52 protein-coding genes and 1 pseudogene (2 of these 53 only partly in view) are annotated in these 56,743 nt (G+C 60.0%); 16 read left to right on the top strand and 37 right to left on the bottom strand.

The features are described from left to right. Positions 1–341, top strand: the 3' end of a protein-coding gene (locus AC0TNJ_RS16235) for a hypothetical protein (protein ID WP_208851915.1). It extends 1,021 nt beyond the left edge of the window; 341 of the gene's 1,362 nt are visible here — the last part of the coding sequence; its start codon lies off the left edge, out of view; the stop codon is at positions 339–341. A gap of 42 nt (positions 342–383) precedes the next feature. Here AC0TNJ_RS16235 and AC0TNJ_RS16230 read toward each other — a convergent pair whose 3' ends face one another. From AC0TNJ_RS16230 to AC0TNJ_RS16205, 6 genes are all read right to left on the bottom strand, one after another. Further along, on the bottom strand, positions 384–1,430 hold the full coding sequence (locus AC0TNJ_RS16230; RefSeq protein WP_122001134.1) for a Gfo/Idh/MocA family protein: 1,047 nt from the start codon (positions 1,428–1,430) through the stop codon (positions 384–386). Positions 1,431–1,438: 8 nt separating this feature from the next. Next, positions 1,439–2,224: a ThuA domain-containing protein gene (locus tag AC0TNJ_RS16225; protein ID WP_473768241.1), complete on the bottom strand. Its 786-nt coding sequence runs from the start codon at positions 2,222–2,224 to the stop codon at positions 1,439–1,441. Between the two features lie 62 nt (positions 2,225–2,286). Then, on the bottom strand, positions 2,287–3,288 hold the full coding sequence (locus AC0TNJ_RS16220; protein ID WP_473771687.1) for an ABC transporter ATP-binding protein: 1,002 nt from the start codon (positions 3,286–3,288) through the stop codon (positions 2,287–2,289). An 8-nt stretch (positions 3,289–3,296) separates the two neighbouring features. Next, the gene (locus tag AC0TNJ_RS16215) at positions 3,297–4,124 is read right to left on the bottom strand and encodes a carbohydrate ABC transporter permease (RefSeq protein ID WP_162997309.1); all 828 of its coding nucleotides are present in this window, start codon (positions 4,122–4,124) and stop codon (positions 3,297–3,299) included. A 2-nt stretch (positions 4,125–4,126) separates the two neighbouring features. After that, the gene (locus AC0TNJ_RS16210) at positions 4,127–5,104 is read right to left on the bottom strand and encodes a carbohydrate ABC transporter permease (RefSeq protein WP_473771686.1); all 978 of its coding nucleotides are present in this window, start codon (positions 5,102–5,104) and stop codon (positions 4,127–4,129) included. Positions 5,105–5,193: 89 nt separating this feature from the next. Continuing rightward, positions 5,194–6,459: an ABC transporter substrate-binding protein gene (locus AC0TNJ_RS16205; protein WP_122001139.1), complete on the bottom strand. Its 1,266-nt coding sequence runs from the start codon at positions 6,457–6,459 to the stop codon at positions 5,194–5,196. 355 nt (positions 6,460–6,814) lie between these two features. Between AC0TNJ_RS16205 and AC0TNJ_RS16200 the strand changes: the two genes are divergently transcribed. Together AC0TNJ_RS16200 and AC0TNJ_RS16195 are read left to right on the top strand one after the other, a co-directional pair. Then, positions 6,815–7,837: a substrate-binding domain-containing protein gene (locus AC0TNJ_RS16200; protein ID WP_473768243.1), complete on the top strand. Its 1,023-nt coding sequence runs from the start codon at positions 6,815–6,817 to the stop codon at positions 7,835–7,837. A gap of 139 nt (positions 7,838–7,976) precedes the next feature. Further along, positions 7,977–8,903, top strand: coding sequence for a cation diffusion facilitator family transporter (locus AC0TNJ_RS16195; RefSeq protein ID WP_473768244.1), 927 nt, complete (start codon positions 7,977–7,979; stop codon positions 8,901–8,903). 17 nt (positions 8,904–8,920) lie between these two features. On the opposite strand, the gene AC0TNJ_RS16190 is transcribed toward AC0TNJ_RS16195, so the two are convergent. Both AC0TNJ_RS16190 and AC0TNJ_RS16185 read right to left on the bottom strand, forming a co-directional pair. After that, positions 8,921–10,771 carry an ABC transporter ATP-binding protein/permease gene (locus tag AC0TNJ_RS16190; protein WP_473771685.1) on the bottom strand — a complete coding sequence of 617 codons (1,851 nt, stop codon included), beginning with the start codon at positions 10,769–10,771 and terminating at the stop codon, positions 8,921–8,923. A gap of 300 nt (positions 10,772–11,071) precedes the next feature. Then, the gene (locus AC0TNJ_RS16185; RefSeq protein ID WP_122001143.1) at positions 11,072–11,977 is read right to left on the bottom strand and encodes a LysR family transcriptional regulator; all 906 of its coding nucleotides are present in this window, start codon (positions 11,975–11,977) and stop codon (positions 11,072–11,074) included. A gap of 213 nt (positions 11,978–12,190) precedes the next feature. On the opposite strand from AC0TNJ_RS16185, the gene AC0TNJ_RS16180 reads away from it, so the two are divergent. Together AC0TNJ_RS16180 and AC0TNJ_RS16175 are read left to right on the top strand one after the other, a co-directional pair. Continuing rightward, positions 12,191–13,015, top strand: a complete 825-nt coding sequence (locus AC0TNJ_RS16180; protein WP_473771684.1) for an aldo/keto reductase — start codon at positions 12,191–12,193, stop codon at positions 13,013–13,015. A gap of 10 nt (positions 13,016–13,025) precedes the next feature. Further along, positions 13,026–14,228, top strand: coding sequence for an MFS transporter (locus AC0TNJ_RS16175; protein WP_122001145.1), 1,203 nt, complete (start codon positions 13,026–13,028; stop codon positions 14,226–14,228). On the opposite strand, the gene AC0TNJ_RS16170 is transcribed toward AC0TNJ_RS16175, so the two are convergent. The 6 genes from AC0TNJ_RS16170 to AC0TNJ_RS16145 all read right to left on the bottom strand — a co-directional run bounded on the left by AC0TNJ_RS16170 (position 14,225) and on the right by AC0TNJ_RS16145 (position 20,498). After that, positions 14,225–15,364, bottom strand: coding sequence for an ABC transporter permease (locus tag AC0TNJ_RS16170; protein ID WP_473771683.1), 1,140 nt, complete (start codon positions 15,362–15,364; stop codon positions 14,225–14,227). The genes AC0TNJ_RS16175 and AC0TNJ_RS16170 overlap by 4 nt on opposite strands. Next, entirely contained in the window at positions 15,361–16,296 is a 936-nt protein-coding gene (locus tag AC0TNJ_RS16165) for an ABC transporter ATP-binding protein (RefSeq protein ID WP_473771682.1), read from the bottom strand. The genes AC0TNJ_RS16170 and AC0TNJ_RS16165 overlap by 4 nt, the downstream gene beginning before the upstream one ends. A gap of 12 nt (positions 16,297–16,308) precedes the next feature. Continuing rightward, positions 16,309–17,253, bottom strand: coding sequence for an HlyD family secretion protein (locus tag AC0TNJ_RS16160; protein ID WP_473771681.1), 945 nt, complete (start codon positions 17,251–17,253; stop codon positions 16,309–16,311). Beyond that, a complete protein-coding gene (locus tag AC0TNJ_RS16155; protein WP_473771680.1) occupies positions 17,250–17,957 on the bottom strand; it encodes a DUF1956 domain-containing protein in 708 nt (235 codons plus the stop codon). Before AC0TNJ_RS16155 ends, AC0TNJ_RS16160 begins: the two co-directional genes overlap by 4 nt. 151 nt (positions 17,958–18,108) lie before the next feature. After that, positions 18,109–19,587, bottom strand: a complete 1,479-nt coding sequence (locus AC0TNJ_RS16150; RefSeq protein WP_473771679.1) for a carnitine 3-dehydrogenase — start codon at positions 19,585–19,587, stop codon at positions 18,109–18,111. A gap of 5 nt (positions 19,588–19,592) precedes the next feature. Continuing rightward, on the bottom strand, positions 19,593–20,498 hold the full coding sequence (locus AC0TNJ_RS16145; protein ID WP_473771678.1) for a beta-keto acid cleavage family enzyme: 906 nt from the start codon (positions 20,496–20,498) through the stop codon (positions 19,593–19,595). Between the two features lie 91 nt (positions 20,499–20,589). Here AC0TNJ_RS16145 and AC0TNJ_RS16140 point away from each other — a divergent pair, with 91 nt between their 5' ends. Beyond that, positions 20,590–21,543 (top strand): GlxA family transcriptional regulator, encoded by a 954-nt coding sequence (locus AC0TNJ_RS16140; protein ID WP_473771677.1) that lies wholly within the window; start codon positions 20,590–20,592, stop codon positions 21,541–21,543. 5 nt (positions 21,544–21,548) lie between these two features. Here AC0TNJ_RS16140 and choX read toward each other — a convergent pair whose 3' ends face one another. The 9 genes from choX to AC0TNJ_RS16095 form a co-directional block, all read right to left on the bottom strand. After that, entirely contained in the window at positions 21,549–22,484 is a 936-nt protein-coding gene (gene choX / locus AC0TNJ_RS16135; protein ID WP_473771676.1) for a choline ABC transporter substrate-binding protein, read from the bottom strand. A gap of 155 nt (positions 22,485–22,639) precedes the next feature. Then, positions 22,640–23,041, bottom strand: coding sequence for a (R)-mandelonitrile lyase (locus tag AC0TNJ_RS16130; RefSeq protein WP_114215983.1), 402 nt, complete (start codon positions 23,039–23,041; stop codon positions 22,640–22,642). Between the two features lie 111 nt (positions 23,042–23,152). Beyond that, positions 23,153–24,880: a glycerol-3-phosphate dehydrogenase/oxidase gene (locus AC0TNJ_RS16125; protein WP_473771675.1), complete on the bottom strand. Its 1,728-nt coding sequence runs from the start codon at positions 24,878–24,880 to the stop codon at positions 23,153–23,155. 35 nt (positions 24,881–24,915) lie between these two features. Beyond that, positions 24,916–26,430: an FGGY-family carbohydrate kinase gene (locus AC0TNJ_RS16120; RefSeq protein ID WP_473771674.1), complete on the bottom strand. Its 1,515-nt coding sequence runs from the start codon at positions 26,428–26,430 to the stop codon at positions 24,916–24,918. A 29-nt stretch (positions 26,431–26,459) separates the two neighbouring features. Continuing rightward, positions 26,460–27,314 carry a DeoR/GlpR family DNA-binding transcription regulator gene (locus tag AC0TNJ_RS16115; protein ID WP_122001156.1) on the bottom strand — a complete coding sequence of 285 codons (855 nt, stop codon included), beginning with the start codon at positions 27,312–27,314 and terminating at the stop codon, positions 26,460–26,462. A gap of 186 nt (positions 27,315–27,500) precedes the next feature. Continuing rightward, on the bottom strand, positions 27,501–28,448 hold the full coding sequence (locus AC0TNJ_RS16110; RefSeq protein ID WP_473771673.1) for a substrate-binding domain-containing protein: 948 nt from the start codon (positions 28,446–28,448) through the stop codon (positions 27,501–27,503). 160 nt (positions 28,449–28,608) lie between these two features. Further along, the gene (locus tag AC0TNJ_RS16105) at positions 28,609–29,649 is read right to left on the bottom strand and encodes an ABC transporter permease (RefSeq protein ID WP_473768256.1); all 1,041 of its coding nucleotides are present in this window, start codon (positions 29,647–29,649) and stop codon (positions 28,609–28,611) included. A 125-nt stretch (positions 29,650–29,774) separates the two neighbouring features. Next, a complete protein-coding gene (locus AC0TNJ_RS16100; protein WP_122001159.1) occupies positions 29,775–31,319 on the bottom strand; it encodes a sugar ABC transporter ATP-binding protein in 1,545 nt (514 codons plus the stop codon). Beyond that, positions 31,316–31,969: a DUF2291 domain-containing protein gene (locus AC0TNJ_RS16095; protein ID WP_473771672.1), complete on the bottom strand. Its 654-nt coding sequence runs from the start codon at positions 31,967–31,969 to the stop codon at positions 31,316–31,318. The genes AC0TNJ_RS16100 and AC0TNJ_RS16095 overlap by 4 nt, the downstream gene beginning before the upstream one ends. On the opposite strand from AC0TNJ_RS16095, the pseudogene AC0TNJ_RS16090 reads away from it, so the two are divergent. The 8 genes and pseudogenes from AC0TNJ_RS16090 to derI all read left to right on the top strand — a co-directional run. Next, positions 31,949–32,060, top strand: a pseudogene (locus AC0TNJ_RS16090) (ATP-binding protein); the annotation flags it as partial. The gene AC0TNJ_RS16095 and the pseudogene AC0TNJ_RS16090 sit on opposite strands and share 21 nt — an antisense overlap. A 641-nt stretch (positions 32,061–32,701) precedes the next feature. After that, on the top strand, positions 32,702–34,255 hold the full coding sequence (locus AC0TNJ_RS16085) for an FGGY family carbohydrate kinase (protein WP_473771671.1): 1,554 nt from the start codon (positions 32,702–32,704) through the stop codon (positions 34,253–34,255). Positions 34,256–34,267: 12 nt separating this feature from the next. Then, positions 34,268–35,776 carry a glycerol-3-phosphate dehydrogenase gene (locus AC0TNJ_RS16080; protein WP_473771670.1) on the top strand — a complete coding sequence of 503 codons (1,509 nt, stop codon included), beginning with the start codon at positions 34,268–34,270 and terminating at the stop codon, positions 35,774–35,776. A gap of 7 nt (positions 35,777–35,783) precedes the next feature. Then, complete coding sequence (locus AC0TNJ_RS16075) at positions 35,784–36,716, top strand: sugar phosphate isomerase/epimerase family protein (RefSeq protein WP_473771669.1); 933 nt, start codon at positions 35,784–35,786, stop codon at positions 36,714–36,716. A gap of 27 nt (positions 36,717–36,743) precedes the next feature. Beyond that, positions 36,744–37,694: a sugar-binding transcriptional regulator gene (locus AC0TNJ_RS16070; RefSeq protein WP_473768261.1), complete on the top strand. Its 951-nt coding sequence runs from the start codon at positions 36,744–36,746 to the stop codon at positions 37,692–37,694. Positions 37,695–37,781: 87 nt separating this feature from the next. Further along, on the top strand, positions 37,782–38,546 hold the full coding sequence (locus AC0TNJ_RS16065) for a DeoR/GlpR family DNA-binding transcription regulator (protein WP_473771668.1): 765 nt from the start codon (positions 37,782–37,784) through the stop codon (positions 38,544–38,546). A gap of 13 nt (positions 38,547–38,559) precedes the next feature. Then, complete coding sequence (locus AC0TNJ_RS16060; protein WP_473771667.1) at positions 38,560–39,330, top strand: triose-phosphate isomerase; 771 nt, start codon at positions 38,560–38,562, stop codon at positions 39,328–39,330. Positions 39,331–39,341: 11 nt separating this feature from the next. Further along, positions 39,342–39,797: a D-erythrulose-4-phosphate isomerase gene (derI, locus tag AC0TNJ_RS16055; protein ID WP_176023832.1), complete on the top strand. Its 456-nt coding sequence runs from the start codon at positions 39,342–39,344 to the stop codon at positions 39,795–39,797. A gap of 60 nt (positions 39,798–39,857) precedes the next feature. Here derI and AC0TNJ_RS16050 read toward each other — a convergent pair whose 3' ends face one another. From AC0TNJ_RS16050 to AC0TNJ_RS16020, 7 genes are all read right to left on the bottom strand, one after another. Continuing rightward, positions 39,858–40,154 carry a type II toxin-antitoxin system RelE/ParE family toxin gene (locus AC0TNJ_RS16050; protein ID WP_473771666.1) on the bottom strand — a complete coding sequence of 99 codons (297 nt, stop codon included), beginning with the start codon at positions 40,152–40,154 and terminating at the stop codon, positions 39,858–39,860. Next, a complete protein-coding gene (locus AC0TNJ_RS16045) occupies positions 40,151–40,411 on the bottom strand; it encodes a type II toxin-antitoxin system ParD family antitoxin (protein ID WP_122001167.1) in 261 nt (86 codons plus the stop codon). The genes AC0TNJ_RS16050 and AC0TNJ_RS16045 overlap by 4 nt, the downstream gene beginning before the upstream one ends. A 122-nt stretch (positions 40,412–40,533) precedes the next feature. Then, the gene (fba, locus tag AC0TNJ_RS16040; protein WP_006472452.1) at positions 40,534–41,598 is read right to left on the bottom strand and encodes a class II fructose-bisphosphate aldolase; all 1,065 of its coding nucleotides are present in this window, start codon (positions 41,596–41,598) and stop codon (positions 40,534–40,536) included. Between the two features lie 32 nt (positions 41,599–41,630). Further along, positions 41,631–42,653: a class 1 fructose-bisphosphatase gene (locus tag AC0TNJ_RS16035; protein ID WP_121986222.1), complete on the bottom strand. Its 1,023-nt coding sequence runs from the start codon at positions 42,651–42,653 to the stop codon at positions 41,631–41,633. Then, a complete protein-coding gene (gene tkt / locus AC0TNJ_RS16030) occupies positions 42,650–44,650 on the bottom strand; it encodes a transketolase (RefSeq protein WP_473771665.1) in 2,001 nt (666 codons plus the stop codon). Before tkt ends, AC0TNJ_RS16035 begins: the two co-directional genes overlap by 4 nt. 376 nt (positions 44,651–45,026) lie before the next feature. Continuing rightward, positions 45,027–46,271, bottom strand: a complete 1,245-nt coding sequence (locus tag AC0TNJ_RS16025; protein WP_473771664.1) for an NnrS family protein — start codon at positions 46,269–46,271, stop codon at positions 45,027–45,029. A gap of 118 nt (positions 46,272–46,389) precedes the next feature. Continuing rightward, on the bottom strand, positions 46,390–46,830 hold the full coding sequence (locus AC0TNJ_RS16020; protein ID WP_473771663.1) for a pseudoazurin: 441 nt from the start codon (positions 46,828–46,830) through the stop codon (positions 46,390–46,392). Between the two features lie 267 nt (positions 46,831–47,097). Here AC0TNJ_RS16020 and AC0TNJ_RS16015 point away from each other — a divergent pair, with 267 nt between their 5' ends. Continuing rightward, on the top strand, positions 47,098–48,129 hold the full coding sequence (locus tag AC0TNJ_RS16015; RefSeq protein ID WP_473771662.1) for an Ldh family oxidoreductase: 1,032 nt from the start codon (positions 47,098–47,100) through the stop codon (positions 48,127–48,129). A gap of 57 nt (positions 48,130–48,186) precedes the next feature. Here the strand turns inward: AC0TNJ_RS16015 and AC0TNJ_RS16010 are convergent, their stop codons facing one another. Continuing rightward, positions 48,187–49,149 carry a dihydrodipicolinate synthase family protein gene (locus AC0TNJ_RS16010; protein ID WP_473771661.1) on the bottom strand — a complete coding sequence of 321 codons (963 nt, stop codon included), beginning with the start codon at positions 49,147–49,149 and terminating at the stop codon, positions 48,187–48,189. A 366-nt stretch (positions 49,150–49,515) separates the two neighbouring features. Between AC0TNJ_RS16010 and AC0TNJ_RS16005 the strand changes: the two genes are divergently transcribed. Next, positions 49,516–50,220, top strand: coding sequence for a GntR family transcriptional regulator (locus AC0TNJ_RS16005; RefSeq protein ID WP_473771660.1), 705 nt, complete (start codon positions 49,516–49,518; stop codon positions 50,218–50,220). A gap of 28 nt (positions 50,221–50,248) precedes the next feature. On the opposite strand, the gene AC0TNJ_RS16000 is transcribed toward AC0TNJ_RS16005, so the two are convergent. The 6 genes in view from AC0TNJ_RS16000 to AC0TNJ_RS15975 are tightly spaced (at most 10 nt apart) and all read right to left on the bottom strand, a layout consistent with a single transcriptional unit that may run on beyond the window. Continuing rightward, positions 50,249–50,788, bottom strand: coding sequence for a DUF2478 domain-containing protein (locus AC0TNJ_RS16000; protein WP_473771659.1), 540 nt, complete (start codon positions 50,786–50,788; stop codon positions 50,249–50,251). After that, positions 50,785–51,690, bottom strand: a complete 906-nt coding sequence (locus tag AC0TNJ_RS15995; RefSeq protein WP_473771658.1) for a peptidylprolyl isomerase — start codon at positions 51,688–51,690, stop codon at positions 50,785–50,787. The genes AC0TNJ_RS16000 and AC0TNJ_RS15995 overlap by 4 nt, the downstream gene beginning before the upstream one ends. Before the next feature lie 5 nt (positions 51,691–51,695). Next, positions 51,696–52,409: a respiratory nitrate reductase subunit gamma gene (gene narI / locus AC0TNJ_RS15990; protein ID WP_122001175.1), complete on the bottom strand. Its 714-nt coding sequence runs from the start codon at positions 52,407–52,409 to the stop codon at positions 51,696–51,698. Between the two features lie 10 nt (positions 52,410–52,419). Next, positions 52,420–53,130, bottom strand: a complete 711-nt coding sequence (narJ, locus tag AC0TNJ_RS15985; RefSeq protein ID WP_473768274.1) for a nitrate reductase molybdenum cofactor assembly chaperone — start codon at positions 53,128–53,130, stop codon at positions 52,420–52,422. Continuing rightward, on the bottom strand, positions 53,130–54,668 hold the full coding sequence (narH, locus tag AC0TNJ_RS15980) for a nitrate reductase subunit beta (protein WP_122001177.1): 1,539 nt from the start codon (positions 54,666–54,668) through the stop codon (positions 53,130–53,132). Before narH ends, narJ begins: the two co-directional genes overlap by 1 nt. Then, positions 54,665–56,743: the 3' portion of a nitrate reductase subunit alpha gene (locus AC0TNJ_RS15975; RefSeq protein ID WP_473771657.1), read on the bottom strand. 1,686 nt of this gene lie beyond the right edge of the window; the window shows 2,079 of its 3,765 coding nt (coding positions 1,687–3,765); its start codon lies off the right edge, out of view; it ends in the stop codon at positions 54,665–54,667. Before AC0TNJ_RS15975 ends, narH begins: the two co-directional genes overlap by 4 nt.

Raw genomic sequence — 56,743 nt, 5'->3', positions numbered from 1 at the left:
AGGGCAAGAAGGCCATGCATTCGATCTTCGGCGGCGCGGGCTCGTTCCGCTGGGGCACCAATACCGGCTTGTTCCTGATGCCGATCGTAACGCTCGTTCAGCCGATCCTCGGCGTGGCGCTTGCGCTAACCTTGCTTATTCAAGGTTATGTTTCGGTTCGCGTCGGCATTCTCGAAGCTCGCTCGCAACGTGATCTCGGCATTGCCGGCGTTGTGGGTGCGGTTCTCGCTACACGCGGCGCAGCCTGGGCGTTTGCAACGGGTGTTGTCCTGTGCCTGCTGATCTATGGCCGCGACTTCTTCCGTGGCGAGACAGATAACACCTTTACCAAGGACAACTGACAAATTGCCCTCCCGGCAAGACCGGGAGGGCTTCCGCCCATTCTATCCGCTGACGACTTCAGGCAACGGCCTGTCCACGATCATCGCATGATCGAGAACCCGTTGCAGGTTGGCCGCATGACGGAAGCTCGGTTCCATTTGCGCGCCATCGGCAACTGCACGGGCAAAGCGCTGATAGTTGGTTTCGACCGTTCCTGCATCGATATCGCGCCAGACCGGCGTTTCGATATCCTCCCCGATGGAACCGCGCAGGCTGGAACCGGTTGGCGTATGGAGAATTTCGAGCGCGCCCTTGTCGCCATGAATACGCAGCCGCAGCTCGTTCAGATGACCCGTGGCCCAGCGGCTGGCGTGAATGACGCCCAGCGCGCCATTGGCATATTCCGCCATCATGACGAAGCTGTCATTGGCATCCAGCACATACTCGCCGATATGGTTGTTATCGGCTTTCTCGAAAGTTTTGAGCCGCGCCGAAGCCCGCTCCACATCGCTGCCGATGGCATAGGTCGCGAAGTCGAGAATATGAATGCCGACGTCACCCAGAACACCATTCGAGCCATGCCGGGTCGAAAGACGCCAGAGCCATTTGCTCTCCGTCTTCCAGTCACCCCACGCCTTGGAGACCAGCCAGCTTTGCAGATAGGACGCCTCGAAGTGACGCACCTGCCCGATCTCGCCCGCCAGCACCATTTCGCGCGCCTTTTGTAGCGGCGCGACATTGCGATAGGTGAGGTTGACCATATTGACGACGCCCGCCTGCTCGGCGGCATCGGCCATTTCTGCGGCCTTCTCGTAGCTTTCAGCCAGCGGCTTTTCGCAGAAGACATGCTTGCCAGCGCCGACCAGCGCGATTGTGGTCGGGTGGTGGATGGCATCCGGCGTCACATTGGCAACCGCGTCGAAACGGTTCCACTCCAGCGCATCCTCAAGCCGCGTGAAGCGGTTGTGAATGCCGTGGTTTTCCGAAAACGCATCGACGCGCACTGCCGAAACATCGCACGCCGCCACGACCTCGACGCCCTCGATGGCCTTGAAGGCTTCGACATGGTTCTTCGCCATGCCGCCTGTACCAAGAATAAGAAGACGCATGATGCACCTCAGCGATAACCGGCTTCACCGGCTTTGTGCAATTTCGGCCCGCGCTCCACGATCGGCTCCAATGCCTTCTCGACCGGAACATTCGGCGCGGTATGAATGCCGGTCCAGGCCGGTTGCGGATTATAGGCCCATTTGACCGAATTGCGCAGAACCGTGCGCACATTCGCATCGTGATAGGTCGGATAGGTTTCATGGCCGGGCCGGAAATAGAACACATTGCCCGCGCCGCGCCGCCAGGTCATGCCGGAGCGGAACACTTCGCCGCCAGCAAACCACGAGATGAAAACGGTTTCCAGCGGTTCGGGCACCGAAAACTGCTCGCCGTACATTTCCTCATTTTCGAGCACGAAATTCTCGTCCAGCCCCTGCGCAATCGGATGGCCGCGATTGACGACCCAGACGCGCTCGCGCTCGCCCGCCTCGCGCCATTTGAGCGCGCAAGGCGTGCCCATCAGGCGCTTGAAGATTTTTGAGAAATGGCCGGAATGAAGCACGATCAGGCCCATGCCCTCGAAGACGCGCTTTGCCACGCGCTCTACGACTTCGTCGCTGACGCCACCGTGATCCTTGTGCCCCCACCAGACCAGCACGTCCGTTTCGGCAAGGCGTTCTTCCGGCAAACCGTGTTCTGGCTCCTGAAGCGTGGCGGTGGTCGCCTGAATGGCGCTATCCTCGTTCAGCGCCTTGGCGATGGTGTTGTGCATGCCTTCGGGATAGACCGAGCGCACGGTTTCATTGATCTGCTCGTGGATGTTTTCACCCCAGACGATGGTACGAATAGGCACGAATATTCTCCTTGTTGTGGGCATTTCAGCCCGCGATCCATTTTGAGCTTGGGAGGTCGGCGTCAGACGGCGCGGCCTTTTTCATCGAAACGATGAACGTGGTTCCCTGTCGGGGAAACCGAGAGTGTCTCGCCGGGCTTGCGTGCCGACACACCGCTTTCGCGGACCACCAGCGGCTCTTCCAGACCGAGATCGATATAGACATAGGTATCGGAACCGAGGATTTCGGTATGGATAACCTGACCCGACCAATGGCCGCCTTCGGGTACGATGGCCAGATGCTCGGAGCGCAGTCCCACCGTATGGGCGCCGAAAGGCTCGGCGTGGCTGCCGGTCAGGAAATTCATCTTCGGCGATCCGATGAACCCGGCGACGAAAAGCGAATTGGGCTTTTCGTAAAGCTCAAGCGGCGTACCGATCTGCTCCACGCGCCCATCGCGCAACACGCAGATGCGGTCGGCCAATGTCATCGCCTCCACCTGATCGTGCGTCACGTAGATCATGGTGGTGTCTTCCATGCTCTGGTGGAGCCTGGCGATCTCAAGCCTTGTAGCCACACGTAGCGCCGCATCGAGATTGGACAAGGGCTCATCGAAGAGGAAGACTTTCGGATCACGCACGATGGCGCGGCCAATCGCGACACGCTGGCGCTGCCCGCCGGAAAGCTGGCGCGGCAGGCGCTCCAGGTAAGGCGTCAGCTGTAGCATCTCTGCGGCCTGATGAATACGCTCCTGGCATTCATCCTTGCTCTTGCCTGCAAGCTGCATGCCGAAAGCCATGTTCTCATAGACCGTCATATGCGGATAGAGCGCATAGGACTGGAACACCATGGCAATGCCGCGCTTCGATGGCGCGAAGCTGTTGACCACCGTTCCATCGATGGAAAGGCTGCCCGAGGTGATTTCCTCAAGCCCGGCAATGAGACGCAGCAGCGTAGATTTTCCGCAGCCGGAGGGGCCGACGAAAACCATGAACTCGCCGGGGCGGATATCCATATCCACGCCCCTGATAACCTCGAAATTCCCGAATGACTTGCGCACATCGCGCAATTGAAGTTCTGCCATGGTTGTACCTAACCCTTTACGCCGCCTGCCGTCAGACCGGACACGATCCGCCGCTGGAAGATGAGCACGAGGATGACGAGGGGAACCGTGACGATGACGGAAGCCGCCATGATGTTTCCCCATGGGATTTCAAACTGACTGCTGCCGGACAGAAGCGCGATAGCCACAGGCACGGTGCGCTGGCTGCCGGACGATGTGAAGGTGAGCGCGAACAGAAACTCGTTCCACGCGGATATGAAGGCGAGCAATCCCGTCGTCACCAGAGCGGGCCACATGAGCGGCATGAAAACCCGGGTAATGATCACCCATGGCGACGCGCCATCGACAATTGCCGCCTCTTCGATTTCCACCGGCAGGTCACGCATGAAAGTGGTGAGCACCCAGACGGTGAACGGCAGCGTGAAGATCATATAGGAAAAGATCAGCGCCAGCGGCGTATTGAAGATGCCAAGGAAGCGGATCAGCTCGAACAGGCCCGCCAGCACCGCAATCTGCGGGAACATGGACACCGACAGGATGGTGAGAAGCAAGAGCCCCCGCCCCCGGAAGCGCACCCGCGCCAGCGCATAGGCAGCCGTCACCGCGAGCAGCAGCGAGATTGCCACTACCACGGTCGCCACCAGAAGCGAATTGCCGAGGCTGCGCACAAAACTTCCCTGCGTCAGTACGCCGGTATAATTGTCGAGCGAAAAGCTGCTGGGCCAATAATCGACCTGAAACAGCGCCGTTCCCGATTTTAAGCTTGTGATGATCGCATAATAGAACGGGAACACCGCAATCAGAATGATGAGCGCCACAAGCAGGTAGAAGCCGAGCATTTTTACAGTGCGCATCATGACTATTCCCCCCTGCCGCCAATATTCACGCGCCCGAAGAACATGTAGAGCACGGTGATAGCCGCGATAATGAGGAACAGCATCGTGGATGCCGCCGCGCCATAGGCGAACTTGTCGAAATCGAAGAGATTTTCGCGGGCGAAAACCGACATGGTCTTGGTCTGGGCATTGTTGGGCGTCAGCACATAGATGAGGTCGAAAATGCGCAGCGCATCCAGCATGCGAAAGATAATCGCCACCATCAGCGCCGGGCGGATCAAGGGCAGTGTCACGCGCCAGAACACTTTCAGCGGATGCACGCCATCGATCTTCGCAGCCTCATAAATATCGGACGGCACCATTTGCAGCCCCGCCAGAATAAGCAGCGCCATGAAAGGCGTCGTCTTCCAGACATCGACGATCAGGATTGCGATCATGGCTGTATCGGGATTAGCCGTCCAGGCGATCTTCTGGCTGATAAGACCCAGATTGAGCAAGATATGATTGAGGATGCCGAACTGATCGTTGAGCATCCAGCCCCACATCTTGGCCGAAACGATGGTCGGGATCGCCCACGGGATCAGGATCGCCGCGCGCACCAAACCGCGCCCCCGGAAATTCGCATTCAGCACCAGCGCGACAATCATGCCAAAGATCGTTTCAAGGCTGACCGAAAGCAGCGTGAACCGGATCGTGTTCCAGACCGCGCCCCACCAGGCCGGATCGGCCAGAAGACCGCGATAGACGGTGCGTCCGCTCTTGAGCGTCACCCATGACAGGTAATTGTTGAAGCCTACGAATTCCGCCGTACCAAGGCTCGTCAGGGACGCGTTGGTAAAGCTGAAATAGATGGTGCGAAGCAATGGCCAGCCCGCCACCAGCGCCAGCACGACCAGCGTCGGTGCGAGAAACACCCATGCCGACCGTTTTCGCTGTGCGCCAAGGTCGGAATGAACCCGCCTCCGCAGGTTCCTCGACGCATCAAGAGAAGTCTCCGTCATGATCCTGCTCCGGGTCATCGGATGAGAAAGGCGTTCGGGTTGCCCGATAGGGGCTTGGGAGGACAACCCGAACGCGGCTTGATCGGTCCCTACCAGCCAGAGCCTTCCAGCTCAGTCAGCTCGACCTCAAGCATTTCGAGGTTCTCCGCCGCCGTGCCGTTGCCCGAGAGCGTCTTGTGCACGGCGGTCCAGAATTTCGACGACACTTCGTTATACTTCACCTTTGTCGCGGCCGAGGGCCGCGGCACGGCATTCTGGAAGATCGGCTTCCAGTTGGCCATGAAAGGCTGCGCCGCAATGACGTCCTTGTCATCATAGAGCGCCGCAATGGTCGGCAGGCGAGAAATCTCGACCGCCTGCACCTTCTGCACTTCCGGCGACGCCAGATATTTCACCAGCGCGATGGCCGCATCCTGCTTGGTGGAATATTTCGAGACGGCAAGGTTCCAGCCGCCAAGTGTCGAGGACGGTGCATCGCCTTCCGCACCGGCGGGCAATGGCGCCACGTCGAACTTGCCCTTCACGCCGCTATCCGCGCTGTTACCGAGCGCATATGCATAGGGCCAGTTGCGCATGAAGACTGCATTGCCTGTCTGCCAGACACCGCGCGATTCTTCCTCCTGATAGGCAAGCGCGCCCTGCGGCGAAATCGTACCGATCCAGCCCTTGGCGCGGTCGATAGCAGCCGCCGCTTTTTCATTGTTGATCGAAATCGTTCCGTCGGCTTCAACGATCTGCCCCCCGCCGGAAGACTTGATCCACTCCAGCGCGTTGCAGGTCAGGCCTTCATAGGCATTGCCCTGAAACACGAAGCCCCAGAGATCGGACTTTCCTTCGGCCCGCTCCTTGTCCATGATTTCCTTGGCGGTGGCCGTCATCTCGTCCCAGGTCTTCGGAACCTGCTTGTTATATTTTTCCAGCAGATCCTTGCGATAGAAAAGCGCGGGAGCATCCGTATAGAATGGCAGCGCAATCAGCTTGCCGTTCACGGTCTGCGACGCGATGATGGAGGGGAAATGTGCGCCCGTCACATCCTTCGTCGCTTCCTTGAGGTCAACGAACTGGTCGGATAGTTGCGGCGCCCAGACCACATCGGTCTGGTAGACGTCGATATCGGCATTGCCGGCTGCGAGCCAGAGACGATACTGGCTGAACTGCTCGCTGCTCGACGGCGGCATCGAGACGATATTGACCTTGTTGCCGGTATCTTTCTCGAACTTGACGATCTGCTCCTGCAGAAACTTGATGTTGTTGCCTGTCGAATTGGCCGCGATGGAAATTTCCACCGCATGGGCACTCACCGTCGCCAGACCAAGCGCCACGCACGCCGCAAGCACACCTTGAAAAGCCTTCATAGTTCCCTCCTCCCATCCATCCTGCAAGCGGTTTACTAAAATCGAAAACGGTTTGGATGGCGGAAAGGTTGCAGAGGACCGCATTTCTGTCAAGCCGCAGATTATTGCCCCGTTCGATTTCGTTCACCTACGACTTATATCAATATATAATCCAATACCTTAGAAGCTGATCCAGCTGTTGAAGAATGCTTTCGGCGCATATTTTCTGAAGCCTCCCTGAATGAAAATTCAAACAAACTTGAAATCGGTTTGGTTTCGTTGCACACTAGGGCCAGGACCTAAGTGCCGCAATTGTTAATCGCAGGGAAGCGGCTATAATCCGTCGCCTTGCCTGCCTGTATCATTCGAAAGCCAAATGAAGCTCCGTGAATTCGCCAAACATCTGGGCCTTTCTGCAACGACCGTCAGCCGGGCGTTGAGCGGCTATCCCGAAGTGGCGGAAAGCACGCGCAAGCGGGTCATGGATGAGGCTGTGCGCCTCGGCTATCGGCCAAACGTCAACGCGGTCAGGCTGGTGACCGGGCGCGCCGGCGCCATCGGTGTCGTGATGGGCCGCAACAGCGAGTTCCACTTCGCCGAATTCATGCGCGGCATGGCGGAACGGCTTGGTCAGGATGAAGTCGATATTCTCGTCAGCCCGATTGCCAACAACGGAACCGAGGATGAAGTGCAGCTCTGCCGGCGTCTGGCTACCAGCCGCCGCGTCGATGCAATCATCGTCACCTCGCCAAAGCCCAATGACGAACGTATCCGCATGCTGCACGAGCTGGGCATACCCTTTCTCGTCCATGGGCGTTCCGAGACGGACATTCCGCATGCATGGCTCGACATCGACAATGAGGGCGCGGTCTACCGCTCCACTGCCCATCTTTTGGATCTCGGCCATAGCCGTATCGCGATGATCAATGGCCGTTATGGCTTCACCTTCTCGCTGCACCGCGACGAAGGCTACCGGAAAGCGCTTGAAAGCAGAGGCATCGCCTTCGACCCCGATCTGGTTGAACATGGCGACTTCACGGACGAGATCGGTTATCGCCTCGCGCGCAAGCTTCTGGAACGCGATCCGCGCCCGACGGCATTCGTTGCCGGTTCCATGATGACCGCGCTTGGCATCTACCGTGCCGCCCGCTCCTTCGGCCTGACCATTGGCAAGGATATTTCGGTCATCGCTCATGATGACGTGATTTCATTCCTCAGCGCCGACAATATGGTGCCGTCGCTGACTGCAACCCGCTCATCCATGCGCGCGGCGGGTAAACGCTGCGCCGACCTGCTGATGGATATACTCGACGGACATGCAGCCGCCGATATTCACGAGTTGTGGCCCGTCGAACTCATCCTGCGTGAATCCGCAACCCGCGTGCCGGAATGGGCCTGAAGACGCCGAAGAACCAACCCGATTTGCCAGTTTAGCGCCGCCGGTGTAGATTTGCCGTGCAACGCGGAATTGGTATCGACGGCCCAAGGGCGCACCCGGAACCAAACCGCGTTGTGTTTGGTTTAAATCGGAGTACAAATTGCGCAGTGAACAATCTATTCTTCAGCTCTCAATAGCGGTTACTATATTCGTTGCTGGGTTCGGCGTTGTGTTCGGCCTGTTATCCGGCTCATTTTCTATCGTATTCGATGGCGTTTACATGCTTGCCGATGCGGCCATGAGCGGGTTAGCACTTCTCGTTTCACGCCTCATCGCGCTCTCTGCCTTGCCGGAGCAGCCACGCGGAAGATTGCGTGATCGATTCACGATGGGCTTCTGGCATTTGGAACCCATGGTGCTTGGCCTCAATGGCATGATGCTGACCGGCGTTGCGATCTACGCGCTTATCAATGCAATCGGCAGCCTGATGGATGGCGGACGCGATCTTGAATTCAGCTATGCGATTTTCTATGCGGTGGTCGCGCTCATCGCCTGCCTCGGCATGGCGTGGTTCGAAATGCGCGCAAACCGCACATTGAAGTCGGATTTCGTGGCGCTCGACGCCAAAGCCTGGATCATGTCGGGCGGAATAACCGCAGCGCTTTTGATCGCCTTCTCGATTGGCTATGCCATTGAGAATACGGAGCTTGGCTGGCTGACGCCGTATATCGATCCCGCAGTTCTGGCGGTTGTTTGCCTTGTCATCATTCCCATGCCGATCGGCACGATCAAACAGGCGTTGGCCGACATTTTCCTAGTCACCCCTGCGGACCTCAAACAGCATGTCGACAAGATTGCCGAAGAGTTCGTCAAGCGCCACGGTTTCCTGTCATACCGCGCTTATGTCGCCAAAGTTGGCCGCGGCAAGCAGATCGAGCTTTATTTCATCGTTCCCCCCGATCTTCCGCCGCGAAAACTTGAGGAATGGGACGCATTGCGCGACGAGATCGGCGATGCGCTCGGCGGCGAAGGACCGGACCGATGGCTGACCATCGCCTTTACCACGGATGTAGAGTGGGCCGTGTGATCCTAGGCTGTAGTGCTTTATTCCGCCGCGATGAGGGGCGTTTCCACAACCGCATCCGGCATGGTATCGAAATGGACCGGGCGCAACGAAACATAGCCGTTTCGAATATCCAGCACATGGGAATAGACCTCTTCGCCGTCTTCGAGCAGCGGCAGCTTTTCCTCATGCATGATGCTGATGACAATGGCCTGCGGGCAGCGCGTCTTCAGCGCCTCATGGAAACGCATTTTCGAAGCCGGATCGAGTGCGCCGGTCGCTTCATCAAGGAAGATGATCGACGGCTTATGCAGGAGAATGCGCGCCAGCACGATCTTCTGCTTCTGCCCGCCGGACAGGATCATGTCCCACGGCGCGCCGCCCGCATCCGGGTCGTTCATGCGCTCGATGAACTCGCCCAACCCCGCTTCATGCAGTACGGCGGCGACGGCCAGATCGCTGAACAGGCTTTCATCGGCAGGCAGGGCGACAAGCTGTTTCAGTGTGACGGAAGGAAACTTGGCTTCCTGCGTCGCATAAAGCGAGGTGGCGTTCTGCGGATAGATGATATCGCCGGTGCCATAGGGCCACAGGCCGTTGAGTGCCTTCATGAATGAAGTTTTGCCCGAGCCGGATTCACCCCGCATGTAAACCCAATCGCCCGCGCGAATGTTGATCACGCCGGAGCGCAGGAACGGCGCTTCACTGTCCGGTCCCTGCATAAGGGTGAGATTGCGCACGGACAGGCCGAAGCGCGGATGCTGAGCGGCGAAAGCGAAGCGGTTGATGCCCGACCGGCTGTAGAATTCTGCCGGTTCCTGAACATTTTCGATGGCTTGCGCCAGCCCCGTCACGCGGCCCGCATTGGCGCGCAGATTGGCAATCGCAGGCATGACCTGAATGAACCATGAGCAATCGTTGATCATTGCCGCGACCAGTTCCGCGCCCGTCACATAGCTACGGAAGCTGACCGAGCCGCTCATATAGGGCAGAAGACCCGGAACATAGGCAACGATACGGTTCGAGAGAAAGCCATAGGCCTGCGAGAAGGCGAGATAGGCGGCATCGAAACGGTTGAGCCGGTTCCAGGTGCCGTCGACATCCTTGTAGAGACGGTCGTTGACCGAGCGCTGCACAGCCTCACCGCCAGAGGCGGAAATCTGGAAGCTGCGGCGCAAAAGCGTCGTCCATTCGCCACGATAGGAGCCTTCGGCCTTCTGGATGCCGAGATTGAGCCGCTCCAGACGCTTGCCGATCTTGATGGCGACCAGCGTGCCGAGCGGGACATAGACCACGATTGCCGCAAAGGCCAGAACGGCGCTGCCATAGCTGCCGAGGAAATCCAGCCCGTCCACATGGGTGGACATCTCAATCAGCTTCTGACCGATGAAGAAAGCGGACAGGAATACGCCGACAATGCCCATGACGAGGCCAATGGCACCGCCGGTCATCCCCTTGATCGATTCCTGCAGGCGCTGATCGATATTGTCGGGCTGGTCCTTGCCCCTGCCCTGCTGCAAATGGAAATGCGTGTGCCTGCCGTTCAACAGTGCGGTGGAGAACTGGTCGTTCAGCCATTTGCGCCATTTGCGATGCAGCGTGGTGGACAGGAAATGGCGGGAACCGACCAGCATCACATCCTTTGCCAGCATCAGCAGAACAAGAATGCCCGCATTCGCCGCTATCGTTATGAGAGGGTGCTGAACAGGCGCGGTGTTGACATTGACGATGGAGTTCATGAGCAAGCCGGAAGCCTCGGCCACCCAAACGGTGGTCTTGCTCACGAAAGCCGTCATCAGAAAAATTGCGAGGGTAAGTCCCCAGGCTTCCTTCCAGCGGTCGGAAACCCAATAGGCGCGCATCAGCCCCCAGAACGACGTCATGTCAGCCACGGCAGACCTTCCCCTTGCCTGCAAGGATTGCTGTCTGGTCTGCCGGTTTGTGTCCAATCCACACCTCGTTCGTCATCAAGAAATGTAACGCTGTGTTACATATTGCAACAAACTGTGGTTAACACAATGTTAATAGTCAACACAAAACCGGAGCAACAGCCCGTGAACCGATAGCGGTTCAAGCACAACGATTTGAAATCGCTTGCCTATCGACTAACGTATTTTTTTGCTGAACAGACTGTTTCACGCGGAAAATGCCGGGGTAGCACCGCACATGTCGCCTGATTCCGGGCGAAGGACCTATTGTGCCGCCAGATAGGACTGGAGCGGCGGCACCACATAATCAAGGAAAACGCGGACCCGCTGCGGCAGACGAGCGCCGCCCAGAAACACGGCATGCACGTCTTCCAGATCATTCTCGACAGCGTCGGCGAGAACCTCCACCAATGCGCCGGAAGCAAGGTCGTTGCGCGCGTGAAAATCAGCGATCCGTGCAAGCCCCAGCCCGGCAACCGCCATGCGGCGGACGGTTTCGCCATTATTGGCCAGAAGCGAGCCGTAAACGGCGCGGTCCACGATCCGCCCGCTTTCCTTCAGCGGCCAGACCGGCGCGGCGCGGCGGAAATTGAAACCGATGCAATTGTGATCCGCGAGATCATCAACGGTCATCGGCGTGCCGTGACGCGCCAGATAGGACGGCGCCGCCAGAATCTTGCGCCGGGCGACCCCGAGCTTGCGCGCCGTCATGCTGGAATTGGGGAGGGTTCCGATGCGAAAGGCCACATCGGTACGGTCGAGATAAAGGTCGACCAGTTCGTCAGAGAGCGACAGGTCGATCACGATATTCGGATAGGCGGCGAAGAAGTCCGGCAAAAGCGGCTCCAGCGCCAGCGTTCCCAATGCGACGGAAGCATTGACGCGCACCGTGCCGCCAGTGCTTGCGGAACCTTGCGAAAGCTCGCGTTCAACCTCCTCGAAATCGCGCAGCAATCCCTGGCTGCGTTCGTAATAAATCTGCCCCTCGCTCGTCAGCGACAGGCGTCGGGAGGAGCGCTCCAGCAGCCGCACGCCGAGCCTCGCCTCGATGCGCGATATGAGCTTGCTGATGGTCGAAGGATTCATGCGCAGAAGGCGCGCGGCCTCCGAGAAGCTGCCCGCTTCCACAACCCGCATAAAAACCTGCATTTCGCCGATGCGATTGTCCATCGCCCGCTCCATCTGTGAAATTGTTTCACAGATAATGTGGATTTCGAGCGGATTTTCAAGCCCGCGCGACTATCCTATTTGTGCTGCACGAGATCAAGGCTGGCCGGATCGTCCGGACAGAATCGGCATCTGCAAATTGAGAGCCCGAAGCATAAGCCTCCCAAGCTCGCGCAATTGACGCGATACGCCGAAGGCCAATCGACAGGAGATACTATGAAAATCGTAAACGCACATGGCGCGGCCATACCAGCGCTCGGCTTTGGTGTTTTCCGCATGACGGACGCCGAAGTGGAAAGCGTTGTCCCGGCGGCGCTGGAAGCCGGCTTCCGCCACTTCGACACCGCGCAGATCTATCAGAACGAAGCCGCCCTCGGGCGCGCCTTGCAAAAGGCCGGCGCCAAGCGCGACGAGCTGTTCCTGACCACAAAGGTCTGGGTCGATAATTACAGCCCGGATAAATTCGCGGCTTCCGTTGATGAAAGCCTCGACAAGCTGAAGGTCGATCAGGTCGATCTCCTGCTTCTGCACTGGCCCGCCGACAAGGTGGCGATTGCCGACCAGGTTGAGATGCTCAATGCCGTGCATGCAGCAGGCAAGACGCGCTTCATCGGCGTCAGCAACCAGAACGTCGCGCAGATGAAGGAATCTGTCCAGAAAAGCCGCGCACCTATCGTGACCAACCAGATCGAGGTTCATCCCTATCTCGACCAGAGCACGGTAGCAAAGGCCGCGAAAGCTGCGGGCGTTGCCATCTCCGCCTATTACGGCATGGCCGATGGTGCAGTACCGCGCGATGCAGTACTTCAGGCCATCGGCGCAAAATACGGCAAGTCCGCCGCTCAGGTTGGGCTTCGCTGGCTGATCGAACAGGGCTTTGTCGCTCTTTCCAAGACAGCCAAGCCTGAGCGCGTTGCAGAGAATTTCAATGTCTTCGACTTTGAACTCGCCGCCGAAGACATGGCCGCTATCGCAAAGCTTGCACGCCCCAATGGTCGCATCGTCAGCCCCGAAGGTCTGGCTCCCGTCTGGGACAAATAGGAATTTTATCATGAGCGCTACACAGTCTCACGACAGCGCGACGAAGGCGGCCGGTTTCAACTGGCCGCTGCTCGCGCTTGCAATCGGTGCCTTCGGCATCGGCACCACCGAATTTTCACCGATGGGCCTTTTGCCCGTCATTGCGGACGGCGTTGACGTCTCCATCCCGACGGCTGGCCTGCTCGTCAGTGCCTATGCAGTCGGCGTGATGGTCGGCGCGCCGGTCATGACGCTCGCCTTCGGGCGCTTCGGCAAGCGCACCGCGCTGATGCTGCTCATGGCGATATTCACGCTCGGCAACATCCTGTCCGCGCTCTCGCCGGATTACTGGACGCTTCTGGCCGCGCGCCTCGTCACCAGCCTCAATCACGGTGCGTTCTTCGGCCTTGGCTCCGTCGTCGCGGCCAGCGTCGTGCCGCCTGAAAAGCGCGCCAGCGCCGTTGCCACCATGTTCATGGGCCTGACGATCGCCAATATTGGCGGCGTTCCGGCAGCAACCTGGGTTGGTCAGCAGATCGGCTGGCGCATGTCCTTTGCCGGCACTGCCGTTCTGGGCCTCGTCACGATCACCGCGCTTTGGCTCGCCCTGCCACGCGGCGAAGCAGGCAAGATGCCGAATGTCGGCCAGGAACTTCGCGTTCTCGTGCGCCCGACAGTGCTCATGTCGCTGGCAACGACCGTCATGGGCGCCGGTGCCATGTTCACGCTCTACACCTTTGTCGCGCCGGTTCTGACCGAACTGACCCACGCATCGGAAAGCTTCGTGACGCTGGCGCTTGTTCTCATTGGCCTTGGCTTCACCATCGGCAATGCGCTTGGCGGACGTCTCGCCGACTGGTCGCTTGATGGTGCGACGCGCATCTTCCTTGTTGCGCTTGCCATCATCAGCCTCGCACTGCCGCTGGTGCTTACCAGCCATATCGGTGCCGCCATTGGTCTCGTCGCATGGGGCGCGGCAGCCTTCGCCATCGTGCCGCCGGTTCAGACCCGCGTCATGCAGGCTGCTTCCGAAGCGCCGGGACTGGCATCGTCGATCAATATCGGCGCGTTCAATCTCGGCAATGCCGTCGGCGCGGCACTGGGCAGCGGCGTTATCAGCCTTGGTTTTGGCTATGCCGCGATACCGGTAGCCGGTGGCCTTCTGGCAGCGGCGGGCCTGCTGTTCACGCTGTCCCGCCGCCCGAAAACAGCGCTGGCTCCTTCAGCCTGCTAATCCAACGTTCGCCTGAAGCGCAGAAGCGCCAGCGACGCAAACAGGAACACGAAGAATATGAGGGCGTTCACCTCTCCGGCAATGTCGGAAAGGTGGGCGCCCTTCAGCATGACCGCCCGCACAATGCGCAGAAAATGGGTCAGCGGGAAAATCTCCCCCAGCGTCTGCGCCCAATCCGGCATGCCCCGGAACGGAAACATGAAGCCCGACAGCATCAGCGAGGGCAGGAAGAAAAAGAAGGTTAGCTGCATGGCCTGCATCTGCGTGCGCGATACGGTCGAGATCGTATAGCCGAGCAGCACCAGCGACAGCACAAAGATCAGAACACAGGCCAGAAGCAGCGCCAGCGATCCGACGAACGGCACCCCGAACAGAAGTTTTGCCGCCGCCAGCACCACAACGACCTGCACGGCACCCACCGCCAGAAACGGCAACACCTTGCCCAGCATGATTTCAGCAGGCGTGGCAGGCATGGCAAGCAGATTTTCCATGGTGCCGCGTTCCGTCTCGCGGGTCAGCGCCATGGCCGTCATCATCACCATGGTCATTTGCAGGATCACGCCCAGAAGACCCGGAACGATATTGTATTGCGACACGCCCTCCGGGTTGTAACGCCGGTGCACAACGACCTGCAACTGACTGCGCGCTGCTTCAGCGGCCTCCGCCTGTCTGCCCTGCTCGCGCAAAAGCGCCTGACTTGCAACGGTGCCAAGCGTCGAGATCGCGCCACTGGCAACCGATGGATCGGTCGCGTCGGCTTCGATCAGTATCTGCGGCTGCTCGCCAGCATCGACACGCCTTGCAAAATCGGACGGGATCGTCACCACGAAGGAAACGGCGCCACTGGCGATCAGCGCCTCAGCTTCCGCCGCACTTTGCACCACATGGTCGAACCGATAATAACCGGTTGTTTCCAAAGCCGAAATCATCGCGCGCGTATAGTGATCCTGGCTGGTCACAACCAGCGCGCTTGGCAGGCTTTTCGGATCGTTGTTGATGGCGAAACCAAACAGCAAAAGCTGCATCAGCGGCACGATCAGCATCATCGCGAAGGTTATGCGGTCGCGCCGCATCTGGATGAATTCCTTCATCAGCATCGCGCCAAGACGCTCGAACGAGAACCAGCCGCCGCTCATGATGGGCCATCCTTCGCCATATTGTCCTCGGCACTGGCCATGAACTGGATGAAGACATCCTCAAGGCTGGTTTCGCCCGGCTCGACTCTGATCCCGTCGCGCTGCCTGATTTTTTCCAGAGCCGCCTCAAGCTTCGCCCGGTCGGAGCCCACCACATGCAGCGTCGCGCCAAAAGGAGCCACTTGCTCCACGCCCGGTTCGCCTTCCAGTATGCGCGCAATTTCGCCAAGGCGCGGACCATTGACGATGAAGGTCGAAAGCCCGGCCTTGTCGATCACTTCCTGTACAGTGCCAGTGGCCAGAAGCCTGCCATAGGAAATATAGCTGATGCGATGACAGCGTTCGGCTTCATCCATGTAATGGGTCGAAACCAGCACGGTCAGACCGCCATCGGCGAGACGATGAATCTCGTCCCAGAAATCACGTCGCGCCTTGGGATCGACGCCTGCGGTCGGCTCGTCCAGCAGCAGAAGTTTCGGCTTGTGCATGATGCAGGCGGCAAGCGCCAGCCGCTGTTTCCAGCCGCCGGACAGCGTTCCCGCCAGCTGGTTGCCACGCGAGGTCAATCCCAGTTCCTCAAGCGTGCGCGCCACATGCTCCTTCACTGGCTTCAACCGGTAGAGCCGGGCGACAAATTCGAGATTTTCAGCAATGGTCAGGTCTTCATAGAAGGAAAAGCGCTGCGTCATATAGCCCACCTCGCGCTTGATCTTCAGCCCTTCCGTGCGAAGATCATACCCCAGCACTTCGCCCTCGCCCTCATCGGGCGTCAGCAATCCGCACATCATGCGGATGGTGGTGGTCTTGCCGGAGCCATTCGGCCCCAGAAAGCCGACAATTTCGCCCTCGGCCACCGACATGCTCACATGATCGACGACAGTGGCATCGCCGAAACGCTTGACGAGACCTTTGACATCGATGGCGTTCGCCATTGCCGCCTCCGCCTATTGCGAAGCCAGATCGACATCCACGATCTGGCCGGGCTGAAGCGTGGATGCCGGATCGACCGGATGCGCCTCAACGAGATAGACAAGCTTCTGGCGCGTTTCGAGCGAATAGATAACCGGCGGCGTGAATTCCGGGTCGGGCGAGACATAGCTCACACGGGCCTGTAGCCCGGGCGCGCAACCGTCGCAGCGCACTGACAGCACATCGCCCGTCCGCACCGCCGCGAACTTGTCTTCCGGTATATAGACTTTCAACTTCACCGCACCGTCCGGCAGCATTGTCAGCACCGGCGCGGAGGGACCGGCAATATCACCGGGATTGCGGATGACATCGGTGACGCGCCCGGCGGCAGGCGCTTCAATCGTTCGCTTGGCGAGATGCCAGCGGGCGGAGTCGAGCTGTGCTTCGGCGCTTTTGACGGCATTTTCCGCCGCCTTGATGGTTTCAGGTCGGGCCGGAAGCCGCCCTACCGCCAGATTGGACGTCGCCTGATTGATGGCAGCTTCCGCCACCTCCACCTTGGTCGCTGCATCGTCAAGCTGCGCCTGCGTCATTACCCCGCGCTTCGTCAGGTCCCGCGTGCGCAACAGTGTGCGCCGCGCATCGTCGGCCTGCGCCCTCGCCGTCCTGACGGCCGCTTCGAGAACGGCAATCTCATCGGGGCGCTTGCCGACCTGCAAATCCGCCAGTTGGGCGCGGGCCTGCGCCAGCGCCGCCTCGGCCTGCGCGACCGCAATCCTTGCGTCTGCATCTTCGGTCTGTGCTATCGGCTTGCCCGGCTCGACACGGTCGCCACGCCTGACGGTCAGGGACTGAACCCGTGCCACTTCCAACGGCGCGAGCTGCACAAACTCCCCTTCCACATAGCCAACCGCAAGGGGCTGCGTGCTGCACGCTGCAAAAAGATAGGAAGCGAAAGGGAGAATGCACAGGACACTCATATCGGCACCCCGGCGTTTCGAGCGGCGTCTTTGGCCGCAAGGATGGCCATCAGATTCTGGCGCACTATTGCCGCCACTGCCGCCGCCTCGTCCTCGCCCATCGTCGCCCAGCCCATGCGCCGTTTCACCGCCTCGCGGCCAATGCGGAAATAGACAACCTGCCCAAGCAGGGTGAAGATGATAAGCCTTGTGGCTTCACTCTCGGCAGGCTCGCCCGTCGCAACCTCCCATATGGCGCAAAGCCTTTTGTGTGTCGGCTCGAAAACGCCTGAATAGATCCGGTCGAGCGCCGCCGTCGGATGCGCCAGTTCGCGTTGAAGAAACTGCACGATTTCGCCGGATTGCGGCTGCACCACGATAAACTGCGTCATTCGCTCGATCGCCATGACAAGCTGCTGACGCGCCTCGTCTCTCGTCTTGGCGGATACGCCGATCACCGCATAATGGCCGAGCGCCTGACCGGCCACGCTCTGTATTGTCTCGACGATATAGTCCGCCGCCGCCAGTCGCAGACCTTCCTTGTTGCCGAAGTGATAAGCGATGGAGCCAATATTCGCCTTGGCAAGACCCGCGATCTCCCGCGTCGATGTGGCGTCAAAACCCTTCGACCCGAAAAGCTGCAATGCCGCATGGATAAGCGCGGCGCGCGTCTGTTCCGCCGACGGGCGCGCTTGAGCCTGCGTGGTATTTTTCGATGTGCTCATAGAAGAATTTAATCAATCGATTGATTAAATGTCAAGCAATGCGAACAACGGAGGCCGTTCGGGGGCTACGGTTCCGTTGTTCGCTATGGTCCGCGGCGAAGTGCACGCCGCGACCATGTGGTGATTGGGACGGAGGCCAAACGCAGACGTGTCAGCCGCGCCTGCCTACATGACGACCGACGGCAATCGGTGTCGGCATTTCCTGATGGGAATGGAACAACTGCTCAAGGGCTTCCCTTATGGCTGGCTTTGCCGCCACAGCCTTGCCTGCCTTGCTGTCGACATGCAGCAGCATCTGCTCGGCGCTGGCAATTTCCGTATCGCCACGCCGGAGACTGTGAAAGACATGCGCGCGCTTTTCGTCGAAGGAGAGCAATTGCGTTTCGACATGCAGCGCATCGCCTGCCTTCGCCTCGCCGCGATGCATGATATGGGTTTCAACCGTATAGTAGCTATGACCGGATTGCAGGTAAGCCTCGTCCATGCCGATATGGGCCAGAAACCTGTCCGTCGCCTGCCCGAACACATCCAGATAGCGATGCTCGGTCATGTGTCCGTTATAGTCGATCCATTCGGGGATCACCCGCACATCCAGGAGACGCAACGGGCCGGAACCTGTGGCGGGGCGGTCCGCCGCCGCATTGAGCCGCGCGGTATAGCCGTTGAGCAGCGCGCCCGCGCCCCAGCCCCTGCCCTGCTGCTGTTGCGACAGGGCACGGATGATCGCGACCAGATTTTCATCGCGAATCCGCTCCAGTTCGCGGATGGAAAGCCCTTCATTCTGCGCATCCGACTGGTCGGCGATGCGGTTGATCAGGCTGTCATCAAGGTCTGGCACATCCGTCAGCTTGGTCCATGGCCATTGCAGCGCGGGCCCGAATTGCGCAAGAAAGTGCCGCATGCCTGCCGGACCGCCAGCAATGCGATAGGTCTGGAACAGGCCCATCTGCGCCCAGCGAAGCCCGAAGGAATAGCGGATGATATCGTCGATCTGCTCGACCGTGGCGATACCGTCGCGCACGAGCCACAGGGCCTCCCGCCACAACGCTTCCAGAAGGCGGTCGCCGACAAAAGCGTCGATCTCCTTTTCAAGCACGACCGGCTCCATGCCGGTCTGGCGATAGAGCGCGGAAGCGGCCTCAATCGTTGCGGCTGCGGTCTTTTCGCCGGGAACGAGTTCCACCAGCGGCAACAGGTAAACGGGGTTGTAAGGGTGGGCGATCAGCAGCCGTTCTGGATGCCGCAACCCGGCCTGCAACTTGCTCGGCAGGAAGCCGGAAGTGGAAGATGCGATCAGCGCATCGTCCGCGCAGGCCGCTTCGATATCCGCCATCACCGCAAGTTTCAGGTCGAGGCGCTCGGGCACGCTTTCCTGAATGAGCACCGCGCCTTCAACCGCGTCGGCCAGCGAGGCGGCAAAGGAAAGCCGCCCTTCCTGCGGAAGGCGCACGGTGGTCAGCGCCGCCAAGGCCCGGCGCGCATTGTCGAGAATATGCTCGGTCGTCGCCTTCGCATCCGGCGACGGATCGTAAACGGCAACATCGAAGCCATTGAGCAGAAAGCGTGCGGCCCAACCGCTGCCGATGACACCGCTGCCTATGCAGGCGATCTTGGGAGGATTGCTGTTCATGACTATCACCAGCGCTTCGTGAGCTTGAGTTTCTCGCGGACTTCGGCAGGCGTCAGAACCTTCGTTCCCATATTGACGGCAATGGTCTTGGCCCGTTCAACCAGATCGCCATTCGACGCCAGAACGCCCTTGTCGAGCCAGATATTGTCTTCCAGTCCGACGCGGATATTGCCGCCTGCAAGCACCGCCAGCGCCGCATAGGGCAACTGGTTGCGGCCGATGGAAAATGCCGAGAAAATCCAGTTTTCCGGCAGGTTGTGGAGGATGGATACCAGCGTCGCCAAGTCGTCGGGCGCGCCCCACGGGATACCCATGCACAACTGCACCAGAACCGGATCGTCGAGCAGGCCCTGCTGCTGCAGCCATTGGGCAAGCGGCAGATGACCCGTATCGAAAATCTCGATTTCCGGGCGCACGCCAAGCCGCTGTATCTGAGCGGCCATCTCTTTGAGCATGGCGGGCGTGTTGGTCATCACATAATCGCCCTCGCCGAAATTCATCGTGCCGCAGTCGAGCGTGCAGATTTCCGGCAGGAGTTCCGCGACATGGGCGAGCCGTTCCGTCGCGCCAGCCATATCGGTTTTCGATGCATCGGGCGGCAGCGGAGCTTCTGCCGACCCAAAGACCAGATCGCCGCCAACGCCTGCCGTCAGGTTCAGCACAATATCGACACCGGATACGCGGATATGATCCACCACCTCGCGGAACAGTTCCAGCTTGCGCGATGGTTCGCCCGTTTGCGGATCGCGCACATGAATATGGGCGATTGCGGCGCCTGCCTCGGCGCTTTCGATTGCCGCATCGGCGATCTGGCGCGGCGTGATTGGCACCTTGTTCGAGCGATGCGTGGTTGCTCCGGCCCCGGTGACGGCAGCGGTGATGAATATTTCGCGGGCAGGTTTTAAAGGCATCTTCGTTTCCCTCAATTTTCGCCGAGCTTGACAGGTCGCGAAATGCCGGGATTATCATTTTACGAAATCTATTTGGCGAAGAGCGAAGAGTATGATCTTTGAACCGTCCGACGAAGAACTGAGCGTTACGCTGCTTGTCCTGCCGGATTGTTCGCTGATGTCGCTGGCCGCGACGCTGGACCCGATGCGCGGCGCCAACCGTGTGACGGGACGCTCGCTCTATCGCTGGCGCGTGGTGTCGCCGGACGGCAGCGACCCGGTCACATCCAGTGGCCTCAAGGTTTCGGCGGACGGAAAATTCGCGGCCGGGGCGCAGGACATTCTCATCATCGTCAGCGCCTTTCATGCCTTGGAACACGCAACGCCGAAGCTTCTCGCCATGCTGCGCCAGGCCGCCACGCAATCGAAGCTCATCGTTGGCGTGGAGGCCGGATCATGGGTGCTGGCAAAAGCCGGATTGCTCAACGGTCGCAAGGCAACCACCCACTGGGAAGACCTGGAGGCATTTTCGCAACGCTTTCCAGAAGTTGAAATGCAGTCGGATCGCTGGGTGCGGGACGGGGCACTTCTGACGACCGGGGGCGCGGCCCCGGCACTCGACATGATGCTGGCGCTCATTCGCGCCCGCCACGGCTATTCCATCGCGCTCGATGTGGCGAGCCTCTACGTCTATGACGAGGTGAAGCAGGCTTCGGATGCGCAGCCGCTGGTCTCCCTTGGCCGCCTGCTCAATCGCGAGCCGCGACTGGCCGACGCCATCAAGATCATGGAGACGCACATCGACCGGCCGATCCCTGTGTCGAGCGTGGCGCGCAGGCTTGGCCTCTCGACGCGCAGCCTTGAGTTGCTGTTTGCCAATGTGATCGGCCAGTCACCGGGCAACTACTACCTGTCGCTCCGGCTGAAAGCGGCCCGGCGACTGATCCTCGACACCCGTCTTTCCATGGCCGACACAGCGGAACAGACCGGCTTTTCGTCGATCAGTTCGCTGTCGCGCGCCTTCAAGCGGCATTTCGGTCAGTCGCCGAGCAAGCTGCGCCAGTAAAAGCTTTACAAGCCCAGACCGGACTTCACCGCAGCAAGCGCCGGCTTGCCGTCGGCAGTGGTCACGCCGTCGAGCCACGCGTCGAGCTGCGCCGGGTTCTCCTTGATCCATTTCGCAACGGCGTCCTTGGCTTCCAGGCCGTCATTGAGGATCATGTTCATCATCGTGCTTTCCATTTCCGTGTTGAACTTCAGGTTCGACAGGAAGCGCGAGACATTGGGGCAGTCGGCTGCATACCCCTTGCGGGTCAGGGTCTCGACGGTCGCCGCACCATCATCCGGCCCGAACAGGTTTTCGCCATTTTGCAGATAGGTCAGCTTGTAGCGAATGTTCATCGGATGCGGCGTCCAGGCGAAGAACACCACCGGCTCATCCTTGCGCACCGCGTTTTGAACCTGCGAAAGCATGGCCTGCTCGCTTGACTCTGCAAGCTGGAAATCCTTCAGGCCGAACTTGTCCTTCTCGATCATCGACTGGATGGTGGCATTGGCGCTGCTGCCTGCCTCGATGCCATAGATCTTGCCGCCAAGCTGGTCCTTGAATTTCGCTATATCGGCGTAGTTCCTGATGCCGAGATCCTTGCCCGTTGCGGCAAGACCGATCTTTGCGCCTTGAAGGTTCACACCGGCCTGCTCGACCTTCTTTCCCTCAATATAGGGCTTGCGCGCTTCCTCCTGAAGCGGCATCCAGTTGCCGAGGAAAATATCGATCTGACCGTTTTCCAGCGACTGGAAGGTGACAGGCACGGAAAGAATGGTGGTCTGCGGCTGATATCCGGCCTTTTCCAGCAGCAGAGAGGCAAGTGCCGTGGTTGCGGTAATGTCGGTCCAGCCGACATCGGAGAATTTGGGCGACTTGCAGGCCTCGCCTTCGGCGGCATGCGCCTGCACGCTGGCAAGGCTGGCGACGCTTGCTGCAAGCAAAAGAAGCAGGTGTTTCATTATCTTCTCCCCTTTGTTTTTATTGAGAACAACATGATAGGGGAAACAGGAAATACCTCTTCGCAATATACGCAATCATCTTTGCGTTTTGCGCAGCCTTTGGCCCTCAACTGGCCGGGTTGGTTTTAGAAAGCTGCGCAAAACCGGGGCAAGATTTACTTGCCCGCACCATATTGCGCATCACTGACATGCTCCATCCAGTCCACGACCTTGCCGTCGAGCTGCTCCTGAATGGCGATATGGGTCATGGCGTTGCTGGCCGATGCGCCGTGCCAGTGCTTCTCGCCCGGCTCGAACCAGACGACATCACCGGGCCGGATTTCCTCGATCGGCCCGCCCTCACGCTGCACGAGGCCAAGTCCGGCGGTCACGATCAGGGTTTGACCAAGCGGATGCGTGTGCCAGGCCGTGCGGGCGCCCGGCTCGAAGGTGACGGTCGCCGCCGCCGCGCGCCTGGCATTGTTGGGAGAAAACAGCGGATCGATACGGACATTGCCCGTAAACCAGTCGGCTGGGCCTTTGCCGGAAGGATCGGTTCCGTTTCGCTTGATATCCATGACGCGTTTCCTTTCGAAGATGAGAGACGCACCATAGCGCATCCCGAAAAGGGTGAAACGGTTTTCGGGATGCGCGTCAAGGCAAATGGATAGATCAAGTTCGCGGCGAGATCAGCGCCTTTTGGCGGGGTGCGCCTGCAAAATAACGTTATGCCGCTTTTCAAGCTCGATGTTGACCGCCTCGATTTCCTGCGCCTTGCGCGCAACATCCCAGCCCAGTTCCCGCGCCAGAATGTCAGCAATTGCAGCAAGATTGCCGGTCGTCAGCGCCCCGTCGATGGCAAGCGTGGTGCGCCGCAAAACAACGTCCGCCAGATGCACGACAAGCTCGTTGCGGGCGATCCATGCGATTTCCGTCGCGCTGATCGTTTCGGTTTCCGGCAACATCGTCACCGATGCGCCCGCTTCCTCGCGGAGGATCGGCAAGGCCGTTGTGCCATAGCGCTTCAACAGGGTCTCGACCCGCGCCGCAGGCAGCCGTGTTTCAGTGGCATATTTCGTCACCCAGGCCTTGCGGGCGCGATCATCGGACGGATAGTCCCTGCCGCCGCCGATAGCGAGGTTGCGCGTGGACACCTGCCGCGCCTTGCCAAACCGGGTCAGCACCTTGTCGGCCACTTCCTCTGCAAAGCCCCGGAATGTTGTCCACTTGCCGCCGACCAGCGCGATGATCGGGAACGGGCGGTCGCTGTCCGGCTCGATCACCGGAGCGGAATGATCGCGGCTGATCAGCCCCGGTTCGGACGCGTTGGACGCTGGAAGCGGGCGAATGCCGCTATAGGTATAGACGATCTGGCTGCGGTCGAATTTGAGCTTGGGCAGCAGCGAACGCAGGCTGTCGATGAAATAGTCGGTTTCAGGATCGTCGCAGCGCACATTGTCCGGATCATCAGACGGAATGTCGGTGGAACCCACCAGCGCCAGGCCATGATAGTCGTAGACAAGGCAGATGCGCCCGTCATCCGCCTCGAAATAGATCATCCGCCCGTTGAGGCTCTTCACCAGTTCGGGGTGGTCGATAAGAATATGCGACCCCTTGGTGCCGCCGATCATCTTGGTCGGCTTGCCAAGCGCGGCATTGACCCGGTCGATCCATGGCCCGGCGGCATTGATGACCAGCTTCGGCCTGACGGCGAATTTCGTACCGTCCGGCCCCTCGAAGCCGACCACGCCGTTTTCGGCGGAGATGAGCGTGGTGAAATTGGCGGCGGCGCTTTTCGGATTGGCGCGCAACCCGTCGCTCACCAGCTCATAGACCAGACGTTCCGGCTGGCTGACCTTCGCGTCGTGATAGATGCCGCCTGCTACGATCGCAGGCGTGATATAGGGCATTTCCTTCGTCGCCGTTTCCTTGAGCAGAAAACGGTGGCGCGGCATGACGCGTTCGCGCGCGCCAAAATAGTCGTAGAGCGCCAGACCGATCTTGATCAGCACGGCGCCACGGCTGCGCGGCGCGGTCGTCGAGCCGAACATGGTGCGCAGCGCCGCCGTGATGCCCTTGGTCCACGAAAAAACCGGAATGAAGGTCGGCAGCGGCTCGACATTGTGCGGCGCGTTCTTCAACAGCAGATTGCGCTCCAGCGTGGATTGGGCCACAAGGCCGAACTCGCCGGTTTCCAGATATTTCAGTCCGCCATGGATAAGCCGCGACGGGGCGGCGCTCGTGCCCGAACCGAAATCCGCTTTGTCCACGATCAGGCAGTTCACACCCTGCTCGCAAAGATCGCGATAAAGCCCCGCGCCATTGACGCCCGCACCGAGAATGAGCACATCCACGCCTTCGGCCTCAAGCTGTCCGATGCGGTTCTTCATCTGGGCCAGACTTACGAAATCATTCATGTCACTGTCTCTCTGGGCGAAGAACGCCCTTCATTTCAATCCGTGAGGGCTTCGATCTTCGGCCAGATCGGTCCGAGCGCCGATGCGATTTCCTTGAACAGCTGATAGCGCTTTTCATAAAGCGCGCTCCGCTCCGCGTCCGGCTGATAGGTGCGGCCTATGGCATCGAGATCGCGCGGGTCGCTGTAGACGTCGGCAAAAACACCCGCACCCTTGCCAGCACAAAGGGCGGCGCCCCATGCTGCGGCTTCGTCCGTATCCGTCACGGTCACGGGCATGCCCAGCACATTGGCGAACATCTGCGCGAAAGCCGGGCTGCGCGACACGCCGCCGGTAAGCCGTGCGGCGGAGATTGCAAACCCGTCCTTCAGGTGGTCGACATGGATGCGGTGGTTGAAGGCAATGCCTTCCCAGACAGCACGCAGCATGTCGCCGCGATCCTGCCAGCCGCGCAGACCGAAGAATGCGCCGCTCGCCATCGCCCCATAGGGCGAGCCGAACAGATAAGGATGGAACATCGCCGTCGAAGGTTTGGCCAATGCCGCATCGATTTCCGGGCGCAGCATGTCGTGAATAGAGCGTCCCGTTTCCTCTGCCTCGCGCCGTTCTGCCGGGCAGAGCTTGTCGAGGAACCAGTCGTAATTGGCGGTCGATGCAGGCGAGATCGACATGTTGTTCCATTCGCCCGGCGCAATACCGTTGCGGCAGAACCAGCTTTTGTCGACGCGCGGTTCGGACGACAGCGTTTCGTTGATCGAATAAGTCCCCGCAACCACGGCAACGGTTCCGATGCCAAGCCCGCCGACGCCGAGTGCGGAGGCCGTCACGTCATGCAGCCCGCCGACAACCGGCGTACCGGCGACAAGGCCGGTGCGCTTCGCGCATTCAGCCGAGACCTTGCCGACAATCTCATCGGAACGCGACATGGGCGGCAGCGCATCCCAAAGCGCCTCAAGCCCGAACAGAGCGAGCGCTTCCTTCGAATATTCCTGCGTGTTCACATCGGTGAACGAGGTGGAGGCTTCGGTGCGATCCGTGCCCACGTCACCCGTGAGACAAAAGCGCAGCCAGTCCTTGCAGGCGATCACATGGGCGATGCGGTGATAGCGTTCCGGTTCGTTTTCCTTCACCCATGCCAGAATGGCCGATGGTGCCGACGCATGGGGCAACTGGCCGGTGATAGTGATGGCGCGGTCGGCGACGGGGCTGTTGACCCAGCGCTCCGCCACATCGACGGCGCGGCTATCGAGCGAGAGGATGCCCGCGCCGAGCGGCTGGCGGTCCTTGTCCAGCATATAGATGCCGTCGCCATGCGCGGTGGTGGCGATGGCCAGAATGTCGGAAGCGGGCCGCCCGCTTTTGGCGATGGCTTCCGCAATCGCGTCGGCGGTCGCATTCCAGAATTCGGCCATGTCGCGTTCGACATGGCGCGGGCGCGGGAACGATTGCGTCACACGGCGGCGCGCAACGGCAAGGGTGGTTCCGTCAACGTCGAACAATACGGCTTTGGTGACGGTGAGGCCGCTATCGATTCCGAGCAGAGAAGGCATGTATCGTATTCCTGATAAATAAGCGCGGGCTATTCTTGCTTTCCGCCTGTTCCGGCGCGGGCAACCACCACGTTGATGCCTTGCGCCTCCATGCGCTCGATATGCGCAAAGGGCGTGTTCTCATCGACGATGACGACATCAAAATCGGTCAGCGCCCCGAAATTGTGCAGAGCGCGGCGCTCGAACTTCGTATGGTCGGCCAGCAGGATGCGCTTGGCGGCGCAATCCAGCATGGCGCGCTTGGTCTCCACCATTTCCGGTGACTGATGAAACAGAAGATCATCGGTGATCGCGGCAATCGATATGAAGGCCACATCGGCGCGAAGACGGCGGATTTCATGGATGGTCATGCCGCCGACAAAGGCATTGCACCAGTTATAGAGCTGACCGCCGAGACCGAGCAGCGTCACATCCTTGATGTCGCGCACCTCGTTCATCAGGATCAGTGAATTGGTGATGACGGTCAGCGGACCCTTGTCCTGCAAATGCGGCACCATCTGGAGGACGGTGGTTGAATCGTCGAAGAAAATCGCCTGGCCGGGTTCGACGAACTGCATCGCCGCTTCGGCAATCAGCTTCTTTTCTTCCGACTGGCGGGTCACGCGATAAAGATCGCTTGCTTCGATCAGGCTGGTCGGCGCTGCCGACACGATGCCGCGCGATTTGCGAAACAGGCCGCGGCTTACCAGTTCATCGACGTCGCGATGCGCCGTCATCAGGCTGATGCCGAACCGTTCGGTCAGGTCCTCGATACGCATCGAGCCTTCGGCCATTACAGTTTCAGCAATCTGCTGGCGCCGGACGAGCTGACGCGCATGCCGACTGTCGTTCGGCACCTGATCCGTCATCAGCTTGTCAATGCTTGCTTTGTTGCTCACTGCCATGCCTGCCACTTGTCCCCTTGCTTGCGCGTTCCGAAAGCTTCGGAATCGCCTGATAGGCTTCATATTGCGCGGTCTTCAGCCCCAAAATCCAGCGAGTGATTGCATGGGACTTGTCTGCGGAGAGGGACTTCTGGAAATGCGCACCCCGAAAGCGCTTTGGCTGTCGGGATGCGCCTTGTTCAAACCTTACTGTTCGAGAACGAACGCCGAGGTGTACTTGTCGACATTGTCCTTGGTGATCAGGATGCAGTCGAAGAGCTGCTTTTCGTGATCCACGCCGGTCTTGCCGGTCTTGATGAAGTTGTCGGCCTGCTTGACGGCAGCTTCCGAGAACACGGCAACCGGCTGCAGAACAGTGTACTGCAACTCACCGGCCTTGATGGCTGCAACCGCATCCGGCGAACCGTCGAAACCGCCAACCTTGACCTGATCCAGCTTGCCCGCCTTCTTCAGAGCGGCAATCGCTCCGAGAGCCATTTCGTCGTTACCGGAGATAACGCCGATAATGTCCGGATTGGCCTGAAGCAGGGCCTGCATCTTGTCGTGACCCTGGGTACGGTCCCAGTTGGCGACGTCCTTGCCAGCCTTTACCAGATCGGGATACTGCGACAGAACGGTTTCATAGCCGTTCGAGCGCGTTGCGGCATTGTTGTCGGAAGGCGCGCCGAACAGTTCGACATATTTGCCCTTTTCGCCAACGCTTTCGACCCACTGGGTGGCACCGATGGCTGCGCCCTGCGCGTTGTTGGAAACGAGCTGCGCCTTGGCCAGACCTTCCTGGTTGATTTCCGCATTGACGAGGAAAACCGGGATATTGGCGGCGATTGCGCGCTTGACCGCACCAACCGAGCCGTCCGCATTGGCCGGGTCGAGAATGATGGCAACCGACTTGTTGGTGATGGCGGTGTCGATCAGGTTGCTTTCGGTGTTGGTGTCGCCCTTGTGGCCACCGACAACAGCCTTATAGCCGAGACCTTCGGCGGTCTTCTTGGCGATTTCACCTTCGGTGAACCAGTACGGGTTGGACGGATCGTTGACGATGATCGTCATCAGTCCTTCGGCCCAGGCCGTGCTGGCGATGAGAGGCAACGCTGCCGCCGCGGCGAACAGAACGCGCATTCCCTTCTTGAACATGGTCTCACTCCCTTAAAATTTTCGTTTGCGTTATGCCGGTTCCCCGGCGGTACTTATTTCCATCAGGCCGTTGTCGAGATCATGCGCCTTTCTGGAAACCTTTCGATACGCCCGGAATTTCTGCGGCCCCGCCCGGAACGGTGGGCAGAGCCGCTACCGATCATCGCCGGGAATATTGAATGCTGTTGAGCAGAACCGCGAGCACGATAACCGCGCCGGTAAAGACGGTCTGCCAGTAGGAGGACACGCCGATGATCACGAGGCCGTCGGAAAGGAAACCGATCACGAAAGCGCCGAGAAGTGTGCCCTGGATAGTACCGCGCCCCCCAGTGAGCGCAGCGCCGCCGATAACCACGGCAGCGATTGCCGTCAGTTCGTAGGTGGTGCCTGCCGTCGGGCCAGCGGAGGTGAGCTGCGACGCAAGGATCAGACCCGCGATAGCAGCGCAGATGCCGGAAATGACATAGACCGACACCTTCACGCGCTTGACCGGAACGCCGGACAGTTCAGCCGCGCGTTCATTGCCGCCCGATGCATAGAGCCAGCGGCCGAATGCAGTGCGGTTGAGAACGATGGCGCAGATGATGGCGAGAACGACCAGAACCAGAACACCGATCTGCACGCCGAACAGCTTGTTGAAGCCGAGCCAGTCGAAGCCGGTATTGCCAAGCTCCGGGCGTCCGCCGAGATTATTGTAGGTCAGGCCATTGGTCATCAGAAGCGCTACGCCGCGGGCGCAATAGAGAACGCCAAGTGTCGCAACGAAGGCCGGAACGCGCAGATAGGCGATCAGCACGCCATTGACCGCGCCGACGAATGCGCCAAGCGCACAGGTGATGATAACCACCGCCCAGACCGGGAAATAGAGGATGACGCCGAATTGCTGCAAGGTAACGCCCTGCATCAGGAAACCGGCGACGACACCGGCCAGCCCCAGCGTGGAACCGACCGAAAGGTCGATGCCGCCATTGAGAATGACAAGCAGCATGCCAATGGCAAGCAGGCCGAATATCGCCACGTGCGACGACATGGTGAGGAAGTTGTCGACCGTGAAATAATTCGGCGAAAGGAACGAGAAAACTGCAATGATCGCAATCAGCGAAAAAAACGCGCGGCCTTCGAGCAGAAGATGCACGAGGCTGGGCTTCCGCTTCGCGCCGTTCGGAGCCGCTGTTTCCTTGTTGGTGCTTGTGACTGACATTCTATCAGTGCTCCATAACTATTCTAGAGCGTTTCCAGTAAAAGGGGGGCGCTGGAACCGCTCTATCTATTTGTTTTTACGCTTTATCCAACGCAAAACCGCTTCGCGTTTTTGCTGGAAATGCTTTAGTGACCGACCATGGCTTCGCCCGAGGCGGCCATGATCTTCTCCTTGGACACGTCCGATCCGAATTCGGCGGAGATGCGCCCACGGTGCATGACGATGATACGGTGCGCGATGCTGAGGCATTCGCCGACTTCCGAAGTCGTATAGACCACGGCCAGACCCTGCTTCGCCTTTTCGGCCAGAAGCTTGAACACTTCCGCCTTCGCGCCGATGTCGATGCCGCGGCTCGGCTCATCAAGCAGGATGACTTCCGGCTCGGTCGCCAGCATCTTGCCGATCACGACCTTCTGCTGGTTGCCGCCGGAAAGCGAGCCGATTGCCGCTTCGCCGCCATCGGTCTTGATGTGCACATTCCTGATCGACTGATCGACGATCTGCTTCTCGCGCTTGCGCGATGTGAAAAGACCCTTGGTCATTTCCGCAATGCTGGCGAGCGACAGGTTCTTGCCGACCGTCATCGTCTGCACGAGACCGTCGCGCTGGCGATCTTCCGGCACCAGCACAAGACCCTTCTCGATACGCTGCGCGATGGTGAGGCCGGAAACGTCCTGCCCTTTCAGGAGAACGCGCCCGCTGCTCGCCTTGAGACGACCGGCAACGGTTTCCAGAAGCTCCGTGCGACCGGCACCCATGAGACCGTAAATGCAGACGATTTCACCGGCGCGAACATTGAGCGACATGCGGTCGACAAGCGAAAAGCCTGCGCCGCCCGGATCGGGAACGGTCAGGTTTTCGACGGAGAGCGCCACATCGCCCCATTCATAGCCTTCGGGCGGCGAACCAAGATCGAAATTCTCGCCGACCATGTTGCGCACGATCCATTCCAGATCGATTTCCTCACGCGGCGCATAGGCCGTCATGGTTCCGTCGCGCAGCACAACCGCATGATTGGTGATCTGCAGCGCTTCTTCCAGATGGTGCGAAATATAGACAATGGCGACGCCGCGCGCCGTCAGGTCACGGATCACCTTGAACAGAACCTCGACTTCCGAGGCGCTGAGCGCCGAAGTCGGCTCGTCCATGATGAGAATGCGCGAATTGACCGAAAGCGCGCGGGCGATTTCCACCACCTGCTGCTGGCCGAGGCGCAGTTCCTCGACCGGCGTCAGCGGATCGATATCTTCTTCCAGTTCCTTCAGAAGTTCACGCGTCAGCCGCTCTTCTTCCGCGAAATCGACGCCGGTGGCGGTGCGGATTTCGCGTCCCATGAAGATGTTATCGCGCACATTCATGTTGGGCGCGAGGCTCAGTTCCTGATGGATGATCGAAATGCCGTGGTCGCGCGCGTCGGTGGACGAATTGAACGTCACCGGCTCGCCGTCGAGGATGATCGTGCCGGAAGTCGGCTGGATGACACCGGACAGCACTTTCATCAGCGTCGATTTACCGGCGCCATTTTCGCCGAAAAGCGTCGTGACCTGGCCACGGCGGATTTCGAAATTCACGCCTTTCAGCGCATGAATGCGACCGTAGGACTTGGCGACGTTATGTGCGGCAAGAACGACATCGCCATTTTTGCCTTCAATTTTGGGAGCGGCGCTCATTTCACTTCGAGCCCCACCGGCGTGACGAGCCAGTTCTTCGGATTGACGACCTTGAACACGCCGACAACGGAAACGGTCTTGCCCGTGAGGTTCTCGACATCGACGCCCGAAAGCACCTGCTTCTTCATCTCGTTGTTCAGGGCCGAACCGGCATTCTGATACTCGATCTGGTTCTTGAACTGTCCGAACTGGATCTCGCCGGTGGCGTCGCGCAGGTCCGTGCCGTTGACGGCCGGGCCGGTCTGGACGCGGATCACCACGCCTTCCGGCAGGCCGTCGACCTTCACGACATTGTAGTTGGACTTGCGCTCTTCGACCGTGCCGGAGAACTTGACCGGAATGACCGGATTGACGTCGCCCACGCCATATTTCTTTCCGGCAGCGGCCTTATCGGCAGCGAGAGCCGTTCCCACTTCGACGGCATCGACGGCGCGCTGCTCGACGCTGGCTTTCACCTTGGGGAATTCGGAAGCGCCATAGGCATCGGGGGAGAAAGCCTGCTGGCGCACATCGGATTCAGACCCGATCTTCACGACCTTCGTGTCGAAAGCAATCGCACCGACAACCACCACCGCAGCGATCACACTCCAGACGATGGCGCGGCTCAGCTTGGCGGGTTTTTGTGAAACTTGACTGGTTTGTGCACTCATTATCAAACGCCTTCAGCAATTCTGCCGGATTGTCGTTATTGAAACAGAAGATGCGGCTGAAATCAGACCGCCCGGAGATCATCCCCGATCATCGCTTCCGCGCTCGTCGGGTAGACGAAAGCCTCCGCCGGAGCGGTGCAAGATGCGACAGACGAGAGCATGATATCCTCCGCGTGAATTCCAGGGCCGCTCCTCCGTGCATCCTGGAAACAGATGCGCCGCGATCAGAACTTATGATAGCGGCGTGTTATTAACTCCAATAATGATGTTATAAAGCTCGAAAGCTGTCAATCCGATGTTTTCCAAACGCCGGTGAATTAGCATAATTTCACGCTGAATCGCGATCACGATCCAGCGAAATCCACTACATAATCCGTTACATGACGCGGCATTCCCTGCCCGGCCACTCACGACAAATCTGAGTGAAGCCAAAACCCTCGCTTCAATTATTATGATTTATATTCAATACATTAACTCGTCGTCACCGCGCAAAAGAAGCGGAAGGACGGCGGAAAATCCGGAAGAAAATCGCAAGCGGCAGCCTAGCGATTTTCTCCGCATTCACTGTTTGGTGAAAAAAAATGCGCACTCTCGAAAATTTTACAGACAAGGTGGTAGCGTTATGTTATCTCCAGCTTACGCCATTGCCCGATTTCATTATAAACGGGGCCGCGAGCGATGTATTTTCAGTCGCGGGAGGAATCCAAATGTCAATGAAGGCACATATCCGCCATGCGTAAGACAGGTGACATCATCATCGGGATCGACGCGGGCACGTCCGTACTCAAGGCGGTCGCTTTCGACCTCAGCGGGCGGCAGATCGATTCTGCGGCGGTCCGCAACAGATATGATACCGGCGATCATGGCGCGGTTACCCAGTCGCTTTCCCAGACCTGGCAGGACTGCGCGCGCGCATTGCGCGACCTTGGCGCCAAGCTGCCGGACCTTGCCGAACGCACCGCGGCGATTGCCGTCACCGGACAGGGCGACGGCACCTGGCTGGTCGGTCGCGACAACCAGCCGGTTGGCGACGCCTGGCTGTGGCTCGATGCCCGCGCCGCATCCACAGTGAAACGGCTTGCCGCAGGCCCGATGAACCGCGCGCGCTTTGAAGCGACGGGCACGGGACTGAACACTTGCCAGCAGGGCTCGCAGATGGCGCATATGGACGCTACCGCGCCAGAGCTTCTGAACAATGCGGAAGCAGCCCTTCACTGCAAGGACTGGCTCTATCTCAACCTGACCGGCGTTCGCGCCACCGATCCGTCGGAAGCAAGCTTTACCTTCGGCAATTTCCGCGATCGTCGGTATGACGATGTGGTCATCGAAGCGCTGGGCTTGCAGAAGCGCCGCAATCTGCTGCCCGAGATTATCGACGGCACAGAGGTCCAGCATCCGCTTTCCCCCGAAGCGGCTGCTGCGACCGGTTTGCGCGCCGGAACGCCGGTGAGCCTTGCCTATGTGGACATGGCGATGACGGCTCTTGGAGCTGGCGTGCGCGGCGGCACGGCTGGCGCCGGATGCTCGACCATCGGTTCGACCGGCGTGCATATGCGCGCCAAGCCGGTCGCCGATATTCATCTGAACAAGGAAGGCACCGGCTACGTCATCGCGCTGCCCATTCCCGGCATCGTCACGCAGGTGCAGACCAATATGGGCGCGACCATCAATATCGACTGGATATTGCAGGTTGCAGCCGACCTTATGTCGACGCCGGAAAAGCCGGTTTCGCTTGGCGATCTCATTCCCCGCCTCGACGACTGGTTCAACGCCAGCCGTCCGGGCGCAATCCTCTACCATCCATATATTTCGGAAGCAGGCGAGCGCGGCCCCTTCGTGAATGCCGATGCGCGGGCCGGTTTCATCGGCCTTTCCAGCCGCGACCGTTTCCCGGAACTGGTGCGTTCGGTCGTTGAAGGCCTCGGCATGGCGACCCGCGATTGCTACGCCGCCATGGGCGAAATGCCTTCCGAACTGCGCATCACCGGCGGCGCGGCGCGCTCGAAGGCGCTGCGCAGCACGCTTTCGGCGGCGGTCAATGCGCCGGTGCGCGTTTCTTCCCGCGAGGAAGCGGGCGCGGCAGGAGCCGCCATGATGGCCGCTGTGGCCATCGGCGCCTATCCGAGCATGGACGACTGCATTGCCGAATGGGTGGAGCCTCTGCTCGGCGCGAGCGAAGCGCCGGATGCGGCGCGGGCGCATCAGTATGAAGAACTTTTCGTTGCCTATCGGGAAGCGCGACTGGCTCTGACGCCAGTCTGGGACAAGCTCGCTTCCGGCAAATAAGGAAACATTGAAATGGCTGAACCGGAAACCTGCGACCTGTTTGTAATCGGCGGCGGCATCAACGGCGCGGGCGTGGCCCGCGACGCTGCCGGGCGCGGCCTCAAGGTCGTGCTGGCCGAAAAGGACGATCTGGCGCAAGGCACATCGTCGCGATCCGGCAAGCTGGTGCATGGCGGTCTGCGCTACCTCGAATATTACGAGTTTCGCCTTGTGCGCGAGGCGCTGATCGAGCGCGAAGTGCTGCTCAATGCCGCTCCGCACATCATCTGGCCGATGCGCTTTGTGCTGCCGCACAGCCCGCAGGACCGCCCGGCCTGGCTGGTGCGGCTCGGCCTGTTCCTCTACGACCATCTCGGCGGCCGCAAGAAACTGCCCGGCACGCGCACGCTCGACCTGCGCCGCGACCCGGAAGGCACGCCGATCCTCGACCAGTACACCAAGGGTTTTGAATATTCCGACTGCTGGGTGGACGATGCCCGTCTTGTAGCGCTCAATGCGGTGGGCGCCGCCGAAAAGGGCGCGACCATCCTCACCCGCACGCCTGTCGTCTCCGCCCGTCGCGAAAAAGGCGGCTGGATCGTGGAAACGAAGAACCGCGATACCGGCGAGACCCGCACGTTCCGCGCCCGCTGCATCGTCAATTGCGCCGGCCCCTGGGTCACGGACGTCATCCACAATGTCGCCGGTTCCAACTCGTCGCGCAATGTGCGCCTCGTCAAGGGCAGCCACATCATCGTTCCGAAATTCTGGTCGGGCGCGAATGCCTATCTGGTCCAGAACCATGACAAGCGCGTGATCTTCATCAACCCTTATGAGGGCGACAAGGCGCTGATCGGCACCACCGATATTGCCTATGAAGGGCGCGCGGAAGATGTTGCGGCGGATGAGAAGGAAATCGAATATCTGCTGACCGCCGTGAACCGCTATTTCAAGGAAAAGTTGCGCCGCGAGGACGTGCTGCATTCCTTCTCCGGCGTGCGTCCGCTGTTCGATGACGGCAAGGGCAATCCTTCCGCCGTTACCCGCGATTATGTCTTCGACCTCGACGAAACCAACGATGTGCCGCTGCTGAACGTCTTTGGCGGCAAGATCACCACGTTCCGTGAGTTGGCGGAGCGCGGCATGCATCGCCTCAAGCACATCTTCCCGAAGATGGGCGGCGACTGGACGCATGGCGCACCGCTTCCGGGCGGCGAAATCGCCAATGCCGATTATGAAACCTTCGCCAATACCTTACGCGATACCTATCCGTGGATGCCGCGCACGCTTGTCCATCATTATGGCCGTCTCTATGGCGCGCGCACAAAGGACGTTGTTGCAGGCGCGCAGAACCTCGAAGGGCTTGGCCGTCATTTCGGCGGCAACTTCCATGAGGCCGAAGTGCGCTATCTGGTGGCCAAGGAATGGGCGAAGACGGCGGAAGACATTCTCTATCGCCGCACCAAGCATTACCTGCACCTGACCGAAGCCGAACGCGCCGCTTTCGTGGAATGGTTCGACAACGCCAATCTAGTTGCTTGAGGACGACATGGCCCTTACGCTTTCGCTCAACACCAATCCGCTGGTCAACCGCTTTGCCGAGCCGGACGACCTGATCGAAACGGTTGCCCGCGACCTGCGCCTGCGCGACCTCCAGCTGACCCATGAATTCATCAATCCGAGCTGGCAGGCTTCGACCATCCGCCGCCTCACCCGCGACATGGACAAGGCCTTGCAGCGCACCGGCGTTCGCGTCACCTCCGGCATGACCGGACCCTATGGCCGCCTTAACCATTTCGGCCATCCGGATGCGGACGTGCGCCGCTATTATGTCGACTGGTTCAAGACCTTTGCCGACATTATCGGTGATCTCGGCGGCAAGTCGGTCGGCACGCAGTTCGCGATCTTCACCTATAAGGATTTCGATGACCCGGCGCGCCGCGAAGAGCTGATCAAGATCGCCATCGACTGCTGGGCGGAGGTCGCCGACCATGCGAGCCGTGCAGGTCTCGACTATGTGTTCTGGGAGCCGATGAGCATCGGGCGCGAGTTCGGCGAGACGATTGCCGAATGCATGAGGCTTCAGGACCGTCTCACCGCCGCCGACATGGCGATCCCCATGTGGATGATGGCGGATATCGACCATGGCGACGTGACCTCGTCCAACCCGGACGACTACGACCCTTATGCCTGGGCGCGGGCCGTGCCGAAAGTCTCGCCGATCATCCATATCAAGCAGAGCCTGATGGATAAGGGCGGGCATCGCCCGTTCACCGCCGCGTTCAACGCCAAGGGCCGCATCCAGCCGGAACCGCTCCTGAAAGCCTTTGCCGAAGGCGGCGCGGTGGATAATGAAATCTGCCTTGAGCTTTCCTTCAAGGAACGCGAGCCGAACGACCGCGAAGTCATTCCGCAGATTGCGGAAAGTGTGGCTTTCTGGGCTCCCCACATTGACACCGGCGCTAAGGACTTGAAGATATAGACAATTTAAGGAACCGGACCGCTTTCAATGGCAGATGCTGACGATTCACTGGCGCTGCGCGCCGCCTGGCTTCACTTCGTGGGCGGCATGACCCAGTCAGCCGTTGCCAAGCGGCTCGGCCTGCCATCGGTGAAGGCGCATCGCCTGATTGCCAAGGCCGTTGCCGACGGCGCGGTGAAGGTGAGCATCGATGGCGACATTACCGAATGCATCGACCTCGAAAATCGCCTCGCCGACATGTATGGCCTCGACTATTGCGAGGTCGCACCGGACATTGGCGAGGAAGGCCTGCCCTTGATGGTCCTCGGCCATGCGGGCGCGGATTTTCTGCGCCGCGAGATCGAGCATGGCGATCATGAAGTCATCGGTATTGGCCATGGCCGCACGCTGTCCGCAGCCGTCAGTTATATGCCGCGCGTCGCGGCCAGCAATGTGCGTTTCGTTTCGCTGCTCGGTGGCCTGACGCGCAATTTCGCCGCCAATCCGCATGATGTGATGCACCGCATCGCGGAAAAAACCGGCATGCCCGCTTATGTGATGCCGGTCCCCTTTTTCGCCAACACGGCGGAAGACCGTGAAGTGCTGCTCGCCCAGCGCGGCGTCACCACGGTTTTCGACATGGGGTGCCGCGCCGAACTGAAGATCGTCGGCATCGGCACCGTGGATGCGCAGGCGCAGCTCGTCACATCCGGCATGATAGAATTGAGCGAAGTCGAGGAGATCGCCCACCTTGGCGGCGTCGGCGAAATGCTCGGGCATTTCTTCGATGCAAACGGCCAGCGCCTCGAAACCGCGCTTACCGCCCGCACCATCGCCGCCTCAGTGGAAAACGCCGATATGAGCCGAATCATCGGGCTTGCCGGCGGAATTTCCAAAGCCGAAGCCATTCGCGCCGTGCTGAAAAGCGGGCGTCTCTACGGCCTCATCACCGATGAGCGCACAGCCAGGACCCTTGTTCAACAACCGAATGGAAAATAACAAAATCACATTTTTATCATGGATTTTTTTGTGATTTTGTGATCTAACTTCATGCGATACATGTTCCGCCAACAGATCGGAAACAGCGTGAAGCGCGACGACAGAAGACAGGCGATCATAAACCTTCTCATCGAAAATCAGGCCGTCGATCTCGACGACCTGGCGGATCGGTTTGCCGTTTCCAAGATGACGATCCACCGCGATCTGGATTCGCTGGAACATTCAGGCGTGCTGCGCAAGGTGCGCGGCGGCGCCACCATCGATACCGGCACCCAGTTCGAGAGCGATTTTCGCTTCCGCGAGCGGCAGGATGGCGAAGCCAAGCAGAAGATGGCCCGCGCAGCGCTGGAACTGGTGGAGCCGGGCATGACCGTGATGGTCAATGACGGCTCCATGGCGGCGGTTCTTGGCGGCATGCTGCTGGAAAAGCGCCCGCTGACGGTCATCACCAACAATGCCGTCATCGTCGACGAGCTGAAGGGCGAGAACGGGATCAATCTGATTGCGCTCGGCGGAACCTATTCAGCCAAGTTCAACGCCTTTTTCGGCATCCTGACGGAAGAGGCGCTGTCGCATTTGAGTGCAGACATCGCCTTTATTTCGTCGCCCGCCGTCAACGGGCAGCTTGTCTATCACATGGACGAAAACGTGGTGCGCACCAAGCGCGCCATGACGGCATCCGCCGCCCGCACCTGCCTTCTGGTCAATCACCAGCGGTTCGGGCGCCCTGCCCTCCACGTCATGGCCAACCTGTCGGATTTCGACGCGATCATCACCGACGCCTCTCCCAGCGCGACCGTTCTGGCCGATCTTGAGCAGGCCGGGATCAGACTGACAATAGCAGCAGACTAGGAAACAGTTACGCATGACCAAATTCTGGGTTGGAACGAGTTGGAAAATGAACAAGACGCTGGCCGAGGCCCGCGTCTTCGCGGAAGCGCTGAAAGCTGCCGATGGCGGTCGTTCCGCCGATATCCAGCGCTTTGTCATTCCACCGTTCACCGCCGTTCGCGAAGTGAAGGAAATCCTGTCCGGCACCTCGGTCAAGGTCGGCGCGCAGAACATGCACTGGGCCGATCAGGGCGCATGGACCGGCGAAATTTCGCCGCTGATGCTGAAAGACTGCAATCTCGACATTGTTGAGCTTGGTCACTCGGAGCGCCGCGAGCATTTCGGCGAAACCAACGAAACGGTTGGCCTCAAGGTCGAAGCCGCTGTGCGCCACGGCCTGATCCCGCTCATCTGCATCGGCGAAACGCTGGAAGACCGCGAAAGCGGACGCGCGGCGCAAGTGCTGGAAGAAGAAGTGCGCGGCGCCCTTTCCAAGCTTTCCGACGACCAGAAGCAGGCTGAAATCCTGTTCGCCTATGAGCCGGTCTGGGCCATTGGCGAGAACGGCATCCCGGCTTCCGCCGATTACGCCGATGCGCGTCAGGCGGAAATCATCGCGGTTGCCGAAAGCGTGCTCGGACGCCGCGTGCCCTGCCTTTATGGCGGCTCGGTCAATTCCGGCAATTGCGAGGAACTCATTGCCTGCCCGCATATCGACGGCCTGTTCATCGGCCGTTCGGCGTGGAACGTGGAAGGCTATCTCGACATTCTGGACAAGTGCGCCAGAAAAATCGCATCCAATTAAGGAGTAACATCATGAAAGTAGCAGTAGCAGGCGACAGCGCCGGCGAAGGTCTGGCCAAGGTTCTCGCCGACTATCTCAAGGACCGTTTCGAGGTTTCGGAAATCTCGCGCACGGACGCTGGCGCGGATGCATTCTACGCCAATCTTTCCGACCGCGTGGCGTCCGCCGTTCTCGACGGCACCTATGACCGCGCCATCCTCGTTTGCGGCACCGGCATCGGCGTGTGCATTGCCGCCAACAAGGTTCCGGGCATCCGCGCAGCACTCACGCACGACACCTATTCGGCAGAGCGCGCAGCGCTTTCCAACAATGCCCAGATCATCACCATGGGCGCCCGCGTCATCGGTTCGGAAGTGGCCAAGACCATTGCCGACGCCTTCCTCGCGCAGACCTTTGACGAAAACGGCCGTTCGGCTGGCAATGTCAACGCGATTAACGAAGTTGACGCGAAGTACAACAAGGCCTGATTGCCCGGATTTGTTACACCGGCCCGGAAATGATTTTCGGGCCGGTGTGAACTGAACGCCTCAATTTTCAGGAATTATGGCGGCATAATCCCTTGCGCCGTGCAGGACATGGACGACAACCAACTGGTCGGCATCCACACGGTAAAAGATCAGATAATTGCCATGGATCTTGCGGCGAATGCCCTGCTTTTCATAGCGGGGCACTATGGGAAAAGCCTTTGGAGAGGCAGCAAGCGCCAGGCATTCCCGTTCCATTTCATCAATAAAGGATAAAGCTCTGAGCGGATTGTCCCTCGCGATATAGTCGCCTATCCGCAGGAGGTCATCCGTCGCTTCGTCCGTGAAATGGACCTTCATTCGGTCGTGTCCGGCAGCATTGCCTGATAGCGTTTACGCAAGGCCCCGAAAACTTCCTCCGAGCCGGATGTGCGGTTCGCATCAGCGTCGGCAATCCCGCGCATGATCGAGGCGTCGAGCGCAGCAAGCCGGGTTTCCCGCTCCTGAACCAGACGCACGCCTTCTCGCAAAACCTCGCTTTTCGAGCCGTATCGACCCGTATCGACAAGGTCCTGGACGTAGCTTTCAAGCTGCTTGCCAAGGTCTGCGCTAATCATGGTTGGCCTCCATTGGTTGCGTGATCGCAGGATAAGGCCATTATCAACTATTATCAACGCCCTTCAAAAGCAAAAAAGCGGAAGGTTTCCCCTCCGCTTTTCTATTGTCGTAACGGCAAGATTTAGCTGAACTTCGGGTCCAGCGAGCCATCGCGATAGCGCTTTGCCATGTCGGATAGCGGGATCGGGCGGATGGAAGCCGCATGACCGGCGGTGCCGAACTGCTCGAAACGCTCCTTGCAGAGCTTGGTCATCGCAGCCATTGCAGGCTTGAGGTACTTGCGCGGATCGAACTCGCTCGGGTCTTCCTGCAGGACGCGGCGGATCTGGCCGGTCAGCGCCATGCGGTTGTCCGTGTCGATATTGATCTTGCGCACGCCGTGCTTGATGCCGCGCTGGATTTCCTCGACCGGAACGCCCCAGGTCGGCTTCATCTGGCCGCCATATTTGTTGATGATTTCCTGCAATTCTTCCGGCACGGAAGACGAGCCGTGCATGACAAGATGCGTGTTCGGCAGCTTGCGATGGATTTCCTCGATCACATGCATGGCGAGCACGGAACCGTCCGGCTTGCGGCTGAACTTGTAGGCGCCATGCGAGGTGCCCATGGCGATTGCCAATGCATCGACCTTGGTTTCGCGCACGAACTTCACGGCTTCGTCTGGATCGGTCAGAAGCTGGTCGTGCGACAGCACGCCTTCCGCACCGTGGCCGTCTTCGGCATCGCCCATGCCGGTTTCGAGCGAGCCCAGAACGCCGAGTTCGCCTTCCACCGAAATGCCGCCCAGATGCGACATCTCGCTGACCTGACGCGTGACCGAGACGTTATAGTCCCAATCGGCGGGGGTCTTGCCGTCGGCCTTGAGCGAGCCGTCCATCATGACGGAGGTGAAGCCTGCCTGAATGGCGGTCATGCAGGTGGCGGCTTCGTTGCCATGGTCGAGGTGAACGCAGACGGGGATATGCGGATAGATTTCCGTAACCGCGTCCATCATGTGGCGGAGCATGATGTCATTGGCATAGGCGCGCGCGCCGCGCGAAGCCTGCAGGATCACCGGCGCATCGACGGCATCCGCCGCTTCCATGATGGCCAGCGCCTGTTCCATGTTGTTGATGTTGAATGCCGGTACGCCGTAACCCTTTTCAGCGGCGTGATCGAGCAATTGCCGCAGCGTAATGCGCGCCATTTTCCAGACTCCCTTGAATTCCCACTATCAGACTATTTCGCGAAATATTCGCCGAGGATATCCACCTCTTCGGCCACACCGAACACCAGCGCGCTGCGCTCGTGATAGGTTTGCGGCACGATATCGAGGATGGGCATTGCACCATTGGTTGCCTTCCCGCCCGCCTCGCGGGCGAGAAAGGCAATCGGATTGGCTTCGTAGACGAGCCGCAGGCGGCCCTTTTCGTAACCGGGGCGGCTGTCATTCACATAGAAGAACAGGCCCCCGCGCTGCATGATGCGGTGCATGTCGCCCACCGCCGCACCAAGCCAGCGCATGTTGAAATTGCGCCCGCGCGGACCATCCTTGCCGTTATAGGCATCGTCCACATAGGCCTTCATGCCGGGGGACAGGTGACGATAAACGGACGCATTGAACGCCAGATCGGACGTGCGTTCCGGCAGCGTCACATTGCGGCGCGTTATGTGGAAAATCCCGCTTGCCGGATCGAAGGTCGCGAAGATCACGCCTTCGCCGACCGAAAAGCCGAGATCGACCGAATTGCCGTAGGACACATAACCCGCTGCAATCTGGCGGTTGCCGGGCTGCAAGAACGGCTCTTCCACATCGGCGGGGAAGATCGAGAAGATCGTGCCAAGCGGCGCGCCAAGGCCCACATTGCCCGAACCGTCGAGCGGATCGATGGCGACAGCAATCAGCCCATCGGCCTTGCCTGCAACGGGAAGATCAGCTTCCTCCGAAAGAACGGAGGCGGCACCCGCCGCAATCAGCAACTCGACGAACAGGTTGTGCGAACCGACATCGATGCATTTCTGCTGGTCCTGATCGCTGTTGACGCCAACGAGCTTGCCCGGATCGCCGGGCAGCGAGCCGCGGGCGATGCGACCGGCAAGCCGCGTCGCGCCAGCCAGAATAGCCTTGATCGCATCGGCGGTCGCAAGGCGCAAAGCGTCCTTGCCAGCCCAGTTGTCGAGATAGGCGCCGACCGCTTCTGCTTCCACACGGTCGCTATCGCCCACCAGAACCAGCGGAGAAAAATTGCCAGCCATCGTCATTTACCCTGCTCCAGCAAGAATTTTGCGCGGGCGACAATCGCCTCTGCCGTGATGCCGAATTTCTCATAGAGCACTTCGGCAGGGGCCGAAGCGCCGAAACCGTTCATGCCGATCACATCGTCTTCGCTGTCGACATAACGCGTCCAGCCGAACTTGCCTGCGGCTTCCACGGCGATGCGCGGCGCATCGCCCAGAACGCCCTTGCGGTATTCCTTGCTCTGCTTTTCGAACAGGTCCCAGCTCGGCATGGAGACGACCGCGGTTGCGACGCCTTCCTCGGCAAGCTTTTCGGCAGCCTTCACAGCGAGCGAGACTTCGGTGCCCGTGGCAAGCAATGTGATCTGGCGCTCGCCCTTCGCTTCGCGCAGCACATAGGCGCCGCGTGCGGAAAGGTTCTCGCCATTGTCGGTGCGAAGCTGCGGCACATTCTGGCGCGACAGGGCCAGCACCGAAGGCGTGTGCGGATCGGAAACCGCAACAGCCCAGCATTCCAGCGTTTCAATCGTATCCGCCGGGCGGAACACATGCAGGTTCGGCATGGCGCGCAGGCTGGCCAGATGTTCGACCGGCTGATGCGTCGGGCCGTCTTCACCAAGGCCGATGGAGTCATGCGTCAGCACATGGATGACGCGCACGCCCATCAGCGCCGAGAGGCGGATGGCGTTGCGGGCATAATCGGAGAACACCATGAAGGTGCCGCCGTAAGGAATGAAACCGCCATGGACGGCAATGCCGTTCATGGCCGCGCCCATTGCGAACTCACGCACGCCGTAGCTGACATAGCGGCCGCTCTTTTCCGGCGTGAAATCGCTGTCGACAGCCGGAACGCGGGTGAGGTTCGAGTGGGTAAGGTCGGCCGAACCGCCGATCATTTCCGGGAGCGCCGCCGTCAGGCTTTCAAGCGCGATCTGGCTTGCCTTGCGGGTCGCGACATTCTGCGGCTTGTCGAGAAGGCGCTGCTTGGCGTCCGCGACAACCGCAGCAAAGCCTTCCGGCAGGACGCCAGCGATACGGCGGTCGAATTCGGCGCGTTCGGTTGCAGGCAGCGCGTCGACACGCTTCTGCCAGGCTTCGCGTTCGGAGGCGCCGCGCGCACCGGCTTCGCGCCAGGCATTGAGCAAGGGAGCAGGAATTTCAAAGGCTTCCGCCGTCCAGCCGAGCGCGGCCTTGGTGGCGGCATTTTCAGCGGCACCGAGCGGCGCGCCATGAACGCCGCTCGTACCGGCGCGGTTGGGCGAGCCATAACCGATGACGGTCTTGAGCGCGATCAGTGTCGGGCGGTCTGCTTGTGCCTTTGCGCGCGTCAGCGCGGCATCGATGGCGTCGTGATCGTGGCCGTCGACCTTTTCGACATTCCAGCCGCAGGCCTTGAACTTGGCCGGAATATCGTCGGTGAAGGCGATTTCCGTGCTGCCGTCGATGGTGATGCCGTTGTCATCGTAAAGCACGATCAGCTTGCCGAGGCGAAGATGGCCGGCAAGCGAGATCGCTTCCTGTCCCACGCCTTCCATCAGGCAGCCGTCGCCGCAGAAAACATAGGTGCGATGATCGACAATATCCTTGCCGAACTGGTCGGCAAGCGCGCGTTCGGCGATTGCCATGCCGACCGAGCTTGCAAGCCCCTGACCGAGCGGCCCGGTGGTCAGCTCGACGCCTTCGGTGTGGCCATATTCCGGGTGACCGGCGGTCTTGGAACCCCATTGGCGGAAGTTCTTCAGCTCGTCGATGGACACGTCCTTGTAGCCTGCCAGATAAAGCGCGCTGTAAAGCAGCATCGAGCCATGGCCGTTGGAAAGCACGAAACGGTCACGGTCCGCCCAGTTGGGTGCCGAAGCGTCGAATTTCAGATGCTTCGAGAACAGAACGGCTGCGGCGTCCGCCATGCCGAGCGGCATTCCCGGATGGCCGGAATTGGCGGCATCGACGGCATCGATCGAGAGAGCGCGAATGCAGTTGGCGAGTTGCAGCATATCTGTTACGGGCGGGGCGAAGTTCATCGGCGGCAACCTCCTGCCAAAAGCAAAGCCTTGAGCATTTCCGGCAAGCGGAACCCGGTTCCGGTGCCGTATGCGTAAAAACAACAAAGTTCGGGCGCATTGCGCTCGCACTGCCCGAGATTTGGCGACCCTTTCAGGACCAGCCTCCCAGGCACCAATTCCGGTAACACCGTTTCAAAACCATAACAATACGGCCATAACATTATAACGATTTAAATGTGATATTGAGTGTGATTTTTCTTTTCACACCCCTGTTTTGGAGGCGCCGAAGGGCACAAATTGCAGCTTCCGCGCCGCGACTCACCGTCAAAACGCAAGAAAGCAGTTCGTGGACGGCCACGAACTGCTCTGTAATCGAGCGTGGAAATGAGTTGCGTTACGCGCTGGCCATGCGCTGGCGGCGTTCCCGCAAAAGCATCGGGCCGTATTCCAGAACGTAAAGCCCGAAAGCCCCCATCCAGAGCAAGGCCGATGCGGCGAGGATGGTGTGGAAGAAATTCGGCATGACTTCCGCCAGTGGCCGGATCAGCGCCGCCGCGACGAGGCAGACATATGCCGCCTGCGTGACGGGCGATGCCGCCAGTTCGCGCCCGGTATGGCCGCGCGTCGCCCGCGTCATGACGGCCAGCATCATGCAGCCCATCGCGCCGACCGTAATCACGTGCAAGGCCGAATAAGGGTTGAGGCGATCGATGGCCGAAAGGCCGATGGCGATGAAACCGAGCGGGATGAACGCATAGGCGACGTGAAGGACAAGCAGGAGCTTTTCCCGCGCGACCGTCCATCCCCGCCAGCGGTAAAGCCGCACGATATGAAACAATGCCGCAATCCACGCCAGCACCGCCGTTACCGTCTGGTCGGGCGCGGCGATCCAGCCGATGCAGGCAGCCACGCCGACGAGAATGCTAAAACCGTCATAACGGTTGAACGGCACTGGAAAGCGCGTCTTACCCATCTTGTTCAACCAATTGCGGGTGAAACTTGGCACGATGCGCCCGCCGATCACCATGACCAGCAGCACATAGGCGCTGACCCCGATGCGGTTGGCCAATGCCACGTCGCCGTCGGTCAGGATCAGATAATGAAAGACCAGATTGGCGACCATCACCGTCGCCACGCCGGACAGCACCTTGAGGTTCTTCCATTGGCGCCCGGCGATGATTTCGCGCGCGCAGATGAAAAGCAGCATCGGCAGAAACAGGCTTTCGACCGCGACGGCGAACCGCACATCGATAAGGTCAGGCTCCAGAAAGATGAGCCGTCCGGCAAGCCATACGCCGACAAGTATAGCGAGCGGCGTTCCCGACACGGGCAGGCCTCCGGTCCAGTTCGGAATGGCCGTCAGTAGAAAGCCTGCGAGAACGGCGGAAGAAAAACCGAACACCATTTCATGGGCGTGCCAGTTCAGTCCGCCATAGGAGCCGCCGAGCGGCATTCCAAGCGTCAGCGACAATATCCACAAAAGCATGGCCATGACGGCCCATATGGCCCCGCCCAGAAAGAATGGGCGGAAGCCATAGCTGAGGAGGACGGGACCGGTCATTTTCAGTCCGCGCGGCATACCTTTTTGATCGGATGGCATCGCAGCAGGTACTGCCTGCAGGCTTGGCTGTCTGGTCATGATGTCCTCGTCATGAAGCCGATTCAAGTTTCGGCTCATCGAGAGTTTCCGGTTAGAGCGCGTTCCGATCTGATTGCATCAGATCGGCGCTCTAATCTCTTCTATTTCGAGCATAATCTTATTTGGCGCTGGCGATAACCTTTTCCAGCCGCTCCTGAACGACCTTCGGCTTTTTGGCCGAAACGATCTGTTCGAGATTGGCGGGGCTGTCGCCCACCGCGATCAGCGCGATCATGCCCATCGCATAATGCGGAGTGCACTTTACCAGATAGGCGCCGGGCGTGGTAACCGTCAGCACGTAATTCTCATTGATCTTGCTTTTGAATTTCTCCGCACCTTCGGGGATCATGTCCTTGATGGATTCGACATTGTGCCCCTTGTCGACCGGCACGAAGGTAATCGTGTCGCCGGGATTGGCCTTGATATAGGCAGGCTCGAAAACCATGGCACCCTCGGCGCCCTTGTTGAGCATGTGGACTTCGATATTTTCCGCATAGGCAGGCACCGCCAGAAGGGCGGCAAGGCCCGCAGCGGCAAGTATGATTGCTGGTTTACGCATTCTGTCCTTCTCTCCACCGACATCTCGGTCAATCAGCGCATCCGCCGTCTTCGTTCGATGCGCCATGCCGAGAGATTTAAACCCTGCTAGATCACTCCACTTTGATCAGGATCAAAGAACCCGAGTTTTCCCGTCCGGATCGGATAGAATGCCCTTTTGCCGCAGTCTCCGGCGCGGCCGTCCGGCATGACAAGCCTGCATGCATCTTGTATGCATTTCAGAAATGAAATCAGGCACCATGCCCTTGAACAACCAGGGAACGACAGAATGAGCGATACCATTTCGATTTCGACGGAAGAACTTGCCGGGCTTGTGGGGCAAATCCTGAGCAGGGCGGGTTTCAGCGCCGATAATGCCGCAGCCATCGCCAGAACCATTGTGGCGGGTGAGCGCGACGGCTGCAAATCCCATGGTGTCTATCGCATCGAGGGCTGCCTGCGCACGCTGAAAAGCGGCAAGGTGGTGGCCGATGCCGAACCGGTCGTCACGACGGATGACAGCGCTGTGGTTCGTGTCGATGCCAAAGGCGGTTTTGCCAATCTGGCCTTCGAGCGCGGCACCCCTGCCCTCGTTGAAAAGGCGCGCAAGCTTGGCGTCGCCGTGCTTGCCATCAATGATTGCACCCATTTCGCCGCCCTGTGGCCGGAAGTCGAGGCGCTGGCCGAACAGGGTCTTGCAGCAATCGCCATGTGCCCGAGCTATGCCACCGTCGCCCCCGCAGGCGGAACCAAACCGCTTCTCGGCACCAATCCCTTCGCCTTCGGCTGGCCTCGCCCCGGCGATTACCCTTACGTGTTCGACTTTGCCACCAGCGTTGCCGCGCGCGGCGAACTGGAGCTTTACCGCCGCGCTGGCAAGCAATTGCCGGAAGGCTGGGCCATCGATGCCGATGGCAACCCGACCACCGACCCGGAAGCTGCCCTTGCGGGCGCGATGCTGCCCTTTGGCGGGCACAAGGGATCGGCCATTTCCACGATGATCGAACTTCTTGCCGGTGCGATGATCGGCGATTTCACCAGCCCCGAAGCGCTCGAATTTCTCGGCACGACGACGCTCGCGCCGCGCCATGGCGAACTCATCATCGCCTTCGATCCGACCCGCATGGCGGGCGGGCGCGGCAACCCGCAGGAACGCGGCGAGATGCTGATCGAGGCGATTGCCGGACAGGGCGCGCGCCTGCCCTCGCAGCGCCGCTTTGCCGCCCGTCGCGATTCACTCGCCAAAGGCATTACGCTTGCCGCCGCCGAAATGGCGCTTCTGGAGAAGCTCAAGGAACAAGGGCTGGACGCAGTTTCCTGACCAAACAAAAAGGCGCCGAAACCCGGCGCCTTTTCTTTATCCGCATCCGTGTAGGTTTCAAGCCGCGTATTTCGCAGCCGCGCCGCCCTGCTTGACCCAGCCGGCATACCAGTCCTGGAACAGCTTGAGCTGCGCTTCGCAATAGCCGCGCTGGCTGTCGGAAAGCTTGTCCGTCTCGTTGAAATGCAGCTCATATTCCGGGTTTCCGGTCAGAACCATCATGTGCTTGTAGAAGAGAACGAGGTCCGGCCCTTCATCGAAGGACGAGAGGACGTTGAGCGCGGCTTCCAGTTCCAGCGCCAGCTTGCGCGCCTCGACATCGCCTGCCGCTGCCGCCTTCGACAGCGCCACCAGATGCTGCACTTCCTTCGGCAGCACATTGCCGATGCCGGTGATCGCGCCGACTGCGCCGCAATTGACGAAGCCGTGGAAAACGCCGGTATCGACGCCAACCATCAGGATCACGTCATCGTCGGCGCTGGTGATGTTTTCAGCGGCATAGCGCATCGGTTCCGCACCGCCGAATTCCTTGAAGCCGATGAGGTTCGGATGCTCAGCCCGCAGCGCGAAAAACAGGTCGGCACGGGTCGCGAAACCGTAATAGGGGCTGTTGTAGATGACAGCCGGAACATCTGGAGCAGCCGACAGGACCGCCTTGAAATGCGCCTTCTGCGCCGTGATCGACGAGGCGCGCGAAAGCACGCGCGGGATGACCATCAGGCCCTTGGCGCCGACTTTCTGGGCGTGCGCGGCATGGGCGGCGGCGATCTTCGTGTTGACCGCGCCGGTGCCGACGACGACAGGCACGCCAGCCTTGGCCAGCGCCTCGACGCCTGCCATGCGGTCCTCGTCCGAGAGGAGCGGCCAGTCGCCCATGGAACCGCAATAGACAACCGCAGACATGCCCTTCGCGATCAGTTCCTTGCCCTTGCGGACCAGCGCATCGAAATCCGGCGTGCGGTCGGGCTTGCAGGGGGTCATGAGGGCCGGAATGCAACCGGCGAAAATGTTAGAGGTCATAGCGTCGTTCCTTGGACGTTTTTCCTTGAGCGTTTCTCACGCGGGCTGGATCTACAATCGGTCTGCCAAACCTTGTATTGAAATCAAATATACACTTTGTATTTTTCTTGTCGACCAAAATTTTGTTTCGGGTTAACACTACAGTTGCAAATTCGTCAGGCCGTGGCGAAAAGAGTGATTTTCGAGTACCGGAGCGCAGCGTACTTAAAGGTACGTGAGCACCGGAACGCAGACAAAATGCTCTTTGCAGCCCGGCATCACGAGGAATGCAACTGTAGTGTTAGGATTGCTTGACCGGTGGGACTTAAACTGCTGTTAGAATGCCGTTATGCCGCGCCGCACACACCGCAAGAGGACAGAAAGATCATGGACAAAGACGACGCAAGCCAGACAGCCGACCGGAAGAAGGGTTCGGGCGTCAAGCTGGTTTACGACGTGCTGCGCGACGAGATCATCGATCTTTCGCTCGCGCCGGGCAGCCCCATCGATGAAAACCAGCTGGCAGAGCGCTTTTCCATGTCGCGCACGCCGATCCGCGAGGCTTTGGTGCGGCTTGCAAGCGATGGCTTCGTGACCACGCTTCCCAACCGCTCGACGGTTGTTTCCAATATCGATTTTCTGAGCCTGCCCGCCTTTTTTGACGCGGTGACGCTGATGTACCGCGTGACGACGCGGCTTGCCGCGCGCAACCGGACCGACAAGGACCTTGAGACTATCCGGGCGCATCAGGAGGCTTTTGCCCGCGCCGTTCGCTCACAGAACGCGCTGGAAATGATCGCGACCAACCGCGATTTTCATGCAGCCATTGCCGAAGCGGGCCGCAACCCGTTCTATACCTCCTTCTTTTCGCGGCTTCTGGATGAAGGGCGCAGGCTGCTGCGCCTCTATTACCAGTCTTTTGCCGACCGCCTGCCGGAGCGCTACGTCACCGAGCATGAAGACATGATCCGCGCCATCGAAGAACGCGACGTCGACACCGCCGACCTGCTTGGCAAGGCGCATGGCGACCAGATCGTTCATCAAATCCGCAAGCTGATTGCAGAAGACCGCCGCGACCAGCTCGATTTATAGAACTACATTCCCGGCAGGGAGGCCGCCGTCAGACGGCTTCCGGCAATCGTCGCGCTTCCATCACCCGGTCGCACCATCCGAGCACGGCCTTGCTGTCCGGGGCCAGCAGAACGCCGCAATCCCCGGCAAAGTCGTTCCAGCCCTCCACATAGGTCTCGCGCACCACGGTCAGCACCGGAACCTGGCGCGCATAGGCCGTTTCGATGACGGAGCGGAAACCGTGCCCTTCCGTCTCGCCCTTGCCGAAACGGTTGAGGATCAGCATCTCGGCGCCATCATCGAGTTCGGCCAAAAGCGAGCCTGCCACATCGGCAAGCGCCGCCGGATCGAGACGGCATCCCCTCGACCCCGAACCGAGCGACTGCGAAATAATCTGCGTGACACCGGTTCCGATATGCTCGATCTCGATATCGCGGCAGCATTCCTCCCCGCCGGTTTCACGGTGCTGGAGAAAGCCCGCCACGCGCAGGCCCGCCCGCCTTGCCTGCTGCGCCACGCTCGCCAGAAGCTGGTCCACCGGCACATCCTTTGCGGCGAGGATGGCCGCAAGGGTCGGTTCGTGGCTCATGCCCCGGCTCCTTCGTTCGACAGGAGATCAATGCCGGTAATGTCGGCATCGGCTGCGAGGATCGCGATATATTGCGACACGGCCTTGGACCAGGTGGAGGCTTCCAGCCATCCGGCAATGCGGTCGGCCACATAGTCGAACGGCAGTTCCTCGCCCTCGATGCGGCGGTCGAGCCGCACGATATGAAAACCGAAGCGGCTTTCAATGGGGGCAGCGGTGATTTCACCGGGGGTCATCCGCTCCAGCGCCTTTTCAAATTCGGGCACCGTGCTGCCGCGCGTGAGCTGGCCCAGATTGCCGCCCTGCGCGCCCGAAGGACAGGACGAATATTCATGCGCGACCGAGGCGAAGGTGGCCGGATCGGCAATCACCGCGGAAGCCAGACGCGATGCGGTCGTGCGAGCCTTTTCGCGGGCCTGGCTGTCGGCAGGGTCGGCGGCGAGCAATATATGGCTCGCCTCCAGAATGGGCGCACTGGTGAAACGGTGGCGGTTGTTTTCGTAGAAGCGCAAGGCTTCCTCGCGGCTTGCCGAAGGCACCTCCACTTCCCGTTCGATCACCATGCGGACCAGCGCGTCCTCGTCGGTTTCGCTGCGGCCTTCGGCGTCCTTCTCGCGCTCGGGGACGATGCCCGTTTCTCTTGCGCGCTGCAAAAGCAATTCCCGCACCGCGAGCGCGCGAGCGGCAGCAAGCAATGCCGCGCCCGGATTGTCCGACGGATGGTTTTGCGCCTCCGTCAGAATGTCGGTTTCGTTGATCGCCACGCCATTGACGGACACCGCATCGAAAACCGGACGCGGCTTTGGCGGCACCCGCGTATCCGGCTCCTGATAGGTGGTGTAGCCGGTCGGGTGATTGTGCTGCCCGGCAGCGGGTTGTTTCCGGTCGAAAAGCGTCACCATTAGCCTTACTCCGCAGGGACGCGCACAGGCGCTCTATGGTTGCGCTCGCGCACGACCTGATAGCCCGGACGCCAGATATAGCGCACCGGCGCGCTCAGCATATGCACAAGGCGCGTGAACGGGAACAGCAGGAAGATGGTGAGGCCCAGGAAAATATGCATCTTGAAGACAAACGACGCATCGGTGATGTAGCTCGATGCAGCCGGGTTGAAAGTGAAGATGCCCTGCGCCCAGTTCATGAATGTCACCATTTCCCCGCCGTCGATATGTTGCAGCGAGACCGGAATGGTGCCGAGGCCCAGCAGAAGCTGCACCCACAACAGCATGATGATCAGCGTGTCGGTGGGCCTTGACGATGCGCGCACGCGCGGATCGAACAGGCGGCGATGCACCAGCATGGAAGCGCCGATAATTGCCATCACACCGGCGATGCCGCCCGCGACGACGGCAAGAATCTGCTTTGCCTCGTGGCTGACGCCAAGCATGTCGAAGACCCAGATCGGCGTCAGCAGGCCGACGAAATGACCGGCGAAGATGAACAGCACGCCAAGATGAAACAGGACCGAACCCCACATGAGCTGCCTGCGCCGCAAAAGCTGGCTTGAGCCCGAACGCCATGTGTAAGGCTCGCGGTCGTAGCGAAAGATCGAGCCGAGCGCGAGCACGCTCAACGCGATGTAGGGATAGATGCCGAAAAGAAACGTATGGAGATAAGCCATTTTCCGTCTCCTATAGATGTGAAGGGTTGGACGGGGCGTCGGGCTTGCGCTGTGCCGCACGCATCTGCATGCGCAACCGGTCCGGGCCGCAGGAATTTTCGCCCGCATTGCCGCCGAACGTCACCGCTTCTTCTTCCCAGATGCGGTCGAGCGCGGCGAGATCGTTCGGGTCGTCTTCTTCCTGCCGAAGCAATTCTCCGACGAGGTTCTTGTCCGGCTTGGCATTGGCGACATGCAGCAAGGTCGCGAAGGCATTGGCATAGGGCGACTGCCGCTTGCGCAGGCGCTCGCCGATAGCCGCCGTGATATGGCCGGTCTGGGTGAGAAGATCGTGGATTTCTTCGGCTGAGCGCGTCGACAGGAATTCAAGGAACAGCGGCAGATAGTCCGGCAGTTCCTTGGCATCCACCACAAAGCCGTTGTCGTCATACATCTTCATGAGATCGACCATGGCCTGTCCGCGGTCGCGGCTTTCGCCATGCACATGCTCGAAAAGATGCAGCGACAGCGACCGCGTGCGGTCGAACAGATGCACGTAACGCTCCTGCGCCTCATAGAGATCGCAGTCGCAGACATAATCGACAAGGCTGTCGAGAAGCCTGCGGATGCCGGGGGAAAGGTTTTCCCCCGCCAGCGCTTCTTTCAGTTCCTCTCCGCCCAGTTGCAGCTCAGCGCTCGGATAGGAGAGCAGCAGCGAAATGATTTTCAGGGTCTTGTTCATTACACCTGCTCCCTGAAAATATCGGTTGGCGTCTGGACGACCTTCTGGCGCTTGGCGCCGAACAGGTCTTCCGTCGACGTTCCGCCCGAGCAGCCATTGCCGAAGGTGAAGCCGCAGGAGCCGCGCACGTCATAGGCGTCCTCGGTGATTTCACGATGCGTCGTCGGGATGACGAAGCGGTCTTCGTAATTGGCAATCGCCATGATGTGGTACATTTCCTCGATCATCGCGCTGCTCATGCCGACACGGTCGGCAATCGCCTCGTCGATGACGCCATCGACGGTCTTGGCGCGCATATAGGCGCGCATGGCGAGCATGCGTTCCAGCGCCGAGATGACCGGCTCTTCCTTGCCTGCGGTCAGCAGATTGGCGAGGTAGCGGACCGGGATGCGCATGGAGCGCACATCCGGCAGCGGGCCGTCCATGCCAAGCTTGCCAGCAGCGGCAGCCGATTGCAGCGGCGAGAGCGGCGGCACATACCAGACCATCGGCAGGGTCCGATATTCTGGATGGAGCGGGAAGGCGATCTTCCAGTCCATCGCCATCTTGTAGACCGGCGAGTGCTTTGCCGCTTCCAGCCATGCTTCCGGCACGCCGTCCTTGCGCGCCTGTTCGATCACGGCAGGATCGTTCGGGTCGAGGAAGATATTGAGCTGTTCTTCGTAGAGATCTTGCTCATTGGCCGTGGACGCGGCCTCCGAAATGCGGTCGGCATCATAGAGCATCACGCCGAGATAACGGATGCGGCCCACGCAGGTTTCCGAACAGACGGTCGGCTGCCCCGCTTCGATGCGCGGATAGCAGAAGATGCACTTCTCGGACTTGCCCGAACTCCAGTTGTAATAAATCTTCTTGTAGGGGCAACCGGAGACGCACATGCGCCAGCCACGGCACTTTTCCTGATCGATCAGGACGATGCCGTCATCCTCGCGCTTGTAGATCGCCCCTGACGGGCAGGCCGCAACGCAGGTCGGGTTGAGGCAATGCTCGCACAGGCGCGGCAGATACATCATGAAGGTGTTTTCGAACTGGCCGTAGATTTCCTTCTCCACGCCCTCGAAATTGTAGTCCTTCGAGCGCTTGGCGAACTCGCCGCCGAGAATTTCTTCCCAGTTCGGGCCCCATTCGATCTTTTCCATCCGCTCGCCCGAAATCAGCGAGCGCGGGCGGGCGGTCGGCATGGTCTTGCTTTCGCCTGCCGTCTGCAGATGGCCGTAATCGAAGTCGAACGGCTCGTAATAATCGTCGATTTCCGGCAGGTCGGGATTGGCGAAAATCTTGGCGAGGATGCGCCATTTCGCGCCCATCTTCGGCTCGATCTTGCCGTTCTTCTTGCGGACCCAGCCGCCGTTCCACTTCTTCTGGTTTTCCCAATCCTTGGGGAAACCGATGCCGGGCTTGGTCTCGACATTGTTGAACCAGGCATATTCCACGCCTTCGCGGTTGGTCCAGACGTTCTTGCACGTCACCGAGCAGGTGTGGCAGCCGATGCACTTGTCGAGATTGAGCACCATTCCAATTTGCGCACGGATTTTCATTCTGCTGCCTCCTTCACGGCGGAGTTGCGGTTGCCTTCTTCAAGCGGCCCTTCCATCCAGTCCACATGGTCGAGCTTGCGCACGACCACGAACTCGTCGCGGTTGGCGCCAACCGTTCCGTAATAGTTGAAACCATAGGACTGGTGGGCGTAGCCGCCGATCATATGCGTCGGCTTGGTGATGATGCGGGTGACGGAGTTGTGAATGCCGCCGCGCTGGCCGGTGAGCGGCGAGCCGGGCGTGTTCACGATCTTCTCCTGCGCGTGATACATGAAGATGGTTCCATCCTTCATGCGCTGGGAGACGACCGCGCGGGCCACGATGGCGCCGTTGGCGTTGTAGACTTCCACCCAGTCATTATCGACAATGCCAGCCTTCGCCGCATCCGGCTCCGAAATCCAGACAACCGGCCCGCCGCGATTGAGCGTCAGCATGAGCAGATTGTCCGAATAGGTGGAGTGGATGCCCCATTTCTGGTGCGGCGTGATGAAGTTCAGCACCAGATGCGGCTGGCCGTCCGCCTTTTCGCGGATTGCCGGGTTGACCGTCTTGGTGTCGATGGGCGGGCGATAGACGCAGAAGCCCTCGCCGAAGGCGCGCATCCACAAATGATCCTGATAGAGCTGCTGACGGCCGGTCAGCGTGCGCCAGGGGATCAGCTCATGCACATTGGTATAGCCTGCATTGTAGCAGACATGCTCGGATTCCAGCCCCGACCAGGTTGGCGAGGAGATGATCTTGCGCGGCTGCGCGACGATATCGCGATAGCGGATCTTCTCGTCTTCCTTGGGAAGAGCCAGATGGGTGTGGTCGCGTCCGGTGAATTTCGACAGCGCTTCCCATGCCTTCACCGCCACTTCGCCGTTGGTTTCCGGCGCAAGCGACAGGATGACCTCGGTTGCGTCGACATCCGTATAGATGCGCGGACGCCCTTCGGTTGCGCCCGGCTCATGAACCTTGCCGTTCAGCTTGCCGAGAAGCTCGACCTCATGTTCGGTGTTCCACGAGATGCCCTTGCCGCCATTGCCAAGCTTGTCGAGAAGCGGGCCGACGGAGGTGTAGCGCTTGTAGAGGTTCGGATAATCGCGCTCCACGACCACGACCGATGGCATGGTCTTGCCGGGGATCGGTTCGACCTCACCCTTCTTCCAGTCCAGCACGTCCTTCGGCTGGGCCAGTTCGCCCGCCGTGTCGTGCAGGGTCGGCACAAGAACGATATCCTTCTCGACGCCCAGCACTTCCGGCGCCACTTCCGAGAACTTCTTGGCGATGCCCTTGAAGATTTCCCAATCGCTGCGCGCTTCCCAAGCCGGGTCGGCAGCGCTCGACAGCGGATGGATGAAAGGATGCATGTCGGAAGTATTGAGGTCGTTCTTCTCGTACCAGGTGGCAGTCGGCAGAACGATATCGGAATAGACGCAGGTCGTGGACATGCGGAAGTCGAGCGTGACCAGAAGGTCGAGCTTTCCTTCCGGGGCCTCGTCGTGCCACACGGCCTCGCGGCTTTCCTGCGCGCCTTCCTGTCCCAGATCCTTGCCAAGCAGTCCGTTGGACGTGCCAAGCAGATGCTTCAGGAAATATTCATGCCCCTTGCCCGACGAGCCGAGCAGGTTCGAGCGCCAGACGAACATGTTGCGCGGCCAGTTGGCCTCGTGGTCCGGGTCCTCGCAGGACATGGTGACGGTGCCGTTCTTCAAGGCATTCGCGATGAAGTCCTTCGGCTCCTTGCCCGATGCGGCTGCTTGCTTGGCAAGCTCCAGCGGGTTGGTCTGGAGCTGCGGCGCGGAAGGCAGCCAGCCCATCCGCTCGGCCCGGATATTGTAGTCGATCATCGTGCCTTCCCACGCGCCGTCCGGCGCGGTGGGCGAAAGAATGTCCTGCACTTTCACGGTTTCGTAGCGCCACTGGTCGGTATGCGCATAGAAGAAGGAGGTGGAGTTCATGTGGCGCGGCGGGCGGTTCCAGTCCAGCGCGAAGGCGAGCGCCGTCCAGCCGGTCTGCGGACGCAGCTTTTCCTGCCCCACATAATGGCTCCAGCCGCCGCCCGACTGGCCGATGCAGCCACACATCACCAG

The sequence above is a fragment of the Ochrobactrum sp. PL_is483 genome (genome assembly GCF_055816855.1).
This window is presented reverse-complemented; position numbering and strand designations above follow the sequence as displayed.

What these genes read in the sequence shown, in the direction of transcription:
- AC0TNJ_RS16230 (WP_122001134.1), bottom strand. Translation starts at nt 1,430, where the DNA reads ATGCGTCTTCTTATTCTTGGTACAGGCGGCATGGCGAAGAACCATGTC.
- AC0TNJ_RS16220 (WP_473771687.1), bottom strand. Translation starts at nt 3,288, where the DNA reads ATGGCAGAACTTCAATTGCGCGATGTGCGCAAGTCATTCGGGAATTTC.
- AC0TNJ_RS16215 (WP_162997309.1), bottom strand. Translation starts at nt 4,124, where the DNA reads ATGATGCGCACTGTAAAAATGCTCGGCTTCTACCTGCTTGTGGCGCTC.
- AC0TNJ_RS16210 (WP_473771686.1), bottom strand. Translation starts at nt 5,104, where the DNA reads ATGACGGAGACTTCTCTTGATGCGTCGAGGAACCTGCGGAGGCGGGTT.
- AC0TNJ_RS16205 (WP_122001139.1), bottom strand. Translation starts at nt 6,459, where the DNA reads ATGAAGGCTTTTCAAGGTGTGCTTGCGGCGTGCGTGGCGCTTGGTCTG.
- AC0TNJ_RS16200 (WP_473768243.1), top strand. Translation starts at nt 6,815, where the DNA reads ATGAAGCTCCGTGAATTCGCCAAACATCTGGGCCTTTCTGCAACGACC.
- AC0TNJ_RS16185 (WP_122001143.1), bottom strand. Translation starts at nt 11,977, where the DNA reads ATGGACAATCGCATCGGCGAAATGCAGGTTTTTATGCGGGTTGTGGAA.
- AC0TNJ_RS16180 (WP_473771684.1), top strand. Translation starts at nt 12,191, where the DNA reads ATGAAAATCGTAAACGCACATGGCGCGGCCATACCAGCGCTCGGCTTT.
- AC0TNJ_RS16175 (WP_122001145.1), top strand. Translation starts at nt 13,026, where the DNA reads ATGAGCGCTACACAGTCTCACGACAGCGCGACGAAGGCGGCCGGTTTC.
- AC0TNJ_RS16170 (WP_473771683.1), bottom strand. Translation starts at nt 15,364, where the DNA reads ATGAGCGGCGGCTGGTTCTCGTTCGAGCGTCTTGGCGCGATGCTGATG.
- AC0TNJ_RS16165 (WP_473771682.1), bottom strand. Translation starts at nt 16,296, where the DNA reads ATGGCGAACGCCATCGATGTCAAAGGTCTCGTCAAGCGTTTCGGCGAT.
- AC0TNJ_RS16160 (WP_473771681.1), bottom strand. Translation starts at nt 17,253, where the DNA reads ATGAGTGTCCTGTGCATTCTCCCTTTCGCTTCCTATCTTTTTGCAGCG.
- AC0TNJ_RS16155 (WP_473771680.1), bottom strand. Translation starts at nt 17,957, where the DNA reads ATGAGCACATCGAAAAATACCACGCAGGCTCAAGCGCGCCCGTCGGCG.
- AC0TNJ_RS16150 (WP_473771679.1), bottom strand. Translation starts at nt 19,587, where the DNA reads ATGAACAGCAATCCTCCCAAGATCGCCTGCATAGGCAGCGGTGTCATC.
- AC0TNJ_RS16145 (WP_473771678.1), bottom strand. Translation starts at nt 20,498, where the DNA reads ATGCCTTTAAAACCTGCCCGCGAAATATTCATCACCGCTGCCGTCACC.
- AC0TNJ_RS16140 (WP_473771677.1), top strand. Translation starts at nt 20,590, where the DNA reads ATGATCTTTGAACCGTCCGACGAAGAACTGAGCGTTACGCTGCTTGTC.
- choX (WP_473771676.1), bottom strand. Translation starts at nt 22,484, where the DNA reads ATGAAACACCTGCTTCTTTTGCTTGCAGCAAGCGTCGCCAGCCTTGCC.
- AC0TNJ_RS16130 (WP_114215983.1), bottom strand. Translation starts at nt 23,041, where the DNA reads ATGGATATCAAGCGAAACGGAACCGATCCTTCCGGCAAAGGCCCAGCC.
- AC0TNJ_RS16125 (WP_473771675.1), bottom strand. Translation starts at nt 24,880, where the DNA reads ATGAATGATTTCGTAAGTCTGGCCCAGATGAAGAACCGCATCGGACAG.
- AC0TNJ_RS16120 (WP_473771674.1), bottom strand. Translation starts at nt 26,430, where the DNA reads ATGCCTTCTCTGCTCGGAATCGATAGCGGCCTCACCGTCACCAAAGCC.
- AC0TNJ_RS16115 (WP_122001156.1), bottom strand. Translation starts at nt 27,314, where the DNA reads ATGGCAGTGAGCAACAAAGCAAGCATTGACAAGCTGATGACGGATCAG.
- AC0TNJ_RS16110 (WP_473771673.1), bottom strand. Translation starts at nt 28,448, where the DNA reads ATGTTCAAGAAGGGAATGCGCGTTCTGTTCGCCGCGGCGGCAGCGTTG.
- AC0TNJ_RS16105 (WP_473768256.1), bottom strand. Translation starts at nt 29,649, where the DNA reads ATGTCAGTCACAAGCACCAACAAGGAAACAGCGGCTCCGAACGGCGCG.
- AC0TNJ_RS16100 (WP_122001159.1), bottom strand. Translation starts at nt 31,319, where the DNA reads ATGAGCGCCGCTCCCAAAATTGAAGGCAAAAATGGCGATGTCGTTCTT.
- AC0TNJ_RS16095 (WP_473771672.1), bottom strand. Translation starts at nt 31,969, where the DNA reads ATGAGTGCACAAACCAGTCAAGTTTCACAAAAACCCGCCAAGCTGAGC.
- AC0TNJ_RS16085 (WP_473771671.1), top strand. Translation starts at nt 32,702, where the DNA reads ATGCGTAAGACAGGTGACATCATCATCGGGATCGACGCGGGCACGTCC.
- AC0TNJ_RS16080 (WP_473771670.1), top strand. Translation starts at nt 34,268, where the DNA reads ATGGCTGAACCGGAAACCTGCGACCTGTTTGTAATCGGCGGCGGCATC.
- AC0TNJ_RS16075 (WP_473771669.1), top strand. Translation starts at nt 35,784, where the DNA reads ATGGCCCTTACGCTTTCGCTCAACACCAATCCGCTGGTCAACCGCTTT.
- AC0TNJ_RS16070 (WP_473768261.1), top strand. Translation starts at nt 36,744, where the DNA reads ATGGCAGATGCTGACGATTCACTGGCGCTGCGCGCCGCCTGGCTTCAC.
- AC0TNJ_RS16060 (WP_473771667.1), top strand. Translation starts at nt 38,560, where the DNA reads ATGACCAAATTCTGGGTTGGAACGAGTTGGAAAATGAACAAGACGCTG.
- derI (WP_176023832.1), top strand. Translation starts at nt 39,342, where the DNA reads ATGAAAGTAGCAGTAGCAGGCGACAGCGCCGGCGAAGGTCTGGCCAAG.
- AC0TNJ_RS16050 (WP_473771666.1), bottom strand. Translation starts at nt 40,154, where the DNA reads ATGAAGGTCCATTTCACGGACGAAGCGACGGATGACCTCCTGCGGATA.
- AC0TNJ_RS16045 (WP_122001167.1), bottom strand. Translation starts at nt 40,411, where the DNA reads ATGATTAGCGCAGACCTTGGCAAGCAGCTTGAAAGCTACGTCCAGGAC.
- fba (WP_006472452.1), bottom strand. Translation starts at nt 41,598, where the DNA reads ATGGCGCGCATTACGCTGCGGCAATTGCTCGATCACGCCGCTGAAAAG.
- AC0TNJ_RS16035 (WP_121986222.1), bottom strand. Translation starts at nt 42,653, where the DNA reads ATGACGATGGCTGGCAATTTTTCTCCGCTGGTTCTGGTGGGCGATAGC.
- tkt (WP_473771665.1), bottom strand. Translation starts at nt 44,650, where the DNA reads ATGAACTTCGCCCCGCCCGTAACAGATATGCTGCAACTCGCCAACTGC.
- AC0TNJ_RS16025 (WP_473771664.1), bottom strand. Translation starts at nt 46,271, where the DNA reads ATGACCAGACAGCCAAGCCTGCAGGCAGTACCTGCTGCGATGCCATCC.
- AC0TNJ_RS16020 (WP_473771663.1), bottom strand. Translation starts at nt 46,830, where the DNA reads ATGCGTAAACCAGCAATCATACTTGCCGCTGCGGGCCTTGCCGCCCTT.
- AC0TNJ_RS16015 (WP_473771662.1), top strand. Translation starts at nt 47,098, where the DNA reads ATGAGCGATACCATTTCGATTTCGACGGAAGAACTTGCCGGGCTTGTG.
- AC0TNJ_RS16010 (WP_473771661.1), bottom strand. Translation starts at nt 49,149, where the DNA reads ATGACCTCTAACATTTTCGCCGGTTGCATTCCGGCCCTCATGACCCCC.
- AC0TNJ_RS16005 (WP_473771660.1), top strand. Translation starts at nt 49,516, where the DNA reads ATGGACAAAGACGACGCAAGCCAGACAGCCGACCGGAAGAAGGGTTCG.
- AC0TNJ_RS16000 (WP_473771659.1), bottom strand. Translation starts at nt 50,788, where the DNA reads ATGAGCCACGAACCGACCCTTGCGGCCATCCTCGCCGCAAAGGATGTG.
- AC0TNJ_RS15995 (WP_473771658.1), bottom strand. Translation starts at nt 51,690, where the DNA reads ATGGTGACGCTTTTCGACCGGAAACAACCCGCTGCCGGGCAGCACAAT.
- narI (WP_122001175.1), bottom strand. Translation starts at nt 52,409, where the DNA reads ATGGCTTATCTCCATACGTTTCTTTTCGGCATCTATCCCTACATCGCG.
- narJ (WP_473768274.1), bottom strand. Translation starts at nt 53,130, where the DNA reads ATGAACAAGACCCTGAAAATCATTTCGCTGCTGCTCTCCTATCCGAGC.
- narH (WP_122001177.1), bottom strand. Translation starts at nt 54,668, where the DNA reads ATGAAAATCCGTGCGCAAATTGGAATGGTGCTCAATCTCGACAAGTGC.